Here is a 57,671-nt window from a genome sequence, read left to right as displayed (position 1 = left end):
CGGAAGGCCCGGTGGCGCTGCCGGCCGTGGTCCTCGGCACCCGCCTCACCCCGGCCGGTCGGCCGGTGGACGGGTGGCGGCCGGTCCACGTGCCCGGCCGTGCCGACCCGCTCTGGGCGCCCGAGGGCGACGTCGTGCCGCTGCCCGCCGAGCGGCCGGCGACCAAGGAGGTACTCGCCGCCGCCGAGCGACTGCGCGACCTGATCTACATCTGGGGCGGCGTCTCCAGCCACGGCATCGACTGTTCCGGCCTGGTGCACCTGGCCTGGCGGCGGTACGGGGTGACCCTCCCCCGCGACGCCTACGACCAGGCCGAGGCGACCACTCCCCTGGCCCTGGGCGAGGAGCGCCCCGGCGACCTCTACTTCTTCGCCCGGCCCGGCCGTCGGATCCACCACATCGGCATCGTCAGCAGTGAGCCGCACGGTGCGGTCCGGCGGATGTTGCACGCCTGCTACCTCCAGCGCCGGGTGGTGGAGGAGCAGCTCCCCCCGGAACGGGAGGCTACGCTGGTCGGCGTCCACCGCGTCTGATCCGCGTACCCGGGAAAGGCGCTTCCGGCCCTGGCGGCGCCCCCGGCGGGGTCAGCGCTCGGCCTCGCCCAGCTTGCGACGCCGGTCCCAGGACGACTTCATCAGGCTGGCCGCGGTCGCGAGGGCCAGGGTGCCCACGACAACGACCAGCGAGAGCCAGATCGGGATGTGCGGTGCCCAGGCCACGGGCTGGCCGTCGTTGACGAACGGCAGATTGTTGTCGGCAAGGGCTTCCAGAACCAGCTTCACGCCGATGAAGCCGAGCAGCGCGGCCAGGCCGTAGCTGAGGTAGATCAGCCGGTCCAGCAGGCCGCCGAGCAGGAAGTAGAGCTGCCGCAGCCCCATCAGCGCGAACACGTTCGCGGTGAAGACGAGGTACGGCTCCTTGGTGATGCCGAAGATCGCCGGAATCGAGTCGAGGGCGAAGATCAGGTCGGTGGTGCCGATGGCGATCATCACGATCAGCAGCGGCGTGAACAGCCGCCGGCCGTTCTCGTGGGTAATCATCCGCGCGCCGTCGAAGTCGCGGGACAGCGGCAGCGCCTTGCGGCTCCAGCGGATCAACACGTTCTCGCTGAACTCGCCCTCGTCCGGCTCGCCCTGCCGGGCCAGGTTGATCCCGGTGTAGATCAGGAACGCGCCGAAGATGTAGAAGACCCAGGAAAATCTGGAAAGCAGCGCGGCGCCGGCGGCGATGAAGCCGCCCCGCATGACCAGCGCCAGCACGATGCCGATGAGCAGCACCTTCTGCTGGTACAGCCGGGGCACCGCGAAGCGGCCCATGATGATCACGAAGACGAAGAGGTTGTCCACGGAGAGGCTGTACTCGGTGAGCCAGCCGGTGTAAAACTGGCCGGCGATGCTCGGCCCGGCGGCGAGCCAGAGCCCGGCGCCGAAGAGCAGGGCCAGCCCGAGGTAGAAGCCGACCCACATGCTCGACTCACGGACGCTGGGCTCATGCGGGCGTCGACCGATGATGACAAGGTCGACGAGCAAGACTGCGGTCAACGCGACAAGGGTCCCGGCCCACACCAGTCCGGACACGTTCAATTTGCTCCTCCGGCAGACACGCAGCGTCGGGCACACCGTACGCCGAGTGATGGTCCGGGGTGCGTCTACGCTGACTCTGGGTGACTGTCGGAGGTCTCTTCCGCCATTGGCCCGAGGTTCCGAGCCGCTGACCGACGGAGCCGGGTCGTATCACCGGGGGCCGGTGCTCTTCCGTGCTGACGACTCCGCCGCGGGGGAATACTCCCCTCCTTGGCCGCCATCTTCCACCATCCGCCCGCAGAACGCGACTCCGGATCCCGAATTGGCGAGGCAATCGCGTTTTCCGCCGTGCGTGGAGCCCGCCCCGCGCGGCGCGTCCTAGGAGGCTAGACCTGAACCCGCGGTGGGGGGCCGCAAGCTGGCGGCCGCGCGGAGACAAACCACTACTCCTCCCAAATATGCCTTAGAGGCATACCGCACTACCGGGATGTGTCCACCTCGGGACCCCACGCCACGTGCTCGCCCCTCATGAGCGCGAAGGTCGGAGCGGCCCCCGGGACGTCGTGACCGCGCCCGACGTGCGAGGCTTCCGGGCATGGTTCTTGAGGTCGCACTGATCGATGTGATGCCCGGACACGAGGACGACTTCGCCGCCGCGTACGCGCAGGCGCGCCCGGTCCTCGCCGGCACCGAGGGCTGCCGCTCGGTGCGAATGACCCGGGGCGTGGAGTCGCCGTCTCGCTTCGTACTGCTGGTCGAGTGGGACTCGGTCGAGGCGCACGAGGTCAACTTCCGGCAGAGCGAGCGGTTCCAGCAGTGGCGGGCACTCATCGGCCCGCACTTCGCCAACCCGCCGCTGGTCGAGCACTTCATCGACGTGACGGCCTGAGCTGTCGTACCCGTCGCATAGATTGCGTGACGCGCCGGCCACCGGTCCCGACGGAAATCGGGGGCGCCGGGCCCGGTGGCCGCGCGAGGATATGAGGCCGCCGTGGAGAACCTCGCGGTCCAGCTCGCCTCGCCGCTAATGCGGCTCCGGGACCGCAACGTCGCGCGGCTCGCGTGGGCGGGGCACGAGGGCCGAGCCGAGCCGACGCGCCAGCAGCTCCACGCTCTCGTCCGCCGACAGCGCCGCCGCCAGCAGCCAGTCGATCAGCCGCTCGTAGCGGGCGAGGTCGGCCTCGGTGACCAGCCGAAGGTCGGTGGTGAGGGTCTCCACCAGCACTGTGCGGGGGTCGTCCGGGTCCGGGTAGGCGTAGTAGGAGAATGCGGCCAGCGGGTGGACGCCGCCCTGGGCAGCGGCGTCTCGGGACAGCAGCCGGATGGTGACGTGCGGTCGGTCGGCGAGGGCGACCAGGTGCCGCAGCTGGTCCCGCCAGACATCGTCCGGCGCGCCGCCCGGGTCGCAGACCCGCTCGTCGAGCAGGGCGGTGTAGCGGGGCGGATCCGCCCGGCGCAGCACGTCCTGGCGCAGCACGCGGGCCCGTACGTCCGCCTCCACGTCCACGCCCTCGTGCAGCAACGCCCCGGCGGTGACCCGCAGGCGGGCGTACGCCGGGGTCTGGAGCAGCCCGGGCACGACGGCGGGCTGGTACTCGACGATGCGGGCGGCGCCCGCCTCCAGCTCCGCGTACGCCCGCTGCCGTTCCCCCATCTCGCCCAGGGCCCGGGACCAGCCCCGGCCGGTGGCGGCATCCCGGGCGATGACGATCAGCTCGTCCCGCTGGCCGGGCGGCACCTCGTAGACGTCGAGCAGGTCGAGCACGTCGGCCAGGTCCGGCCGGCTCTGGCCCAGCTCGATGCGGGACAGCTTGGACGTGGACGCCCAGCCGAGCCGGCCACAGACCTGCTCCAGGGTGAGCGACTGTCGGCGGCGGAGCCGGCGCAGCTCCGCGCCGAGCCGCACCCGCCGGACGACAGGACTTGCTGACATCGGCATGCGTCCCTCCCCGAGGGAGAGTACGCAGACCAGTCACGGAGGGCAATACCCTGATTGCGTAGTGCTATCGAGATGTCGCGTCGACTCCCGACCGGCCCGTCACTTCACGCCGGCGACGTCCATCCCGCGTAGCTCCTTCTTGAGATCGGCGACCTCGTCCCGGATCCGGGCGGCCAGCTCGAACTGAAGCTCCCGGGCGGCGGCGAGCATCTGGTCGTTGAGCTCCTGGATGAGGTTGGCCAGGTCGGCCCGGGCCATCCCCTCCCGCGACGGGGTGGCGGCGCCGCCCCGAGCACGGCTGCGGGTCTCCTTGACCGGCGCCTTGCCCCGGGACAGCTGCCGGGCGGCCCCGCCCACGCGGGCGTTCTCGGTGTCCTCCGCCTCGCGGTAGATGTCGTCGAGGATGTCGTGGATCTTCTTGCGCAGCGGCTCGGGACTGATGCCGTGCGCCTCGTTGTGCGCGATCTGCTTGGCCCGGCGCCGGCTGGTCTCGTCGATCGCGGCCGCCATCGACGGGGTGATCTTGTCGGCGTACATGTGGACCTCGCCGGAGACGTTACGGGCGGCCCGGCCGATGGTCTGGATCAGCGACCGGCCGCTACGCAGGAAGCCCTCCTTGTCGGCGTCGAGGATCGCCACCAGGGAGACCTCCGGCAGGTCGAGACCCTCCCGGAGCAGGTTGATGCCGACCAGCACGTCGTAGTCGCCCTTGCGCAGCTCGCGCAGCAGCTCCACCCGGCGCAGCGTGTCGACCTCGGAGTGCAGGTAGCGCACCCGGATGCCGTTCTCCAGGAGGTAGTCGGACAGGTCCTCGGCCATCTTCTTGGTCAGCGTGGTGACCAGCACCCGCTCGTCCCGCTCGGTACGCAGCCGGATCTCGTGCATGAGGTCGTCGATCTGGCCCTTGGTGGGCTTCACCACGACCTCCGGGTCGACCAGGCCGGTCGGCCGGATGACCTGCTCCACATACTCGCCCTGGGCCTGCTCCATCTCCCAGGAGCCCGGGGTGGCGGAGAGGAAGACCAACTGGCCGACCCGGTCCAGGAACTCGTCGAAACGCAGCGGCCGGTTGTCGGCGGCGCTGGGCAACCGGAAGCCGTGGTCGACCAGCATCCGCTTGCGGGACGCGTCGCCCTCGTACATGCCGCCGATCTGGGAGACCGTCTGGTGCGACTCGTCGATGACGGTGAGGAAGTCGTCGGGGAAGTAGTCGAGCAGGCAGTGCGGGGGATCCCCCGGCTGGCGCCCATCGATGTGCATGGAGTAGTTCTCGATGCCGGAGCAGAAGCCGACCTGCCGCATCATCTCGACGTCGTACGTGGTGCGCATCCGCAGCCGCTGCGCCTCCAGCAGCTTTCCCTGCCGATCCAGCTCGGCCAGCCGCTCACCCAGCTCGGCCTCGATGTCGCGGATCGCCCGCTCCATCCGCTCCGGGCCGGCCGCGTAGTGCGTGGCCGGGAAGATCAGCAGGTGGTCGACCTCGCGGACCACGTCCCCGGTGAGCGGGTTGAGATAGTAGAGCTTCTCCACCTCGTCGCCGAAGAGCTCGATCCGGACGGCCAGCTCCTCGTACGCCGGAATGATCTCCAACGTGTCGCCCCGGACCCGGAAGGTGCCCCGCTGGAAGGCGATGTCGTTGCGCGCGTACTGGATGTCGACCAACCGGCGCAGCAGCTGGTCGCGGTCGAGTTCCTGCCCGACCGCGACCCGGACGGCGCGGTCGAGGTATTCCTCCGGGGTGCCCAGGCCGTAGATCGCCGAGACGGTGGCCACCACGATCACGTCACGCCGGGTGAGCAGCGACATCGTGGCGGCGTGCCGCAGCCGCTCGACCTCCTCGTTGATCGAGGAATCCTTCTCGATGTAGGTGTCGGTCTGCGGAATATACGCCTCGGGCTGGTAGTAGTCGTAGTAGGAGACGAAGTATTCCACCGCGTTGTGCGGGAGCAGCTCCCTGAACTCCTTGGCCAGCTGGGCGCAGAGCGTCTTGTTCGGCGCGAGCACCAGGGTCGGCCGTTGCACCCGCTCCACCAGCCAGGCCGTGGTGGCGCTCTTGCCGGTGCCGGTCGCGCCGAGCAACACCGTGTGACGGTCACCACGCCGCACACGACGCTCAAGCTCGTCGATGGCCGCCGGCTGGTCACCGGCCGGCTGGAACTCGCTGACGACCTGGAAGCGGCCGTCGAGCCGGGGAATGTCGAGCGCCATGACCTCAACGGTACGCCCGAGGTCCGACACTTCCGGGCCTACCGCCGCAGCTCCGAGACCGGCTTCGATATTCCCATTGTGTGCCCCAACCTGCCCGACTACGCTCTCACCGTAGGCCGCTCGCGGCGGCCGACCGGGCCGGTGGCCGCCCTTCGGGGCCCGGCCGCCCCCGGCACCGACGGTCGCAGCACCCGGGACGACCGGCGTGCGCACCGACGTGGTCGCGCGACACACGCGCAGACCGGCCGCCGCGAGCGCCCCTACTCGTCCCCGATCCCCGCCGCCGCGCCCGACCAGAGCCGGGTCAGGGTCGCCAACCGGTCCGCGCGGCCCACTCCTCGGCGCGCAGGTGCTCCTCGTCGAACCAGGGCTCCTTGAGCGTGCCGTACGTCTCGCTGCCCGGGGCGGCAGCCGCCAATTCCCGCTTCAGTCGTAGGTAGGCGGCCCGCTGGTCCGGATCGGCGCGCAGGTGATCGCGCATCAGCAGCGCGTACCGCAAACCGGGCGAGCCGGCCTGACGCAGGTGCAGGTGCACCGGGCGGGCCGGGTCGGCGCTGCCGTGCAGCCGTTTCTCCCACCGGCCGCCGCCCGGCCGGCGCGAGTTGTCCCACCAGTCGCCGGGCAGTCGCGGGAACCCGGCGTCGGCGAGCCGCTCGGCGAGCGGGCCGTCGGCCTGCGCCAGCGACGGCACGGTGAGCTGGATGTCGATGACGTCCTTCGCGGCCAACCCGGGCACAGCGGTGGAACCGATGTGGTCCACCCGCATGTCGGCGCCGACCGCGTGCCGGATCCGGGCGGCCAGCCGGGCGTACTGCCGGGGCCAGGTCGAATCGGGCTCGGCGAGCACCACCCGCTGCGGCCGGACCGCGCGGCGCGCACGGACGTTGCGCTCGTAGGGCACCAGGCGCTCGCGCCAGAGCGCGTCCACCGCCGCTCGTAACTCGTCCCGGGTGCCGTCGTTGGTGAGCAGCACATCGGCCGCCGCCTCCCGGCGGGCGTCGTCGGCCTGCGCGGCGATGCGCCGCTCGGCCTCCGCGCGGTCCATGCCGCGGTCGCGCACCAGCCGCTCCACCCGGGTGGTCACCGCCGTCCGTACCACGACCACCAGGTGGTACGTGGGCGCGAGCCCCACCTCGACCAGCAGCGGCACGTCGTTGACGACGATCGCGTCCCGGGGCGCGGCGGCGGCCAGTTCGGCGGTCCGCGCCCGGACCCGGGGATGGGTGATCGCCTCCAGCCGGCGGCGGGCCGCCTCGTCGGCAAAGACGATCGCGCCCAACGCCGCCCGGTCGAGGGCACCATGCGCGTCCAGCACCCGGTCGGAGAAGGCGGCGACGACCTCGGCCAGCCCCTCGCTGCCCGGAGCGACCACCTCGCGGGCGATCAGGTCGGCATCGATGACCACCGCGCCGAGCGCGGCCATCCGGCTCGCCACCGCGCTCTTGCCCGAGCCGATCCCCCCGGTCAGTCCCACCCTCAGCACCGAACCAGTCAACCCCATCCCCACCCCACCGCCGACCCCACCCCCGCCCGCCGGCATTGATCAAGGAGTTTGCGTCTGGATGGAGATCAACTCAAGCGCAAACTCCTTGATCAACCACATAGGCGAGGGCCCCGCCCCCGACGGTCCGGTGGAACCGGATCGCGGGGACGGGGCCCGTTGTGGTCGCCCTCGGCGTCAGACCGGCCCTCGGTCGGTCCGGAGCGCCGCCCAGCGGCGCGGAGGCCGAATGACGGCCGCCAGCCGGGGTGGAGTTGCCGCAGGGGTCACTTGCCGCCGGCGAGCTTCTCCCGCAGCGCGGCGAGCGCCTCGTCGGTGGCCAGGGTGCCGGCCGGCTCCTCGGCCTGCCGGCTCGGGGCCGTGGTCGAGGTGGTGGTGCCGGACACAGCCGGAGCCGGGTTGGCAGCGGCCTCGGCGTCGGCGGCCCGGGAGGTCTGCACCTGCTTGGTGTGGGCCTCCCAGCGCTGACGCGCCTCGGCGTACTGGTTCTCCCAGGTCTCGCGCTGCTTGTCGTAGCCCTCGAGCCACTCGCCCGTCTCCGGGTCGAAGCCCTCCGGGTAGATGTAGTTGCCCTCGTTGTCGTACGTCGCGGCCATGCCGTAGAGGGTCGGGTCGAAGTGCTCCTCGCCCTCGACGAAGCCCTCGTTGGCCTGCTTGAGCGACAGCGAGATCCGGCGGCGCTCCAGGTCGATGTCGATGACCTTGACCATGACCTCGGAGCCGACCTGGACGACCTGCTCCGGGATCTCCACGTGGCGCTCGGCCAGCTCGGAGATGTGGACCAAGCCCTCGATGCCGTCGTCCACCCGGACGAAGGCACCGAACGGCACCAGCTTGGTGACCTTACCCGGCACGATCTGCTGGATCGCGTGGGTCCGGGCGAACTGACGCCACGGGTCCTCCTGGGTCGCCTTCAGCGACAGCGAGACCCGCTCGCGGTCCAGGTCGACGTCCAGGACCTCGACCTCGACCTCCTGGCCGACCTCGACGACCTCGGACGGGTGGTCGATGTGCTTCCAGGACAGCTCGGAGACGTGCACCAGGCCGTCCACGCCGCCCAGGTCGACGAACGCGCCGAAGTTGACGATCGAGGACACGACGCCCTTGCGGACCTGGCCCTTCTGCAGCTTGTTGAGGAACTCGGTGCGCACCTCGGACTGCGTCTGCTCCAGCCAGGCCCGGCGGGACAGAACCACGTTGTTGCGGTTCTTGTCCAGCTCGATGATCTTGGCCTCGAGCTCGCGGCCGACGTACGGCTGCAGGTCGCGCACCCGCCGCATCTCGACGAGCGAGGCGGGCAGGAAGCCGCGCAGGCCGATGTCGAGGATGAGACCACCCTTGACGACCTCGATGACCGAGCCGCGGACGACGCCGTCCTCGTCCTTGATCTTCTCGATGGTGCCCCAGGCCCGCTCGTACTGCGCGCGCTTCTTCGAGAGGATCAGACGCCCCTCCTTGTCCTCCTTCTGAAGGACAAGGGCCTCGATGTGGTCGCCAACCGAGACCACCTCGGCCGGGTCCACGTCGTGCTTGATCGACAACTCCCGAGAGGGGATGACGCCCTCGGTCTTGTAGCCGATGTCGAGCAGGACCTCGTCCCGATCGACCTTGACGACGGTGCCTTCGACAATGTCGCCGTCGTTGAAGTACTTGATGGTCTCGTCGATCGCGGCGAGGAAAGCCTCCTCGGAACCGAGATCGTCGTGCGTGACCTTGTTGGCGCTCGAGGGGGCCTCGATGCTGCTCGTCATGTGGGCGGTTGCTCCGGTCGGATGGGTTGTCACAGCAGGCGTGGCGTCGCGGTGACTCAGTCCGCGCCAACGGATCCGTCGCCGGGCACACCGAACGATCACCGTCAGAAGATCATTAGTGGCTCCGGCGACCGCACACCTGCTCCCTGCCGAGGCACACGATCCGCGAGCGCATCCTCTAGCCTACCCGCTGCATTACCACAGCGTGCAAGCCCTCCCAGGTCCTCGCGAGCGCGTCAGCTGCGAAAGCGGAGATTTCGCGCGGTAAGGCACCGCGTCTGTCTCGTCCGTCACATCTGTCCCAGGCGCCTCGCCGGTGCGTCGAGTCAGCCCCGCGGCGTGCGCCGCGGGGCCGGGGCCTAGCGTGGGCGGATGGACGAAGACAGGGTGACCCGACGCCGGGTGGGCGCCGCCGAGGTACGCCGGGCCAACCGCGGCTGGTGGGACGCCGACGCCGACGACTACCAGGCCGAACACGGGGCGTTCCTGGGCGAGGTGGACTTCGTCTGGTGCCCGGAAGGGCTGCGCGAGGCCGATGCCCGACTGCTCGGCGAGCTCGCCGGCCGCCGGATCCTCGAACTCGGCTGCGGGGCCGCGGCCGCCGCCCGCTGGCTGGCCGCCCAGGGGGCCCGGCCGGTCGCCCTGGATCTCTCCGCCGGCATGTTGCGGCACGCCGCGGCCGCCGCCGCCCGCACCGGCGTACGCGTGCCGCTGGTGCAGGCCGACGCGCTCGCCCTGCCGTTCGCCGACGCCGCCTTCGACACGGTCTGCACCGCGTTCGGCGCGATCCCGTTCGTGGCCGACTCGGCGGCGGTGCTGCGGGAGGTGGCCCGGGTGTTGCGCCCCGGCGGTCGCTGGGTCTTCTCGGTCACCCACCCGATGCGCTGGATCTTCCTCGACGACCCGGGCGAGGGCGGGCTCACCGCCGTGCACTCGTACTTCGACCGTTCCCCGTACGTCGAGCAGGACGAGCACGGGGTGGCCACGTACGTCGAGCAGCACCGCACCCTCGGCGACCGGATCCGCGAGCTGGTCGGCGCCGGGTTCCGGCTGCTGGACCTGGTGGAGCCGGAGTGGCCGGAGGGCCACGAGGGGATCTGGGGGCAGTGGAGCCCGCTACGCGGCCGACTCTTCCCCGGTACGGCGATCTTCGTCGCGGAGAAGCCGGCCGGATGAACCGACCGGACAATCAGTGCGACCCACCCGAACCGGTGCGGAGTTACCCTGAGCAGGTGAGCGCAGAGCCGATCGCGACAGCACCTGGGCCCTGGTGTCCGGACCCGATCCGGCAGCAGCGTGCCGACTACACGCTGGAGGACCTGCTCAACCTGCCGGACGACGCACCCCGCGTCGAACTCGTCGACGGAGTCATCCAGGTGACACCCTCCCCCACCCTCGGCCACCAGGACATCTCCAGCCTGCTCTGGCTCTGGCTGCACACCCACGCACCCGCGCATCTCCGCGCCGCACAGGCCGTCGGCGTGGCACTGAACGCCAACACCAGCCGCCAGCCGGACGTACTGGTCCGGCGAGCGGAGGTGGCCGCCAGCCGCTCTCTACTCACGCCCGAAGACGTGGTTCTGGCCGTGGAGGTGGTGTCTCCTGGCACCCACCGGACGGACCGGTTCGCGAAACCCGGCGAATACGCCGCCGCGGGGATCCCCTTCTACTGGCGGGTGGAGCAGGATCCGGTGCACCTTTACGCCTACCGTAGGGGCGACCGGATCGGGCCGGGCGGGGAGCGGCAGTACGATCTGGTCGCCGACAGCGCCGAGTTGATCGAGCTGGCCGAGCCGTTCGAGATCAAGCTGCCCATCGCCGAGATCACTCCCTGAGCAACCGGCGTCGTTTTCGCCGGGCGGCCCCGGGTACCCGGCGGGCATGGCCGACAAGCAGGAGTTCCGCAGAGGCGACCACGTCTCCTGGGCCAGCCACAGCGGCCGGGGGTATGGCGTGGTCGAGGAGAAGCTGATCGACCGGACCCACGTGCGCGGACACACCGTGAACGCCTCACCGGAGGAGCCGCAGTACCGGATCCGCAACGACCACTCGGGCCGGGACGTCGCCCACCGACCGGAGGTGCTGCGTCGTGAGCCAGAGTGAGGACGGCCGGGACACCTACCGCGAGTTCACCGAGGCGGTCAACATGAAGCCCGCCGAGTTGCAGACGTGGCTGGAGACTGACGAGTCGAAGCACGTCGGCTGGCACAAGAAGGGCAGTGAGGGCGGCGAGTCGGTCGGCCACGAGTCCGGCCGGAAGATCATCGAGCTGCTGCGCCGCAAGCGCGACCAGCTCTCCGAGGCCGACTACAAGCACATGCGCAAGGTCGTCGGGTACGTCCGGCGGCACATGGCGCAGCGGCCCAGCGGCGACGTACGAGCGACCCGCTGGCGCTACTCCCTGATGAACTGGGGCCACGACCCCGTCAAGGCCCCGCTTCCGCCGCCCGGTGGACCGTCCCGAAAGGCCCTGGAGCGGCACGGCGCCCCGCCGGAGGAGCGCCGGGGACCGGGACGCGGTCCGGCGGCCCGCCGCCCGAAGCACCCAGCCGAACACGAATCGAGCGGACGCTGACCGGTTGACCCTGCCGCTGACGGCAGGGTCGGACCATCGGCGGCATGAACAATGCGCAACGCAGAGCCGTCATCGTCACCGGCGCGGGCACCGGCATCGGCCGGGCCACCGCCCGTGCTTTCTGCGCCGACGGCGTCCACGTTCTCGCGGTCGGCCGCCGCGCCGCGCCGCTGGCCGAGACGGCCGCCGGCCACCCGCTGATCACCCCGCTGACCGTTGACATCACCGCACCCGACGGGCCGGACCGGCTGGTCGGTGCCGCTCTCGACCGGTACGGACGGCTGGACGTGCTGGTCAACAACGCCGGGATCGCCGGCGGCGGCCCCCTCGCCGAGCTGGACGAGAAGGCCGCCCGGCACCAGCTCGACACGAATCTGCTCGCCCCGGTCCGGCTGGCCCACGCCGCGGTGGCGGCCCTGGCCGACACCCGGGGCATGATCGTCAACGTCACCACCTCCGTCGGCCAGCGGGCCTGGCCGGGCTCGTCGGTGTACGCGGCGGGCAAGGCCGCCCTCGACTCGCTGACCCGCAGCTGGGCGGTGGAACTGGCCCCGCGCGGCATCCGGGTGGTCGCGGTGGCCCCGGGTGCGATCGACACGCCCATCGGCGAGCACCAGGGCCTCACACCAGAGCAGCGCGCGGCGGTACGCCGTTGGCAGCTCGCGCACACCCCCCTGGCCCGGATCGGACGCCGAGAGGACGTAGCGTGGGCGATCCGACAGCTCTGCGACCCTGCGGCGGGCTTCGTCACCGGCGTGGTGCTGCCGGTCGATGGCGGAGCGGTGGTCGCCTGACCGGAAGCGGAGTCAATCAAGGCGACGGTACGGAGGCGGAGCACGTGCGGATCGGCGAGCTGGCCAGGGTGACCGGCTGCACTCCCCGCGCGCTGCGCCACTACGAAGAGCAGGGCCTGATCGCCTCGGAACGGGCGGCGAACGGCTACCGCGAGTACGCCGAGGCCGCCGTCACCCGGGTCCGCAACATCCGGCACCTGCTCGCCGCCGGGCTGACCCTGGAGGACGTCCGGGTCTTTCTGTGCTGCCTGGACGGCGATGTGGCCGCAGCCACCCCCTCCCCCGCCGCCATCCGGGTCGGCCTGGAACGGCTGGCCGCCCTCGACGCCCGGATCGCCGCCCAGGTGGCAGTCCGGAACCGCCTAGCCGCCGCCCTGGGCGACGCGGCAACCCCGGCTACCTCCCACTGATCATGAGGTTGGCGGCGATGTGGATCTCCACGACCGCCGCCAACTTCATGATCAACCACGCGGAGGTGGGGGTCAGTGGGCGGCGGTGTTCCAGTCGGGGCCTTCGCCTAGGGAGACCTCCAGCGGCACCGACAGTGGGTATGCCTCCCCCATCTGGGTGCGGACCAGGGCTTCCAGGGGCGCCCGCTCGCCGGGGGCGACCTCGAAGACGAGTTCGTCGTGCACCTGCAACAGCATCCGGGAGCGCATCCCGGCCTCGCGCAGCGCGGTGTCGACGTGCAGCATGGCCACCTTGATGATGTCGGCCGCCGAGCCCTGGATCGGGGCGTTGAGCGCCATCCGCTCGGCCATCTCGCGACGCTGCCGGTTGTCGCTGACCAGATCGGGCAGGTAGCGGCGGCGGCCCAGGATGGTGGAGGTGTAGCCGTCCTGGCGGGCCCGGGCCACCACCTCGTGCAGGTAGTCGCGGACCCCGCCGAAGCCGGCGAAGTAGTTCTCCATCAGCCCGCGCGCCTCCTCGGCGCTGATCCCGAGCTGCTGGGAGAGACCGAACGCGCTCAGCCCGTACGCCAGGCCGTAGTTCATCGCCTTGATCTTGCGCCGCTGGTCGGCGGTGACCTCGTCGACCGGGACGCCGAAGACCGAGGAGGCGGTGGCGGCGTGGAAGTCGTGCCCGGAGTTGAACGCCTCGATCAGCGCGTCGTCCGACGACAGGTGCGCCATGATCCGCATCTCGATCTGGCTGTAGTCGGCGGTGAGCAGGCACTCGTAGCCCTGGCCGACCACGAAGGCGCGGCGGATCCGCCGCCCCTCCTCCGTGCGGATGGGGATGTTCTGCAGGTTGGGTTCGGTCGAGGAGAGCCGGCCGGTGGCCGCCACGGTCTGGTTGAACGTGGTGTGGATCCGGCCGTCGTCGGAGACCGACTTGAGCAGCCCGTCCACGGTCGACTTGAGCTTGGCCACGTCCCGGTGCCGCAGCAGAAACTCCAGCACCGGGTGCGGCTGCTGGGCGTAGAGCCACTGGAGGGCGTCGGCGTCGGTGGTGTAACCCGTCTTGATCTTCTTGGTCTTGGGCAGGCCCAGCTCGCCGAAGAGGATCTCCTGGAGCTGCTTGGGCGAGCCGAGGTTGAACTCCCGGTCCACCGCCGCGTACGCGCCCTGCGCGGCGGCCTTCACCTCGGCCGCGAAGTGCGCCTCCAGCTCCGACAGATAGTCGGTGTCGGCGGCGATGCCGGTCCGCTCCATGGTCGCGAGGACCCGCATCAGCGGCAGCTCCACGCCGGCCATCAGCCGGGCCGACTGCTCGCCGTCGCGGGACAGCTCGGCGTCGATCGCGTCGGCCAGGTCGAGGGTGGCCCGGGCCTGCAGCATCAGGTTCCGCTCGGCCTCGCCGTCGTTGCCCAACCCGTCGAGCGTGAGCTGGCCGGTCTCCGGCTCGTCGACCCGCAGCTCCCGGTGCAGGTAGCGCAGCGCCAGGTCGGTCAGGTCGTACGAGCGCTGGTCGGGGCGGGCCAGGTAGGCGGCGATCTGGGTGTCGCGGGCGATGCCCCGCAGCTCCCACCCGTGCGCGGCGAACGCCAGCACCGCCGGCTTGCTGTCGTGCAGCACCTTGCGGCGCTCGTCGTCGGCCAGCCAGCCGGCAAGGGCGGCCTCGTCGGCCGCGCCGAGGGTGGCCGGGTCGAACCAGGCGGCCGCGCCGGCAGCGGTCGCCAGCGCCATCCCGGTCACCGCGGCGGTGTGCCGCCGGTTGGGGCCGGTGTCGAGCTTGACGGCCACGCCGACCGGGGCACCGGCCGGGGCGTGGGTCGCCAGCCAGCCGGCAAGGGCGCCGGGCTCGGTGAGCACCTCGCCGGCCAACTCGAAGCCGGCCTCGGCCTCCGGCTCGACGGCCTCCAAATACTGATACAGCCGGTCGCGCAGGATGCGGAACTGGAGGGTGTCGAAGACCTGGTGCACGGCCTCCCGGTCCCAGCCCTGCCAGCGGGCGTCCTCGGGGCGGACCGGCAGCTCCAGGTCGGCGACCAGGCAGTTGAGGTCGTAGTTGCGGATCACGTCGGCGAGCCGCTCGCGCAGGCTGTCGCCGGCCTTGCCCTTGATCTCGTCGGCGCGGGCGACCACGCCCTCCACCCCGCCGTACAGGTTGATCCACTTGGCGGCGGTCTTCGGGCCGACGCCGGGGACGCCAGGCAGGTTGTCGCTGGTCTCACCGACCAGGGCGGCCAGGTCGCGGTAGCGGTCCGGGGCGACGCCGTACTTCGCCTCGACCGCGGCCGGGTCCATCCGGGCCAGGTCGGAGACGCCCTTGCGCGGGTAGAGCACGGTGACGCGGTCGCCAACGAGCTGGAACGCGTCCCGGTCGCCGGACGTGATCAACACCTCCATGCCCTGGTCGCGGGCCTGGCAGGCGAGGGTGGCGATGACGTCGTCGGCCTCGTAGCCCTCCTTCTCCACCACCGGGACCCGCAGCGCGGCGAGGACCTCCTTGACCAGGCTCACCTGGCCCTTGAAGTCGGTCGGGGTCTCGCTGCGGCCGGCCTTGTACTCGGCGTACTTCTCCGTGCGGAAGGAACGGCGGGAGACGTCGAAGGCGACCACGATGTGGGTGGGCTGCTCGTCACGGAGCACGTTGATCAGCATCGAGGTGAAGCCGTAGACGGCGTTGGTCGGCTGCCCCGTGGTGGTGGAGAAGTTCTCCACCGGCAGGGCGAAGAAGGCCCGGTATGCCAGGGAGTGTCCGTCGACGAGGAGCAGGCGCGGCGTCGTAGCTGTCACGGCAGCGACTCTAGTCCGTACCGCCGACAGGCCCGGCCTCCGGCACGGCGCAACCGCCGCGAACCGCCCGCCATGGGCGGCCTGTCGGGTCCGGTGCGGCCCACGCCGCACCGGACCCCCCGGTCAGAGGACCTTGGCCAGGAACGCCTTGGTCCGGTCGTGCTTCGGGTTCGCGATCACCTCGCGCGGGTTGCCCTGCTCGACGACCACGCCGCCGTCCATGAAGACCAGCGAGTCACCGACCTCCCGGGCAAAGCCGATCTCGTGGGTCACCACGATCATCGTCATGCCGTCGCGGGCGAGGTCCTTCATCACGTCGAGGACCTCGCCGACCAGCTCCGGGTCGAGCGCGCTGGTCGGCTCGTCGAAGAGCATCAGCTTCGGCTGCATGGCCAGCGCCCGGGCGATCGCCACCCGCTGCTGCTGGCCGCCGGAGAGCTGACCCGGGTACGCGCCGAGCTTGTCGCCCAGCCCCACCCGCTCCAGCAGCTGCGCCGCCCGGTCCCGGGCCTCGGCCTTCTTGGCCCGCCGCAGCAGCACCGGCGCCTCGACGATGTTCTGCAGCACGGTCATGTGCGGGAACAGGTTGAACCGCTGGAACACCATGCCGATCGCCCGGCGCTGCGCGGCCACCTCCTTGTCCCGCAGCTCGTGCAGCTTGCCGCCGCGCTCCCGGTAGCCGATCAGGTCGCCGTCCACCCAGATCCGTCCGGCGTTGATCTTCTCCAGGTGGTTGATGCATCGCAGGAACGTCGACTTGCCGGAGCCGGAGGGCCCCAGCAGGCAGCACACCTCGCCGGCGCGGACCTCCAGGTCGATGCCCTTGAGCACCTCCAGGGGCCCGAACGACTTGTGCACCTGCTCGGCCCGGACCATCAGGCCCGACTCCGCCGCCGGCGCGCCCGCCTGAGCGGGAATGATCAGCTCGGTCATTTCGAATCCACCGCCCCCGCGTTACCGCCGGTCTCCGCCGTCATCCCGCGAAGCCGCTGCCGGGCCCGCGCGCTGCGTCCGACGCCCTTCGAGAAGTGCCGCTCCAGGTAGTACTGCCCGACCAGCAGGATGCTGGTCAGGAACAGATACCAGATGGTGGCCGCGACATACATCGGGAAGGCCTGGTAGGTCCGGCTGACGACCGCCTTGAGCTGGAAGAACAGCTCGGCGGTGACCGGCACGTAGGCGACCAGCGAGGTGTCCTTGAGCATCGCGATGGTCTCGTTGCCGGTGGGCGGGATGATCACCCGCATAGCCTGCGGCAGCACGATCCGGCGCAGGATCTGGGTCCGGCTCAGCCCGAGCGCCTGCGCGGCCTCGGTCTGCCCCTCGTCCACCGACTGGATGCCAGCCCGGACGATCTCCGCCATGTACGCGGCCTCGGAGAGGCCGAGCGCCAGCACGCCGGCGACGAACCCGGTGAGGATGTCACCCGCACTGAACCCGAACAGCCGCGCCTCGAAGTCGTGGACCCCGAACAGCGCGCCGATCTGCCGGTCGAAAGGCAGGCCGAACTCCAGCCGGGACCAGAGGAGGCCCAGGTTGCCGAAGAGCATGCCCAGCACCAGCCGGGGCACCGCCCGGAAGAACCAGGTGTAGACCCAGGAGACGCCGCGCAGGATCGGGTTCGGCGACAGCCGCATGATCGCGACGACGATGCCGAGCGAGATGCCGAGCAACATCGAGAACACGAGCAGCGCGATGGTGCCGCGCAGCCCGGCGATGATCGGCGGCCGGAACATCTCGTCGACCATCATCGACCAGTTGAACCGGTCGTTCGTGACCAGCAGGTGCACGAACATCGCGACCAGCACCCCGATCACCGCGACGGCGATCCAGCGGCCAGGGTGCCGCACGGGCACGGCCTGGATGGGTTCCGGCCGTGCCCGTTCGGGTGTTTCGACGTCAACCGACATGGTCAGCTGGCGGGGTTGAGTTCGGAGCTGCTGATGGCGCCACCCTCGACGCCCCACTTCGCCAGCGCGGCCTTGTAGGTGCCGTCGGAGATGACCGCCTGCACGGCCTCCTTGAGCACCTCGGCGAAGGCCTGCTGGTCCTTGTTCACCGCGTAGCCGTACGGCGCCGACTCGTAGATGTCGCCGAGCAGCTCCAGCTCACCGCCGCTCTGCTTCACCGCGTACGCGCCGACCGGGGAGTCGGCGAGCATGGCGTCGTCCTTGCCGCTGACCACGGCGGCAGTCGCGTCGCTCTGCGCCTGGTACTGGTCGATGGTGATGGCCGGCTTGCCGGCGTCGGTGCACTTCTTCGACCGGGCGGTGATGTCGTCGACCTGCACGGTGCCGACCTGCACGGCGACCTTCTTGCCGCAGGCGTTGTCCGCGTCGACACCGCCCGGGTTGCCCTTCTTCGTCGCCCACTGGGTGCCGGCGGAGAAGTAGCTGACCATGTTGACGGCCTTGAGGCGCTCGGCGTTGATGGTGAACGACGAGACACCGACCTCGTACTTGCCGGAGGCAATGCCGGGCAGGATCGCGTCGAACGGCGCCGACTCGTACTCGGCCTTCAGGCCGAGCTTCTGGGCGACCGCGTTGAACAGCTCCACGTCGAAGCCGATCACCGTCTGGCCGTCGTTGTCGAGGAACTCCGCCGGGGCGTACGTCGAGTCGGTGCCCACCTTGATCACGCCGTCGGCCTTGATGGCGTCCGGCACCTTCGCGGCCAGGTCCGTGTCGGCCGACGCGGTCACCGCGGGACCACCGGCCTGGCCGGAATTCTCCTTCTCGCCGCAGGCGGCGAGGGAGAGCACCAGGACGGCCGCGCCAGCGACGCCTATCGCCGCCCGTCGGCCACCGTTGAGGTTGCGCATGGTTGTACTCCTTTGAGGGGTCGTACGGTCAGGCCACGCCGAGGTATGCCTCTTTGACCGCCGAGTCGTGCAACAACTCCGCACCGGTGCCGCTCTTCACGATCCGCCCGGTCTCCAGCACGTATGCCCGGTGCGCCCGGGCCAGCGCCTGCTGCGCGTTCTGTTCCACGAGCAGGATCGTGGTGCCCTGCTGGTTGATCTCCACGATGATGTTGAAGATCTGCTGGATCAACATCGGCGCGAGACCCATCGACGGCTCGTCGAGCAGCAGCAGCTTCGGCCGGCTCATCAGTGCCCGACCGACGGCGAGCATCTGCTGCTCGCCGCCGGAAAGGGTACCCCCGGCCTGCTTGCGCCGCTCGGCCAGCCGCGGGAAGAGCTCCAACACCCGGTCCAGGTCCTGCGCGATGCCCGCGCGGTCCCGCCGGGTGTACGCGCCCATGTCCAGGTTCTCCAGCACGGTCATGCCCGGGAAGACGCCCCGCCCCTCCGGGGCCTGGCACAGCCCGCGCTGCACCCGCAGGTCCGCCCGCAGCTTGGTGATGTCCTCACCTTCGAATCGGATCCGCCCGGCGGACACCGGCCGGATCCCGGAGATGGCCCGCATCGTGGTGGACTTCCCGGCGCCGTTGGCACCGATCAACGCCACGATCTCACCCTCGCCCACCGTCAGGCTGATGCCGTGCAGCGCCTGGATCCGCCCGTAGAGCAGGCTCAGGTCTTCGATCTCAAGCAGCATCGTCCGGCACTCCCAGGTAGGCGGCGATCACCTTCGGGTTCTCCCGTACCTCCGCCGGCAGCCCTTCCGCGATCTTCTTTCCGAATTCCAGCACCGCGATCCGATCGGTGACCCCCATCACCAGCTTCATGTCGTGCTCGATGAGCAGCACGGTGACGCCCCGGTCACGGATCTTCCGGATGAGCTGCAGCAGCTCCTCCTTCTCCGCCGGGTTGAAGCCGGCCGCCGGCTCGTCGAGGCACAGCAGCACCGGGTCGGTGGCCAGCGCCCGGGCGATCTCCAGCCGGCGCTGCTCGCCGTAGGAGAGATTGCGAGCCGACTCGTGCATCCGCCCGCCGATCCCGACGAAGTCGAGCAGGGCGCGGGCCTTTTCCTGCCCGTCCCGCTCCTCACGCCAGTGTCGAGGCAGCCGCAGCAGCGCTGAGAGCACGCTCGTCTTGTGGTGCGCGTCCGCGCCCACCTGCACGTTCTCCAGCGCGGTCATCTCGGGGAAAAGCCGGATGTTCTGGAAGGTGCGGGCCATACCCATCTGGGTGATCTGGTGCCGCTTCTTGCCGTTGATCCGCTCACCACGGAACCGGATCTCGCCCTCGCTCGGGCGGTAGATGCCGGTCATCGCGTTGAAGCACGTGGTCTTGCCCGCGCCGTTGGGCCCGATCAGCCCGAAGATCTCCCCCTTGTAGAGGGTGAAATTCACATCGTTGAGCGCGACGACACCACCGAAGCGGAGCGTGACGTGGTCGACCTCGAGCAGGGGCTCGCGCTCGACCTCGACCGACGCGGTCCGCTGCGCGGGAACATTCTGCACCGTCTCAGCCACCGACGATCACCTCCTTGCGCCGGTCCTTGAACTCGGCAGCTCTACGCCGGTTGGCGATCAGGCCCTGCGGCCGGTAGATCATCATGACGATCAGGGTCAACCCGAAGAACGCGAACCGGTACTGATAAAGCTCGATGCCGAACAACTCCACGCCTCGGAACCGCTCGATCAGGTAGTAGGCCAGGCCACCACCGACGATGGCGCCGAGGATGTTGCCGGAACCGCCGAGGATCACCGCCGCCAGGATGATGATCGAGTTCAGCAACTCGAAGCTCTGGTTGTTGACAAAGTTCTGCTTGCCAGCGAACAGTGCCCCGGCCAGGCCACCGATGGCGGCACCGGAGGCGAACGCCCACAGCTTGAACTTGAACGTCGGGACACCCATCAGCTGCGCCGCGTCCTCATCCTCCCGGATCGCGACCCAGGCCCGACCGACCCGGCTGCGGGTCAGGTTCCGCACCCCGAGCACCACCAGGATGATCACGGTGAGGACCAGCCAGTAGTACGGCCGCGGGTCCAGCACTCCGAAGACCGGCGTCCCGTCCGCGTACTTGCCCGGCGGGTGCGGGACCTGGTTGAAGCCGCGCTGGCCCTTCAGGAACGGCGCGCTCGTCGCCGTCAGCCGGATCATCTCCGCGAAGCCCAGCGTCACGATCGCCAGGTAGTCACCGCGCAACCGCAGCGTCGGCAGACCCAGCAGCACGCCCGACGCCATCGCCAGGGCGACCGCGACCGGCAGCACGGTCAGCCACGGCCACACCGTCTTCAGGTCGCTGCTCGGCGAGGTCAGCACCGCCACCGTGTAGGCGCCAACGGCGAAGAAGCCGAAATAGCCCAGGTCGAGCAGGCCGGCGAAGCCGACCACGATGTTGAGGCCCACGGCCAGCAACACGTAGATCGACATCCCGAACAGCACCTGGCCGAAGTTGGACCCGGTGGTCGGGATCGGCCCGAGCCACTGGTAGAACTCCTTGTTCGGCAGGGCGTAGAAGAAGGCGATGACCGCCGCCACGACCAGCCAGTGCACCCAGCGCGGCATGGCGCGCCAGCGCTCGCCGACCGTGTGCCGGCCCGCCCGGAACTTCTCCATCACGCTCGTCATGCCCGCGCTCCCCGCAGTGATTCGCCCAGCAGACCGGTCGGCCGGAACATCAGCAGGATGACGAGCACCACGAAGGCGATCGCGTCCTTCCACTGCGAACCGAACAGCCCCGAGGCGTAGTTCTCGCTCAAGCCGAGCAGCAGGCCGCCGAGCAGCGCGCCGCGCAGGTTGCCGATGCCGCCGAGCACCGCCGCGGTGAACGCCTTCAGCCCCAGCATGAACCCGACGCTGTAGGCCAGGGCCCCGATCCGCACGTTGTACAGCACGCCCGCCACGCCGGCCATCAGGCCACCGGCGATGAACACGATCATGATGATGCGGTCCTTGTTGACCCCCATCAGCGCCGCGGTGTTCGGATCCTGGGACACGGCCCGAATCCCGCGACCGATCCGGCTGCGGTTGATGAACTGGTCAAGCCCGATCATCATCACCAGCGCGAAGCCGACGATCAGCAGCTCCACCCAGCCGATCTCCACCTTGCCGATGCGGAACAGCGGCTCGGGCGGCACGACCATCGGGGCGCCCCGCGACAGCCGTCGGGTGTAGACGCCGAACGCCTCCGAGATGACGATCGACGCGCCGATCGCCGTGATCAGGAAGGCCAGCGGCGGCGCGTTGCGCTTGCGAAGCGGGCGGTAGGCCACCCGTTCGACCACGGTCGCCACCGTCGCCGACGCCAACGCCGCCGCCACCATCGCGATCAGCAGGTACAGCACGATCGACCCTGCACCGGTCACCCGAGAGTTGCCGGTCAGGCCGAGCGCACTCCAGGTGAAGAGCGCGGCGTACGCGCCAGAGATGAAGACCTCGGAGTGGGCGAAGTTGATAAGCCTCAATACACCGTAGACCAGTGTGTAACCGAGCGCGACCAAGGCGTAGATCGCCCCCACGGTCAGGCCGGTCGTCGTGAGCTCTCCAAAATTGGAGATCAATCCGTCGACGTTCAAGAAGGGTGCTCCAGCGACTTGAAGAGAAGCCAGGGTGCGGCCGGGAAGGTGCTCCCGACCGCACCCGCAGCGATTTCTTGGGCAGTCAGACCCGCCCCGGCTTACTGCAGCGGAACCCGCTTCACCGGCACGATCTCACCGTTCTTGACCTCGTACGCCCAGATCTGGACGGCCGACGGGTCCAGCTCGCCGGTGTCGGTGAACTTGTACGAACCGACGACACCCTCACCGGTGTAGCCCTTCACGAACGCCAGCAGGTCGGCACGGGACCGCTTGCCGTCCTTGATGCCGGCCAGCAGGATGTTCGCCGCGTCGTAGGCGTTGTCGCTGTAGGTACCCGGGTCAACGCCGATCAGCGCCTTGTAGTCCGCGGGGAAGGTCCCCTTCACCTCGCTCGCCGGCAGGCAGGGGCAGGTGAAGATGGTGCCCTCCGCGGCGGCCTGGCTCGCACCGTCGATGAAGGCCGGGTCCTTCATGCCGTCAGCACCGACCAGCGTGGCCTTGACGCCAGCGTTGGTCAGGGCCTTACGGATCAGGCCACCCTCGGCGTAGTAGCCGCCGAAGAAGACCGCCGTGGCGCCGGAGGCCTTCACCTTGGTGACGGTGCCGGAGAACTCGGTCTGCTTGCCGCCACCCTGGACCTTGTCCGTGTCGACGACCGCGTCACCGAGCGCCTTCTTGACCTCGTCGGCCAGGCCCATGCCGTACGCCGACTGGTCGTCGATGACGAAGACCTTCTCGGCCTTCAGGTCTTCCTTGATGAACCGCGCGGCGGCCGGGCCCTGCGCGTTGTCGTTGCCGACCGAGCGGAAGAACGTCTTCCAGCCCTGCTCGCTCAGGCTGGGCCGGGTCGCGGACGCGGTGATGTGCACCAGGCCCGCCTCGGAGAACATCGGGTTGGCCGCCTCCGACTCGCCGGAGAAGGCCGGGCCGACAACGCCGAGGACCTTCTCGTCATCGATCGCCTGCGTGGCGAGCTGCGGCGCCTGGTCCGGGCTGCCCTGCGAGTCCAGCGGAAGCAGCGAGACCTTGCAGTCCGTGTTGGCCTTGTTGAACTGGTCAAGGGCGAGTTTCACGCCGTTGTTCTCGTTGATGCCCAGCGCAGCGTCCGGGCCGGTCAGCGCCCCGAAGAACGCGATCTTGTAATCACAAGCGCCACCGGACGCCTCATTGTCACTGTCGCTCTTGCATGCCGCGGCACCACCAACGGCGAGCGCCACCGCGGCGACCCCGCCAAGCACCCGTACGAGCTTCTGCCTCAAGGCCCGAACCCTCCTCCGTCCGCATGGTTCGAACCACCCGCCGCCGATTGGCCATTGCGGGGGGCCAACGAACCAGACCGTCGTCGCCGGTCTGGGGCGGGACGTTATCCCACCTGGGGAGCGTGACGTAAGTCCCAGGAAGACGCGTTGACCGAACCGTTACACGCCGTGGCGGATTAAGAGCGATCGCTGTAAGAGATCTACATGCACGGAAGCGCATCGCCTGCGCTTCCGCGGTAAGTACCCAAGGCCGGTTCACCAGCTACCGATCGACGGCCCGCAACCCCGCCCACCAGGCACGGAACCCCGCGCCGTCATCGACGACCAACACGAATCGATCTCCATCAGAGGCCACCGCCACCGCCGAGTCACCACCATTCGGCACCGCGACCGGCAACGCCATGGGCCGCCATGAACCGCCCGCATCAGTCGAGGACCACAAGGCGCGGCCACGCCCGTCGCCGGTCACCGCCACCAGCCCGCCACCCCCCACGGACACCAGCGCGCGCACCGACTGCACCCCCGCACCCGCCGCGCCGAAACCACCCACCCGCCGCCAGCCGGCGTCCCCGATCCACCCCGCACCGCCATCGGGAAGCGCCGCCCGCCACACCCCGAAACCGTCGCGCACCGGACCCGCCGCCACCACCGCGCCACCCACCACAGCCACCCGCTGCGCCTGGCTCCGCCCGTCCGACGCCGGCAGCGCCAACCGCCGCCAGGCCCGCCCGTCCGCCGAAGCCCAGGCGAGCGGCAGCGTCGCCGTCGCGTGCGGCGGCAACACCGCACCCACCACCAACCACCCCGGCGGTACGGCCACCGCGTCGAGCCCGAGCGTCCTGCCCCGCCCGTCCCCGGCCAACTCCGGCACACCCTCGCGCAGCGTGAACCGCTCTCCGTCCGGCGAGGTCCAGACCGCCGCCCCGTCGGCCCGGGAGCCGACCACCAGCCACCCGTCCGCCCCGGCCACCAGCCGCGACACGCTCACCGCCCGAGGCCCCGCGTACATCTCGAACGGGGCCGCCACCTCCCGCAGCGTGCCGTCGGCAGCCTGCACCCAGGTGCCCGGACGCGGATTGCCGTGCGATCCCCCGCCCCTGGCCCCCAGCGCCCCCAGCCGGCCCTGCCGGCAGGCCGCCGCATACAGCACGTGCCGACGGCCATAGAAGGTCGACGCCGCGATCGACACGGACGACCACGACAGACCATCCGCACTGGCCCACGCCGCCGGGCGGGTCTCCCCCGCCGGGCCGGCCACCGCGCCCACCACGAACCAGCGCCCCGCGCAGGTCACCACGTCACGCGCCAGCAGCCGGCCGGGCGCGCCCGGGGGCGCCGGCAACGTCAGCGCCCGCCAGCGCGGGCGGAGCGGCTCGGGCTCGACCTGCACCGGCGCACGCACACAGCCGGCGAGCAGCACGGCGATGACGCCGAACACCACCGCCAGCCGCCGCGCCGCCACGGATCACACCCTATCGATGACCCCCGCCCCGGCGCGTCAACGAATCGGTCACGTCAGGCGGTCGGCTGCGCCACCTCACCGCCGGAGGTCTCGGCGAGAATCCGCTCGGCGACCTCCTTCATGGTCAGCCGGTGGTCCATCGCCGTCCGCTGGATCCACTTGAACGCCTGCGGCTCGGTCATGTTGTACGTGGTCATCAGGGCGCCCTTGGCCCGCTCGACGGTCTTGCGGATCTCCAGCCGGTCGGTGAGGCCGGCGACCTCCGCCTCCAGCGCGGCGATCTCCGAGTAGCGGGACAGCGCGATCTCCACCGCCGGCACCAGGTCGCTCTTCTGGAACGGCTTGACCAGGTACGCCATCGCGCCGGCCGCCCGCGCCCGCTCCACCAGCTCACGCTGGCTGAACGCGGTCAGGATGATCACCGGGGCGATCCGGGCGCCGGCGATCCGCTCGGCGGCGGCCAGCCCGTCCATGATCGGCATCTTGATGTCGAGGATGACCAGGTCCGGCTTGAGCTCCTCGGCAAGCCGGACGGCGGTCTCGCCGTCACCGGCCTCGCCGACCACCTCGTAGCCCTCCTCGGCCAGCATCTCGGCCAGGTCCAGCCGGATGAGCGCCTCGTCCTCGGCGATCAGTACCCGCCTGCGCTCGGCGTCCGTCTGCGTCTCGGCCACGAGCCTCTCCCACCAGTTCGAGCCCGACACCCGCCGTCCCGGGTGTCGCCGCCCCTAGCCTAGTGGGTAACCTAATGAGGCCGAACTACAGAAGCCCCTGTAGCCCAACCGGCAGAGGCGCGATTCTCAAAAGATCGACAGTGTGGGTTCGAATCCCACCGGGGGCACCGAAGATGTCGTATGGGTGTTCGAAACTGCCCACATGCATCCACCCGAGATCCGCGCCCGAGCACGGCGTCTGTACCTCGCCGGAGCGACCGTGGCCGAGGTCGCCCGCGCGGTCGGTCTCTCCTATCCCACGGTCCGACACTGGTGCAAGGATCGGCCGGAACCGAAGCAACAGGTTACGGCGATGCGCTGCTTCCGATGCCGTGACGACGTCGACAATCCGACAAGTCCCGGGCAGTACGCCTACCTGCTCGGCCTCTACCTCGGGGATGGGCACCTGGTCATCGCCCGGGTTCCGGTGTTACGCATCTTCTGTGCCGACGCCTGGCCGGACCTGATTACTGCCTGCGAGAACGCGATGAGGAAGGTCCTGGCCACCTCGGTGCAGCGGGTGCAGAAGCAGGGCTGCGTCGCCGTGCAAAGCTACGGGAAACACTGGCCGTGCCTGTTCCCCCAGCACGGGCCGGGCAAGAAGCACGAGCGCCCGATCGTCCTGGCGGACTGGCAACGGCGGATCGTCGAAGCGCGCCCGGGCGACTTCCTGCGGGGGCTATTCCACTCCGACGGCTGCCGCGTAAGCAACCGGGTCACCGTCCGCGGTAAGCAGTACGCATATCCCCGCTACATGTTCGTCAACGAGTCGACGGACATCATGGGGCTCTGCCAGTGGGGGCTGGACCTGCTGGGCATCGACTGGAAGATGAACCGCCGCAACTGCCTGTCCGTGGCGCGGCGGGAGGCGGTCGCCGCGCTGGACCGGCACGTCGGCCCGAAGTCCTGACGCTGGGCCGCGCCCCAAGGCAGGACGCCCGGGGCGCAGCCGAGGTGGGGTCAGATCGCGGCGAGCGCCTGCGCCAGGTCCTCCCGCAGGTCTTCCGGGTCCTCCAGGCCGACGGAGAGCCGCAGCAGGCTCCCGCCCGGTTTGGCGTCGCCCTGCACCGGTCGGTGGGTGAGCGAGGCCGGGTGCTGGATGAGCGTGTCGACGCCGCCGAGTGACACGGCGTGGGTGATCAGCCGACAGGCGCCGGCGACGGTGGCCGCGGCGGGGGCGCCGCCGCGTACCTCGAAGGCGAGCAGGCTGCCGGGGCCGGACATCTGGCGGCCGATCAGGCCGGCCGGGTCGTGCAGGGAGGGGTGGTGGACGCGTTCGACGGCCGGGTGGCCGGCGAGCCAGGCGGCGAGTTTCTCGGCGCCGGCCTGTTGGGCGCGGACTCGCAGCGGGAGGGTCTGCAGGCCGCGGTGCAGCAGGTACGCGCCGAGCGGGTGCAGGATCGCGCCGGTGACGGCGCGGACCTGGCGCAGTCGGGTGGCCCAGGCGGGGTCGCAGGCGACGACGCCGGCGAGGACGTCGCCGTGGCCGCCGATGCTCTTGGTGGCGCTGTGCAGCACGAGGGCGACGCCGTGCCGGGCGGGCTGCTGGAGCACCGGGGTGGCGACGGTGTTGTCGACGAGCAGCGGGACGTCGCCGGCGGCGTTGGCGAGGGCGGCGAGGTCGACCAGGTCGAGGGTGGGGTTGGCCGGGGTCTCGACGACGACCAGGGCGGTGTCGGGGCGGATCGCCGAGGCGACCTCGTCGGCGCGGGCCCAGGTGACGTCGGTGCCGAGCAGGCCGGTGGCGAGCACGTGGTCGGTGCCGCCGTAGAGGGGGCGGACGGCGACGATGTGGCGTTTCCCGTCGCGGGTGGCGGCGAGGAGGGTGGCGGTGAGGGCGGCCATGCCGCTGGCGAAGGCGACGGCTTCGGCGGTGCCTTCGAGGGTGGCGAGGGCGGTTTCGAAGCGGGCGACGGTGGGGTTCCAGAGCCGCTGGTAGACGGCGCTGCCGCCGGCCGGGAGGGTGCCTCCGGTGGCGAGGGTCTCGTACGAGTCGCCGCCGCTGTCGACGGACGGCAGCGGGTTGGTGGTGGAGAGGTCGATGGGCGGGACGTGCACGCCGAGCCCGGTGAGGTCGTCGCGCCCGGCGTGTACGGCGGTGGTGTCCACGGCGGTCATGGCCCGAAGGGTCGAACATGAGGACACTGTGAGGCAATAGCAGCGCAGAAAATTCTACGAGGGCCCCTATCTTCATCGCAGGATTCGGGGGATGATGCCCGTATGCCCCTCGCACCGAATGATGTACGGCCGTTCGCGGCGCTGGATGACGTCGATCGCGCGATCCTGACGGAGTTGGCGGCCGATGGCCGGCTGCCGAACAATGCCCTCGCCGAGCGGGTGGGGGTGGCGCCGTCGACCTGTCTGGCGCGTACGCGGGCGCTGCGCGAGTGCGGGGCGATCCGCGGGTTCCACGCCGAGGTGGACCCGGCGGCGGTGGGGTTGCCGTTGCAGGCGTTGGTGTCGGTGCGCCTGGCCGCGCACGAGCGGGCGGCGGTGGACGCCTTCCGGGCCCGGTCGGTGCGGCTGCCCGGGGTGGTGGCGGTGTTCCATGTGGCCGGCGCGGAGGATTACGTGTTGCATGTGCGGGCGGCGTCCGGGGACGCGCTGCGGGACTTCGTGCTGGATCATCTGGCGGTGGATCCGGCGGTGCAGCACACGCAGACGAGCTTGATCTTCGAGCAGGCGCGCGGCATGGGGTAGCGGAACAATTCCGACGCCCGGCGGGTTGATCACAGGCGTGATCGACGTACCGCTGTCTGTTCTTGATCTTGCTCCGGTGGCCGCCGACGGCAGTGTCGGGGAGGCCCTACGGCACACCACCGAGTTGGCGCGGCGCACCGAGGAGCTGGGCTATCGCCGGTTCTGGGTGGCCGAGCACCACAACATGCCCTCGATCGCCTCGTCGGCGCCGGCCGTGCTCCTCGCGCACCTGGCCGCGCGGACGAGCACGATCCGGCTCGGCTCGGGCGGGGTGATGCTGCCCAACCACGCGCCGTTGGTGGTGGCCGAGCAGTTCGGCACCCTGGAGGCGCTGCACCCGGGCCGGATCGACCTGGGGATCGGCCGGGCGCCGGGCACCGATCAGGTGACCGCGCTGGCGCTGCGCCGGAGCATGGAGGGGTTGTCGGCCGAGCACTTCCCCCGGGAGCTGGCCGATCTGATGAACTATTTCAGCGGCGCCGAGCCGGGGCCGGTCACCGCCGTACCGGGCCGGGGCCAGTCGCCGGTGGTCTGGCTGCTCGGGTCGAGCGGGTTCAGTGCCCAGCTCGCCGGGCTGTTGGGGCTGCCGTTCTCCTTCGCGCACCACTTCAGTGCGCAGAACACGCTGCCGGCGCTTCAGCTCTACCGGCAGAGTTTCCGCCCGTCGCAGTGGCTGGCGGAGCCGTACGCGATGGTCGCGGTGAACGCGGTGTGCGCGGAGACCGATGAGCGGGCGCGGTGGTTGGCCGGCCCGGCCGGGCTGTCCTTCCTCAAGCTGCGTTCGGGGCGGCCGGAGCCGCTGGTCACGCCGGAGGCGGCGGCGGCCTATCCGTATTCCGAGCTGGAGCGGGAGTTCGTGGCCCAGCGGCGGGAGGGGCAGGCGATCGGCTCGCCGGAGACGGTGGCCCGGCAGCTCGGCGCGCTGCTGGAGCGCACCGGCGCGGACGAGCTGATGTTGACCACGATGGTGTACGACGTGGCCGACCGGGTCCGCTCGTTCGAGCTGATCGCCGAGCGGGTGGCCGGTGGCCTGCTCCGGAAGGGCTGAAACACGCTTTTCACAGCGCCGTCACCCGGCGGTCGCGTAGCGGCTCTAGGTTGGTGGCCGGTGGTGGTACGGCACTCCCGGTCGGGACGGGTCGGGGGCGCCGCGGTGTGGTGCACCGGGTCGCCAGCGCTGCGGGTTCCGCGGCTGGCGGCCCGGTGCGTTTCCCGCTCAGCGCAGGTAGATGTTCGGGGCGGGCGGGGTGGTCATGCCGTCGCCGAGGAAGAATCCGGTGTGCGGCGGCTGGTTGTAGGCGGTGTTCTGCCAGGCGATGGCGACCCGGTACTGCGGGTCGTGCATCAGGGTGTGCAGCCGCAGGCTGGTGGGCGTCGGGGTGCTGTAGATGCGCAGCGCGGTGCTGTCGCTGGTACGCCAGATCACCTCTTCGCGCCAGTCGCCGAGGATGTCGCCGGAGAGCGCCGGGGTGGACTTGGTGCCGTTGTTGGACGCGACGCCGTTGGCGGTGAGCAGCCGGGTGTCGCCGTTGGGGCCGTACTTGTCGATTTTCGTGGCGTCGAGCAGTTCGCGGACGGGGTCGCCGTCCCACCAGATGAGGAAGTTCTGCGAGGACGGTTTGCGGCCGATGTTCTGCCCCTTGGTGTTGAGTAGGCCGTCGGCGGCGGCGGACCAGGATTCCGCGCCGGGGCTGCCGGCCCAGATGTCGTCGGAGACGCCTCGGCCGTTGTCGCCGTTGGGGGCGGTCTGCCAGAGCACCTGGCCGGTGCGGGCGTCGGCGAAGTACGAGCTGGGCTTGGTGCCGTCCTCGTCGACCTTGAAGACCTCCAGGCCGGGCCGGGAGGGGTCGAGGTCACCGACGTGCAGGGCGTCGCCGTGCCCGTTGCCGGTGGACCAGAGCAGCCGGCCGTTGTCGTCGATCGCGGCGGCGCCGTACACGATCTCCTGCCGGCCGTCGCCGTCGATGTCGGCGATGGAGAGGCTGTGGTTGCCCTGGCCGGCGGCGGCGCCGTTGCCGGCGGTGTTGGAGTCGAAGGTCCAGCGCTTGCGCAGGGTGCCGTCGCGGAAGTCCCAGGCGGCGATGACGGCGCGGGTGTAGTAACCGCGCGCCATGATCAGTGAGGGGCGCTGCCCGTCGAGGTAGGCGGTGCCGGCGAGGAAGCGGTCGACCCGGTTGCCGTAGGAGTCGCCCCAGGAGGAGACGGTGCCGCGCGGCGGGTCGTAGTCGACGGTGGAGAGGGCGGCGCCGGTCCGGCCGTCGAACATGGTCAGGTATTCGGGGCCGGAGAGCACGTAGCCGCTGCTGTTGCGGTAGTCGGCGCTCGCGGAGCCGATGACCTGGCCGGTGCCGGAGCGGGTGCCGTCGGCGGTCTTCATGGCCACCTCGGCGCGGCCGTCGCCGTCGTAGTCGTACACCTGGAACTGGGTGTAGTGGGCGCCGGCGCGGATGTTGCGGCCGAGGTCGATGCGCCACAGACGGGTGCCCGTGAGGGTGTACGCGTCGACGTAGACGTTGCCGGTGTAGCCGGACTGGGAGTTGTCCTTGCTGTTGGACGGGTCCCATTTGAGCACGATCTCGTAGCGGCCGTCGCCGTCGAGGTCGCCGACGCTGGCGTCGTTGGCCGAGTAGGTGTACGCCTCCCCGGTCGGGGTGGTGCCGCCGGGCGGCGGCTGGATCGGCACGTCGAGGTAGCCGTTGAGGAACTGCAGCGCGGCGGCGGAGGCCGCCTGCTCGGCGCCGTTCACCACGGCCCGCACCGTGTACGCCGCGCCGGCCGCCGCGCCGCTGTCGAGGTAGTTGGTGGCGCCGGTGATCGGGGTGCTGTTGACCTTGGTGGAGCCCCGGTAGAGGTTGAACGACACGCCGGACACCTCGGTGCCGAGCAGCCGCCAGGAGACCAGGTTGCCGTTGCCGGAGCGGACGCTGATCAGGCCTCGGTCCAGCTTCTCCATCTGCATGCCGCCGGTCGGTGGTGGCGCGGTCGTGGGTGGTGCGGTGGTCGGGGGTGCGGTGGTCGGGGGTGCGGTGGTCGGGGGTGCGGTGGTGGCTGGCGCGGTGGTGGGCGGGGTGGTGCCGGTGCAGGTGGTGCCGTTGAGCGCGAAGCTGGTCGGGGCCGGGTTGCTGGTGTTGTTCCACGAGCCGTTGAAGCCGAAGGCGGCGGTGCCGCCGGTGCCGATCGCCGCGTTGTAGCCGGCGTCGCGGGCGGCGACCTGGGCGCCGGACTGGGTGACGGTGGCGTTCCACGCCTGGGTGACCTGCTGGCCGGCGGTCCAGGACCAGGTGAGCGTCCAGCCGTTGACCGGGTCGCCGAGGTTGGTGACGGTGACGTCGGCGCCGAAGCCGCCGCCCCACTGGTTGGTGACCTGGTAGTCGACCCGGCAGGCGACGGTCGCCGCCGCGGCGGCCACGGTGGTGAGGACGCCGGCGAGGAGGGTGGCCGCCGAGGCCGCGGCGAGCAGCGCGGTCCGGCGGCGGGAAATGGTGAGGTGCACGAGGCTGCCTTTCGCGGAGGTCAGGCACACGGCGAGGGGCGCCGGCCTGCCCTGGCCGGCGGGGAACGTACGCCGCACTGACGGAGAATTTATTGATGTATGTAAATCGGCTCCGCGTACGGGCATCGTAGGACGACGCCTCGGGCCGGCACAACCGCCACGGCGGCCCCTTGCCCGGCTGGCCCCATCCTGATCAACTTCAGGGATGGCTGAGCACATGGACCCGGAGGAGTTCCGCCGCGCCGGGCACGCCGTGGTGGACTGGATCGCCGACTACTGGCAGACGGTCGGCCAGCGGCCGGTGACCTCACAGGACCCGCCGGGCGCGGTGGCCGCCGCGCTGCCCGCCGGGCCGACCGAGCAGGGCGAGCCGGTCGAGGCCGTCCTGGCCGACCTGGACCGGATCATCGCTCCCCGGCTGACCCACTGGCAGCACCCGGGCTTCTTCGGCTACTTCCCGGCCAACACCTCCGGCCCGAGCGTGCTGGGCGACCTGGTCAGCTCCGGCCTCGGGGTGCAGGGGATGCTCTGGGCGACCGGCCCGGCCTGCACCGAGTTGGAGACGGTGCTGCTGGACTGGCTCGCCGGCCTGCTCGACCTGCCGGAGCGGTTCCGCTCGACCGGCCGCGGGGGCGGGGTGATCCAGGACTCCGCCTCCTCGGCAACGCTGGTCGCCACCCTGGGCGCGCTGCACCGGGCCAGCAACGGACGCTGGCGGACCGACGGCATCGACCGCCGCTACCGGGCATACACCTCGACGCACGGACATTCCTCGATCGAGAAGGCGGCCCGGATCGCCGGTCTGGGCGCCGACGGGGTCCGCACGATCGAGGTGGACCCGGCAACGCAGGCGATGAGCCCGACGGCGCTGCGGACGGCGATCGAGGCGGACCTGGCGGCCGGCGTGGTGCCGGCAATCGTGGTGGCCACCATCGGCACCACGTCCACCACCGCGGTCGACCCGCTGCCGGAGATCGGCGCGATCTGCGCCGAGCACGGCGTCTGGCTGCACGTCGACGCCGCGTACGCGGGCGCGGCGGCGGTCTGCCCGGAGCTGCGCTGGTCGCACGCCGGGATGGAGTACGCCGACTCGTACTGCTTCGACCCGCACAAGTGGCTGCTCACCGGCTTCGACTGCGACGCGTTCTGGGTGGCCGACCGGGGCGAGCTGATCGAGGCGCTGACGGTGATGCCGGAGTTCCTGCGCAACGCGGCGACCGAGTCCGGCGCGGTGATCGACTACCGGGACTGGCAGGTGCCGCTGGGCCGCCGGTTCCGGGCGCTCAAGCTCTGGTTCGTGCTCCGCTGGTACGGCGTCGAGGGGTTGCGGGCGCACATCCGCTCCGGGGTGGCCCTCGCCGACCGGTTCGCCGCGCGGGTGGTCGCCGACGACCGGTTCGAGCTGGCCGCGCCGCATCCGTTCTCGCTGGTCTGCTTCCGGCTGCGGGCCGGCGACGAGGCGAGCACCGAGCTGCTGCGCCGGGTCAACGCCACCGGACGGGTGCTGCTGACCCACACCCGGGTCGGCGGGCGGTACACGCTGCGCCTGGCGGTCGGCTCGCCGCTGACCACCGAGCGGCACATCGACGAGGCCTGGGAGCTGTTCTCCACCGCGGCCGACGACCTGCTGGCGGCCTGACCGCCACCCGGTCGCGCCGTGCCCGCCGACTCGACGGACTCAGGAGCGCCGGGCGAGGCCGGTCAGCTCCAGGCCTTCGGGTCGGCGGCGAGGTCGTTGACCCGGTCGGGCAGGGTGCCGCCGGCCACGTCGGCGATGGTGACCAGTTCGAGGATCTCCCGTTCGCTGGCCCGCAGCGCGATCCACACGTCCTGCAGTGCCCGGGCCGCACCCTGGTAGCCGAGCTGCTCCGGGCGCTGGCCACGGACGTGCGCCAGCGGTCCGTCGATCACCCGGATCACCTCGGCGAGGGAGATCTCCCCGGCGGGCCGGGCCAGCCAGTAGCCGCCCTCGGGACCACGCTGGGCGTGCACGATGCCGCCCCGGCGCAGCTGGAGCAGGATGCTCTCCAGGAACTTCGGCGGTATGTCCTGGGCGCGGGCGATCTGCTCGGCGGTCACCGGCCGGGTCCGCCCGGCCGCCGCGCCGGCGGGCGCCGTGCTCGCGGGTGCCGTGCCGGCGGCCGCCGCGCCGGCGGGCACGGCGTTGGCGGCCGCCGCGGCCAGCTCGGCGGTCGCGCGGAGGGCATAGTCGACCCGGGCGGAAAGACGCATGTCGGCAAGGTTAGCCGCTGATCAGCCGGCCGGCCGCCCGGCCCTCGGCCGAATGGTCACGGCTCAACGGTCAGGCGCCGACCCGGCGCAGCAGCCCCTCCTGCACGGCGCTGGCGATGTGCCGGCCGTCGGTGGTGAACATCCGTCCGGTGGCCAGGCCGCGGGCGCCGGAGGCGGACGGGCTCCAGCAGTCGTAGAGGAACCACTCGTCGGCGCGGAAGGACCGGTGGAACCAGAGCGCGTGGTCCAGGCTCGCGCCCACCACTCCCCCGGGCCCCCAGACCTCGCCGTGCACCGAGAGCACCGAGTCGAGCAGGGTCAGATCCGAGGCGTACGCCAGGGCGCAGGCGTGCAGCAGCGGATCGTCGGGCAGCTTGCCGTCGATGCGCATCCAGACCCGCTGGTGCGGTTCGGCGGGCCGGTCGCCGGGGCGTACCCAGCCGGGCTCGCCGACGTAGCGGACGTCGATCGGGCGCGGGATCTGACCCCAGATGCCGAGCCGCTCCGGATAGCGGGAGAGCCGATCGGTCATCGTCGGGACCTCGTCCGGGCCGGGCACGTCGAGGGGAGCCGGCGCCTGGTGGTCCAGCCCCTCCTCGTGCCGCTGGAACGACGCCGACATGAAGAAGATCGGCCTGTCGTGCTGGAGCGCGACAGATCGGCGTACGGAGAAGGAACGGCCGTCCCGAACGTTCTCCACCTGGTATTCGATCGGCTCGGCCGGGTCGCCGGGCCGGACGAAGTAGCCGTGCAGGGAATGCACGAAGCGCTCCGGGTCGACGGTGCGGCCGGCGGCGACCAGGGCCTGGCCGGCGACCTGGCCGCCGTACACCCGCTGCGGGCCGACCGGCGGGCTCATCCCCCGGAAGGTCCGCTCGCCGATGTGGTCCAGGTCCAGCACTCCCAGGAGCTGGTCGACCGCTGCCTGGCCGGTCGCCACCGGCTGGCTCACGCTGCCGCCACGCTACTGAGCCGGCTGGCTCGCTCGCTCCGCTCGCTCACTGCAACGCTCGCGCGGAGGCGGCGTCGACCAGCGAGCCGAGCTGGTGCACGCGCAGGGTGTTGGTGGAGCCGGGCGTGCCGGGCGGGCTGCCCGCCACGATCACCACGTAGTCGCCGGGGTTGGCCCGGTTGAGGCCGAGCAGCGCCTGGTCGACCTGGCGGAACATGTCGTCGGTGTGCGCGACGAAGGGCATCAGGAAGGTCTCGACACCCCAGGAGAGGGCGAGCTGGTTACGCACCTCGGGGACCGGGGTGAACGCCAGCAGCGGCAGGTCGCAGTGCAGCCGGGCGAGCCGCTTGACGGTGTCTCCGGTCTGCGAGAAGGCGACCAGCGCCTTGGCGCCGATGGCCCGGGCGATCGAGGAGGCGCCGATGGTGAGCGCGCCGCCGTGCGTACGCGGGTCGTGCTGCAGGCGCGGCACGGAGATCGAGCCGGACTCGGTGGTCTGGACGATCTTGGCCATGGTGCTGACGGTGAGCACCGGGTACTTGCCGACGCTGGTCTCGCCGGAGAGCATCACCGCGTCCGCGCCGTCAAGCACCGCGTTGGCCACGTCCGAGGCCTCGGCGCGGGTCGGCCGCGAATTCTCGATCATGGAGTCGAGCATCTGGGTGGCCACGATGACCGGCTTGGCGTTCTCCCGGCAGAGTTGCACGGCCCGCTTCTGCACCAGCGGCACCTGGTCCAACGGCATCTCCACGCCGAGGTCGCCGCGGGCGACCATGACGCCGTCGAAGGCGAGCACGATCGCCTCCAGGTGGTCGACCGCCTCGGGCTTCTCGACCTTGGCCAGCACCGGACGGGTCACGCCCTCCTCGGCCATGATCGCGTGCACCAGCTTGATGTCGTCGGGCGAGCGGACGAAGGACAGCGCGATCATGTCGACGCCCAGGCCGAGGGCGAAGCGCAGATCCTCGGCGTCCTTCTCCGACAGGGCCGGGACACTGACCGCCACGTTCGGCAGCGAGACGCCCTTGTTGTTGGAGACCGCGCCACCCTCGGTGACCAGGCACCGGATGTCGTTGCCGGTGACGTCGCTGACCTCGACCGCTACCCGGCCGTCGTCGATCAGCAGCCGGTCGCCCGGCTTCACCTCGTGCGGCAGCCTGCGGTAGGTGCAGGAGACCCGGTCCTTGGTGCCGAGGATCTCGTCCCCGGTGATCACCACGGAGTCGCCGGTGCGCCACTCGTGCGGGCCGTCGGCGAACCGGCCGAGCCGGATCTTGGGGCCCTGCAGGTCGGCGAGGACCGCGACGGCCCGCCCGGACTCCTCGGCCGCCTCCCGCACGAGCCGGTAGACCGCCTCGTGGTCGGCGTGGCTGCCGTGGCTGAAGTTGAGCCTCGCCACGTTCATCCCCGCCTCGACCAGGCCCCGGATGCGCTCCGGGGACGAGGTGGCAGGGCCGAGGGTGCAGACGATCTTCGCGCGGCGTGTCACGCTCATCAGGCTAGTCTCTTCTCCGGGTCGACCGGCCGGCCGGCCCCTTGCGGACTGCGGAACAGTTGTCCAACGACGCGTGTTTCCCGCGCAGCGGGCGGTGCGAACGGCACTCTGGGGCGTCGTGTGCGGCGGGCATCGGCGACCGCGCGCGGCGCAAATCGTACCCCTTGCCGTGTTTCCCTGGCGTGGTGCTCTCGACCGTCCCGCGAGCGGCGTTCACGTCCGGCTCGACCACCGATCGACGTGCGTCAGCTCTGCGTCTCGGCGAGCGGGAACTCCAGCGAGCCGGCCGGGCAGAGGAAGGTCAGCACGTCCACGCGGTAGAGCCCGGCCTGCACGGCCGGGTCCGCCTCCACGAGGCTGCGCAGGTCGTCGACCGAGCCGGTCCGGGCCGTCCACCGCGCCGGCGACCTGGCGGGCGATTTACCCGCCTTATCACCTCGAAGCGGGGGGGTTGTCCGGTCGCAGCGCGCGTACCCGGACTTTGCCGGTTGCGGCTCCGCCGGACCGGAGGTGCGGGAAGACTGCACGGGCGGGGCACACCGCGGACAGGTGGACCATGTGGCCGAAAGATCCGAGCAGCCTGCTGCACAAGGGCGAGGCGACGCGACGGGCGTCGTTCCTGGAGCTCTTCTTCGATCTGGTGTTCGTCTTCGCGTTGACCCGGGTGGTGGCACGGGCGGTGGAGGACCTTACCGGCAGGGCCGCCCTACACCAGCCCGAGGCTGTCTTCGCCGGCGCCGCCAAGACCGTATTCCTGCTGCTCGTCCTCTGGGCGGTCTGGCAGTCAACCGCGTGGACCACCAGCCGCTACGATCCCTACCAGCCGGTCGTGCAGCTCATCGTGCTGGTGACCCTGGTGGCCAGCATGGTGATGGGAGTGGCGGCCCCCCGCGCCTTCAGCACCAATGCGGATTCGTTCGTGGCCGGTTACCTGATCGCCCAGCTCAGCAGACCACTGATGCTCGCGATCGCGCTTCGCGGCCACGAGCGGCAGCGGCTCGAGCTGAGAATGCTGATCACGCACTCGGCGATGGCGAGTTTGTGGATCCTCGGCGTTTTCTTCGCGCGGTCCGGAACCCGGCTGATCTTCTGGCTGCCGGCCCTGGGCATCGAGTATGTGGCCTACCGAAACGGTTGGCCGGTTCCCGGCCTCGGGCGCTCGGTCCCCGACAGCGGGCCCGTCGCGGGTGAGCACCTGGCCGAGCGCTACCAGCAGTTCTTCCTCGTGGCCCTTGGCGAGGCGGTGCTGGTCACCGGCCTGACCTACGCCAACGGCCAGCGGAATCCAGCGTCAACAGGCGCCTTCGCAGTCACCATCGCGGTGTCGATACTGATCTGGCGGGTCTACTTCTACCGGGCTGGCCAGATCCTCGCCGAGGCGGTCCGGCAGAGCCGCCGACCAGCCCGCATCGGCTCGTCCGCAGCCGACTCACACCTGCTCATCACCTCCGGTGTGATCGTCACCGCGATCGGCTTCGAACTGACGATCACCCACCCCACCGGGCACACTCCGGTCCCCTGGCTCGCGGTGATCCTCGGCGGACCCGCGCTCTACCTGGTGGGCCGCTCCCGGTTCGAACACGAGGTGTTCAACCGAGTCTCCCCCTCCCGACTGGTCGCCATCGGGTTGCTGCTCGCGCTCATACCCGCGTTGCTCTGGGCACCGCCACTGGTCGCCCTGACCTCGGCCGGACTTGTGCTGGCCGGAGTCGCCCTCGCCGACGCGCGACGGGCGCGAGGCAAGCCGCCCGAGCCGCCAGCACCACCGATGTGATCAGAGGGCGAAGCAGTCGGGGCGGATGGCGGCGTCGGCGAGCGCCTGCCGGACGGCGCTGTACGCCGTACCGTCGAGGACCAGGCCGAGGTGGCCGACCACCCGCAGCGGGCACGACGACTGGACCAGCACGTTGGTGGCGCCGGAGAGCAACGCGTTGTCGACCGGGCGGACCAGCTCGTCCTCCCAGGTGCGGATGGTGGTCCAGCGGACCGGGCCGGGGGTCTGGGTGCCGCTGTTGAGGCTGGCGAGGAAGTCCGAACCGATCGTCATCTGCTGGCAGGCGACGACGCCGACGCAACTGCCCAGCCCGACGAAGTTCACGATGTTGGCGACGTAGGTGCCGTACTGCGGGGTGCCCAGACTGATGTAGCGGCCGACCTTGTCGCCCCCGCCCAGGAACTTGACGTACCAGCGGGAGACCAGCCCGCCCTCGGAGTGGGTGACCAGGTCCACCTTGGCCGCGCCAGTGGAGGCGCGGACCTGGTCCACGTAGGACGACAGCGCGCGGGCCGAGTCGCGGATATCGCCGGTGCCGAGCCCGGGCAGCTGGTAGATCCACACCCGGTAGCCGTCGGCGCGCAGCCGGGCGGCGATCGGCTCGTACGCGATGGAGAGGCCGATCAGCCCGCCGACCACGATAACCGGGTTGGCCGAGGCGGCGGCCGCGACGGTACGACCGGCGGTGGTGGCCGCGGTGGCGGCCAGGGTGGCGGTGCGGGCCGGGGTGGCGGCCTGGGCGGCGGCGGCCGGGACGAGCAGGGCGGTGACGGTGGCGGTGACGACGAGGATCTTTCGGAGCAGCATGGCTGCACCTCCGGTGGAAGCACCCGGCAAGCCGGGCGGGGGCGGGCGGGCGTCCGATCGATCGTGGGAACGATGATGCGTGACCGGTTTCACGCAGGTCAATGAAAAGTTACGCGCCAGTAACTCAGAATTCACCAACCGCACGAACCGGCATAGCGGGCAGTCGATCCACTGAGGACCGCAGCCGCCCAACGGTGGCGACGCGAATGGCATGCTGTGGGCCGTGTCCACCCCACCGCCCCGGGAGAAACCGCTCCGGCTGATGCCCTGGTGGCTGGCGCTTGTCGGGCTGCTGTTCGCCGTCCTGCTCGGCTGGCTGGTGCTGAACTGGCTGCTCGCCGAGGCCGACCGAGCCATCGAGCCGGACACCCGGGCGACCCTGCGCGTCGACGCCATCCGGACCGGCCTCACCGTGGTCGCCGGCACCGGCGGCGGCGTGGCGTTCCTGCTCGCCGCCCGCCGACAGTGGATCAACGAGCGGGCGCAGCGCCACCAGGAGGCCGTCGCCGCCCGGGACCAGACGCACCGGGACCGGGTCCAGGCGCACGCCGAGGCGGTCGCCGACGCCGGGCAGCGGCACCAGGACCGGCAGGCGGCGTCCGCCGAGCACGACGCGGCCGAACGCCGGCTCACCGAGCTGTACGTCCGGGCCATGGAGCTGGTCGGCAGCGACAACCCAGCGGTACGCCTCGGCGGCCTGCACGCCCTGGAACGGCTCGGTCAGGACAACCCGGGGCAGCGGTCGACGATCGTGGCCGTGCTCTGCGCGTACCTGCGGATGCCGGCGCCGGACGACCCGCGCGAGACGGAGGTACGCCGCACCGCGCAACGCATGCTCGCCCGGCACCTGCGCGCGGACCACGACGACTGGTGGCCCGGGGTCGGCCTGGACCTGACCGGCGCCCGGCTGGACGGCTTCGACGCCAGCGGCTGCACCCTGGTGGACCTCGACCTCACCGGCGCGATCTGCACCGGCACCACCAGCTTCGCCGGCGCCGTCACACGGGGACGACTGCGGCTGACCGCCCAGTTCGAGGATGCCGTGTTCGACGACCTGAGCGGCGACGCGGAGATCGTGCTGGACGACGCCCGGTTCACCGGCCGGGCAAGTTTCGACCGGGCCGACCTCGGTGGCGACCTGTCCTGCCGCGGGACAAGCTTCGCGCAGGTCTCGTTCCGGGGCGCCACCCTACGGCGGACGAACACACTCGACCGGGCCCGGTTCGCCGGCAGCGCCACCTTCCGGGAGGCGACGTTCCTGGGCGGGCTCTCCATCGAGCACGCCGCCTTCGAGGGGTACGCGGGCTTCCGCCGGGCGCGGTTCGCCGACATGGCGCTGTTCCGCTTCACCACGTTCGGCGGGGAAGCCTTGTTCGAGGGTGCCCGCTTCGAGGGGGCGGCCAACTTCGGCCGCGCCGTCTTCCACGGCTTGACCAGCTTCGACAGCGCGACGCTGGCCCGCCGTCCGCTGGTCGACCAGGCCCGCGCGACGGCGTCCGCCCCTCACGCGTGGCCGGACGGCACGACCGTCAGCCGGCTCGACGGCGACTGGTTGGTCCTCACCGACCGCTGACTCAGCCTTGGCCCCCGGGCTCGCCGTGCCGAGCGCCTCCACGATCGCGGCGAACTCGCGCAGCGCCGCCTCCAGGCGATGTCGAGGTTCGCCTTGTCGCGGGCGATCAGCTCGTCTTGGTCACCGCCTCGGCCGTGGCCTGCAGTGCCGGAAGATCAGGGTCCGCCGGGTTGACGAGCACGTCGACCGCGACGCCCGGCTCGACCAGCCAGAACGCCTCGAACTCGCCGATCAGGCCGGGGCCGTCGGGGTGCGGGAACTCGGCCAGTTCCCAGCCGGCCGGATCGCGCTCGTGGAACTCGGTGAGGAAGTCGTGGAGCGCGGCAAGGTCGGTGAGCCGCTCGCCCCGCAGCACGTGCACCCGCAGGTCGACCCGCCAGCCGTCGTCGACCTGGCGCTCCCAGACCCGGGTGGCACAGGTGACGTCCTCCCACTCGGTGGCGAAGTCCGACACCTCCGTGCCGACGCCGTCCGGCACGTGACCGATGTGGAACCCGTCCAACTCACCGCCGTCGCGACCGACGACCTGGGCGTCACTCATCCCGCCGCCTCAATCGCCGCCTCCACCTTGTCCAGATAGTTGAACCACCACTCCCCACTCGGCTGAGAGCGCGATGCAAGCAGACTCCCAGCGACGGCGAAAGCCAACACCACGGCGGCCTCCGGCTCAAGGTGCTCGATCAGCGGGCTGCCTGTGAGAACAGCTTGCAAATACTGCTCTACCTCGGGACGAGACAGCGGAAGCCAGCTCTCGGCGTCAGCGATCACGCCCGCCAAATCCTGCACCTCGTCGACCGACGGTCGGCCGCTGTATGCCTCGACGATCACGTAGCGTGCGATGGCAACAAGCAGTTCAAGCGCAGCTCGCCGGGATGCGTCGTCAGGGAACGCCTGCAGAGCGGCGGTGAACTTGTCCTCCTGCTCCTTAACGATCCAGTGCAGCGCACCCCTGACCCTCTGTTCGACCTGATCATCGATCTTCAACTTGCGTCCCTCGCTCTCTCCTCTTCGCGCGCCAAGCCTTGATGGCACTCCACGTTGCGACCCCTCCGAGGACTACGCCACCGACGGTTTTTGGCAGGACCGGCAGAAACTCCACAATGCTCGCCCACCCCATCGCGGCTGCCGAGCCGCCGGCGGCGATCGCCTCTGAACTCAACCGCTCCCGCCGGGCAGGTGGCGGAGCTTCATTCCTGTTGGTCGCTCTGCTCTCGCGGCCGAACGGTCTCCGCCTGTGGCGGGTCACCGTCGCGGCTGCTGGAATCACGGGTGGACGGTGGGTTGCGCTGCCACCACCCGGTCTCAGTTTCCCAATGCCTGGACCTTGACGATCGTCTCCTGGACGTGCTGCTTGGCCGGGTCACCACCCTGGGCGGCCTGGGCCAGCGCCTGCCGATAGGCGTCGATCATGCCGATCAGCGGCCCGGCCGCCACACCCTCCAACGCTCCAGCCACCAGCGCCCGCGCCTCGGCGGCGTCCTGGGCCGCGGCGGCCGTCTTGGCCTTCGCCTCGTCCAGCTTCTGTGCCGCCGCTGCCAGCCTTGCGATCATCTGCGCCGCGCTCACAGATCCTCCCCCATGTTGCCCGCGTCGATTGGCCGCGCCACCGCACCGGCACCGGCCATAGAGGAGCCTACGAAACTAACGCACGCCCCGCGACCACGCGATCACGCAGAACATCGGCAGGTCTTGGAGAGAAACCGTCAACAGCGAACGGCAAGTCTCCAAGATTCGCCGTCGGGCAGGCGAGAGTCAGCGCTCAGCCACGAAGACGCCCACACCTTGGACGCCTTCGATCAGCCCTTCGGTACGAAGCTTGAAGATCGCTTGGCGCACGGTGATAGCCGAGATGCTGTGCTGCTCGCACAGCTCGGCCGTTGACGGCAGCTTGTCACCTGGAGCCAGCTCGCCGGACTCAATCTGCGCACGCAGATGATCGGCCAGCCGCTCCCACTTCGGTTTGGCGGGCATGTGGACTCCCTGGTCAGCACCGCCATTCGATCACGACTCAGCTTTACATGGCAAGAAATGTTGAGTCGGGCCTTGCTTCACATCGGCGCACATGTAAAGCTGCCCTTGACCGGCTCCCTGGTCAGCACCCTGGAGTTGGTCCTTCCCCACCGCGCAGAGCGCCCGGTCGGCCGATCCCCCTGGACGGCCGGGCGTGCCGTGGCCTGCCCGCACGCAGCCCACCCGGCTCCACCGCACCGACCCACCCGAAGAACCCGGCAAGGAGCACCGGACAGGAGACGTAACCGTGGACGACCTCCCCCGCCCCGAAGAGCCCACGTTCGGCGGAGCGCCATGGCTGTCAAACGGCCTGCGCAACAGCAATGGCGTTCCACTCACCGGCCCCGACGACCAGAGCGGCGACCAGGAGAACAGCCGGCAGACCTTCGCGTCCCGGCAGGACCTCGAGGATGCGGCCGATGTCCTCTTCGCCCACCCGCCCCGGCAGGTCACTCGCTGGCTCTGCGGCTGCGGCGCGGACTACCCCTGCCCGGAGGTGCTCTTCGCCCGGCTGGTCCGCACCGCGACCGTCCAGACCACCGAGTGAACGCCGCCGACCTGCACGATCATGCGACCCGGCAGGCCGTCGAGGCTCGGCGGACGATCGAGGAGCACCGCACCGAGGCGTACACCGGGGTCTGCCGCAGTTGCGGGCGGCCCGGACCGTGCGACGAACAGCGCGCGGCGCGCGGCCGACTGCTGCATCATGATCGGACGCTGCACACGTTGCGCGACGCCTGGTTGGCGACGATCGCGGCGGCCGACCGGGCCGGCGTGCACCTGGACGGCGTGGGGCCGCCCGGCCGCCGGCTGCCGTGGCAGTACGCGGTGACCGAGTGCTGGCGGGCGCTGGGGCTGGTGTACGCGGGGCTGAGCGAGGCCCGGTTGGCCCCGGAGTCGGCGGGTGCGCTGCTCGCCGGGCTGCGGGCCGCCCGCGCCGACGCCGATCGGGCCGCCGCGTTGGCCGCCAGTGTGCGGTGGCGGCTCGCGGCGATTGAGGACCGGCTTCGCCACCCGTACGGCGATGGTGGGGGCGAGGGGCCGGGGGCGGCGGGGCGGTTCGCGGCGGCGATCGCCCGGCTGGATCTGGTCGCCGCTCGGCTCGCGGTCGGCGCGCGCAGCATCGACCAGTGGGTCGGCGCGCTCACCGGCACGCCCGAGCCCGTCCCCGCTCCGGTCACCGGCGGGGACGCACCGATCGACGAGGTGGCCCGGGCGGCGCGGGCCGCCTGCCGGCTGGTCGCCGCCCGCCGTCGCCCGCCCCGCCAGAGACTGATCAGGAGATGGTGCTGATGGACGAGTCGAACATTACCCTGCGTAGCCTGCTGGACGGCCGGTTGCGCGGTCACGAGCGGCGGCTGCGCCGGCTCACCGGGCCGCAGTGGCAACGCTACGCCGACCTGCTCGCCGGTGCGCTGCTGGTCGCGGTGCGGCGGCGGTTCGTCGCCGGGCAGGAACGCGGCCCGGTGATCCGGTTCGTCGCCTCGGCGCGGGAGCGGTACGACCGTACCGGCGACGAGGTGGACCCGGCGGTCGCCGAGGCGCTGGTCTGGGCGGCCCTGGGCGAGCGCCCGCCGGGGCCGGAGGGCGAGGCGACCGTGCTCGCCCGGACCGTGCTGCTGGTCGCGCTGCTGGAGGACGAGGGGCTCACCGACGCCGAGCTGGACGCCTTCCTCACCGCCGCCGAGGCCGCCACGCGCGCCGCCCGGTCAGCGCAGGACCCGGAAGATCAGCAGGTAGGCGAGGTACGCGATCGGGACGGCGGCGAAGCAGATCAGGAAACCGATCTGCGCGTACCGGGACGGGGCGGCGGCGGCCAGGGAGGGTCTCCCCCACCTGCCCAGGATCAGGTAGCCGGCGAAGAAGGAGAGCGCCGGTAGCCCCGCGCAGATCCAGGCACCCAGGGTGAACCCGTCGACCAGGCCGACGCCGGAGGCGACCACCAGCATCATCATGACCAGTGCCCCGGCGGCGGCGCAGCCGGCGTAGACGGCCGTCGCCCGGCCCAGCGGTGACCACGACGGCAGCAACGCCGGCCGCTGTGCCAGCGCTTCGACCTGTTGCACATGCCGGTCGGCCTCGTCGGCGGCCTGCCGGGCCCGGTCCAGCTCCGCCGCCGGGTCGGCCTCCGGCGGGCGCGGCGCGGGCAACCCGGCCGCCGCCGGCTCCCGGCCGCCGCTCGGCAGCGCCAGCCGCATCGTGACCGTTTCCGGGTACGAGGGCAGCCCCCCACCACCGGCCGCTTCCACCATCGGCGCGGATGCCGACCCGGCCGGGAGCACGGTGGCCGGGGCGACGGCGGGCGCGGTGGCCGGGGCGGGCGCGGTGGGCGCGGTGGGCGGCCCGGGCCTGGGCTGGCCGATGGCCTGGCCTAGCTGGTCGAGCCGCTGCCCCTGGGCGGCGAGCCGGCGCTGGAGCTGGTCGGCGGCGGTGCGCAGGGCGCGCTGCCGGTCCGCCTCGACGGCGGCGCCGTGCTCACCGGCGCGGCGCTGCTCGGCCAGGGCCCGGATCAGGGCCGCGTACTCCTCGAAGGTCGCCACGGTCCTCAGTGCTCCTCGTCCGGCTGGTGTCCGGGGCGGGTGAACGGCACGATCAGCCGGACCCGCTGGTCATGCCGATCGACCAGCAGCGCGCGGTTCGACCGCGGGGTGTAGGCGAGGTCGGTGACCCCGAGGTGCAGGGCCAGCTCCGGGCCGGGCACGTTGAGCGCCACCAGGCAGGCCACGTCGTCGCGGTGCTGGCTGCCGCCGAGGTCGTCGGCGAGCCGGCGCAGCCCGCGCCACCAGCCAAGCAGGTGCACCCCGTGGCCGGGGCCCTCGCGGAGCACGGTGCGTAGGTCGTCCAGCGCCGACCGGAAGGTGGTCGGGTCGGCGCGGCCGAGCACCGCGCTGGCCGCGTCCACGCCGAAGACCACCAGGTAGGTGCGGCCGGCGGGCGGCGCGGCCGGCGCGGCGAGCGCGGTGACCTGCTCCCGCAGCCCGGCCGCGTCCAGCTGGGTGGCGTGGTGCCCGGCGGCAGTGAGCGCGGCCGTGGTCTCGTCGGCCGCCTCGTCGGCGGCGGCGACCAGCGGGGCGAGCAGGAAACGCGCCTCCCCGGGGGCGTGCTGCCGGGCCAGGCCGAGCGTGGCGGCGCGCAGGAGGTCCGCGCCGACCGGGGAGGTGCCGACCACGCCGAGGTGCCGGCCGGGGGTGGCGTCCAGGGTGAACAGGGCCGAGGTGCCGTCCACGTCGACCGTCCGGCCGACCAGGGCGAGCGGGCGTCGGCCACCGGGGCGCAGCCCGGCGTACGTGGGATCCTGCTCGACGTGGGCGGGGTCGTACCCGCGGAAGACGGCCGGGGCGCGCGAGCCGGCCGGCCGGGCCTGCCACAGCTCGTGGCGCAGCGCGGCGATGTCGGCGGCCCCGGCGTGCGCGTCGGGGAAGCGGACCGGGGTGTTCGCGCCGGGCGCGCCGGCGGCGGTGTTCAGCACGGCAGAGCCGACCGGCAGGGCGCCCGCGGCGTCGTTCAGCGGGTCGAGCACGCCGTTGCCGCCGGGCAGCGCCACCCTCAGCGGGAACTGCCCGAACACCGCGTCGGCCTTGCCGTAGAGCGCCTCGATGCCGGACATGCTCTGGCTGGCCAGCACCAGGTGGACCCCGTACGAGCGGCCTTTGCGGGCCAACTCCTCCAGCATGGCCACCGCTTCTCGGGCCACGTTGTCGTTGCCGGCGAGCAGCACGTGGAACTCGTCGATCACCGCCACGATCCGGGGTACGCGGCCGTCGGCGGGCAGGTCGGCGAGCTTGGTGACGCCGTGCCGCTTGAGGGTGGCGGCGCGGCGGCCCAGCTCGCGGCGCAGTTCCCGGAGCACGGCGAGGCCGTATTCCCGATCGGACTCGATGCCGACGGCGCGGGCGTGCGGTAGCCAGGACGGGTCGCGCTCGGTGGGCACGAACTCGGTGAAGCTCACCCCCTCCTTGAAGTCGAGCAGGTAGAGCTGCAGCTCGGCCGGGGAGTAGCGGGCGGCCAGCGAGTAGAGGGCGTCCAGGAGGAAGACGGTCTTGCCGGCGCCGGTCCGGCCGCCGACCAGCCAGTGCGGGGTGGCGTCGTCAAAGGCCACCATGGCCGGCTCCCGCCCGACGGCTCCAGCGACGGCTTCAGGTCGCGGCGCGGCGTCAGACGCGCCGAGCTGGAGTTGTCGCCCGGCCCGGCCGATCACCGTACGCAGGCCGGTGGCCGACGACTCCGCCCAGCGCCGCTCGGGCAGCAGGTCGGCGACGTGCAGTGCTTCGTCGCGGCGGGTAGCGGCGGCCAGGTGCCCGGCCAGCACGCGGACCGACTCGGCCGGCGGGTCGCCGTCGAGCAGGACCGGTACGGCCAGCCCGCTGCCGTCGTGGCTGAACGGCGCGTCGGGCGGGTCGCCGACGTGGGCGTACCGGTCGGTCAGCCGCAGCCGGGTGGTCGCGCCGAGTGGGGGCGCGGGCTCGGCCGGCGTACCCGGGGGCAGACCGGCGAGCAGCACGCAGACGGCGGCGGCCGGGCCGGCGTGGGTGAGCGCGGCGAGCCGGGCCAGCTCGCGCGGGGCGGGGGTGGACGCGGCGACGATGAGCAGCAGCCGCTGGTCGGGGCGGGCGTCGTGCTGGGCGGTGCGGGCGTGCCGTTCGGCGTCGTCGAGCAGCGCCACGATCTCCGTCTCGGTGCCGGCGGCCGGGGCGAGCACGCCCGCGTCGAGCAGCGGGCGCAGCGGCAGGAAGGCGGTGCCGAGCGCGGCCGGGTCGAGGCCGACCACCCGGACGCCGCCGGCCGGGGCGGTCGCCACCAGTCGCAGCACCAGGGCGCGCAGCAGCGCGGCGACCCGCGGGTCTCGGGCGTCCGTGTCGACCGCGAGGTGGGTGCCGCCGGCCAGTGGTACGACCGCCGGGAAGCCGCCCTGCGGGGTGATCGCCTCGCCGAGCCGCACCGGCACCGGCGCGTCGGTCAACGCGCGGGCGCCCGGTCGGGGGGTGGCGAGGGTGCCGCCGAGCACGGCCAGCCGGGCCGCCAGGTCGGCGTCGCCGGGCGGGTCGGCCGGGGTGGCCGGCGACGCGAGCGCGCCGAGGGCCGTGTCGAGGTGGCTACGCGCCTGCCGGTGCGCGGTCACCGCCTGCTCGTACGCCGTCGTGAGCCTGCCCACCCGCTGTCCACCCCCGACACCGCCGCGTCATCGATCGAGGGAACCCTAACGGACGCGCGCCAACCCGGCACAGTCCGTGACGTGCGTTCGGTGTTTGTCTACGGCGCAAGGTCGGCGAGGGCCGGTGCCGGTGTCGCCGGGGCGGTGGCCGCCTCGACCGCCCGGATGTGCCGGTAGGCGAACCACAACGGCGGGAACGCTCCGACGGCGAAGGAGAGGTCGACCAGCGTCCAGAACCAGGGGATGCTGCGGATCGGCCCGCAGATCAGCGCCAGCGGCACGATCCCGGCGCAGGCGATCATGCCGAGCTGGACCACCCAGACGTTGCGGACCGGGTCGCGCAGCGGCCCCCAGAACGCCACCGCGAGCACCAGGTGCGCGAAGGCGAGCCAGTCGGTGCCGTACAGCATGAACGGGTAGCGGTCGCCGGTCTCGACGAGCCCGGTGTGGACCCGCTCGATCCAGTCGACCAGCGCCGGGAATTGGCCGGCGAGCGGGTCGAGCGCCCGGAGCAGCCACCGCACCTCGATCTCCAGCGGGAACGCGGTCGCCCCGCTGAGGAACAGACCGACCACCACGACCCACAGCCACCGGCGGGTTCGCCGCAGGCGCTCCTCGACGTCCATCCCGGCAGCGTAACGACGATCTTCGTGTTCTGGGACCCGCCCGCTCGCCCGAAGATCCGGACAACTTCCCGGAAGGTGCTGCTTCAGCCGCGGCCGAGGCAGCACTTTCCCGGAGACTGCGCGGATCTTGATGCGGGCAGCCGGCAGGCCGCGCACCCGTGGGCCGGGCGGGCGGATCGGCCGGGCGTGAGTCGCGCGGTCCGGGGGCGCATTCGGACGAGCCGCGTGCCGGCTGAGCGCAGCCCCGGCAGGTGGGGCGCCGGGGTTGGGTGTGGGCCGTCGACCGTCCGACGGGCGGTGGCGGAAGCCGGGTGGGCGGTGGCGGTCACCGGGCGGACGACGCGGGCGGCGGTGGCCGCGAAGCGGCGTACCGGGCGGCGTACGGCGGGTGCGGCAGTGGCCGCGAAGCGGCGTACGGCGGGCGCGGCGAGCACCCGGGTGAGGCGGTGACGCAGCCGCCGTTCGCGGAGTCGGTCGAGGGTCAGCCCGGCCACGATGGTGGCGACGGTGGTGACCGTGCCGGCCAGCACGAGGGTCTGCCGGGGGCCGACGTGCTCGGCGAGCCAGCCGAGCAGGGGCGCGCCGACGGCCGCGCTGATCGAGCCGGTGATCGCCAGGGCGGCCAGCACCCGACCCCGCATGGCGTAGTCGGTGTCGAGTTGGGCGCGGGCGCCGACCGTGGTGTCGATGACCACGGCCGCCGCCGCGACGGGCAGGATCACCGCGGCGAAGCTCAGCGTGCCGGGGGCCAGCCCGGCGACGATCTGCAGGGCGCTGGCCAGCAGCCCGGCCCCCACCAGCACCCGGTAGCCGAGGTCCCGGCGGCGGGCCGCGACCAGCGCGCCGAGCACCGTGCCGACCGCGAAGACGGTGGAGAGGAACCCGTACCCGGAGACGCCGCCGCGCAGCGGCCCGTCGCTCATCGCAGCCATGGTGACCTGGTAGTTGCGGCCCAGGCTGCCGAGGACGAAGGACAGCGCCAGGGCGACCAGCACCACCGGCTGGCGCAGCAGGTAGCGGAAGCCGGCGCGGATGCCGCCGTCCCCGGGCGGCGCGTCGGACTCGGCTGGCGCGCCGGTGTGCCGCTCCTGCTCGCGTACGGCGAACAGGGCCGCGACGACCGCGACGAAGCTGGCGGAGTTGATGGCGAACAGCAGCCCGGGGCCGATGACGGCGACCACGACGGCGCCGACGCTCATGCCGAGGATGCGGCCGGCGGAGTTGGTGAGCGAGCCGAGGGCCAGGGCGTTGCCGAGGCTCTCCCGGTCCACCAGGGTCGAACACCAGCGGCCCATGACCGGGCCCTCGATCGCCGACACCGCGCCGGTGGCCAGGGAGATCGCGTAGATCGCCGGCAGGCCGCCGGCGCCGGTGAGCGCGACCAGGGCCAGCCCGGCGGCCAGGGCCGCGTGGGCGACCTGGGCGACGATCAGCAGCGGCTTGGCGGGCAGCCGGTCGGCCAGCGCGCCGCCCCAGACGCTGAGCACCAGGCTGGGCAGCGCCTGCAGCAGGACGGTGAAGCCCATCGAGGTGGCGGATCCGGTTTTCGCCAGTACGTACCAGTTGACGCCGAGGACCTGCATCCAGGTACCGATGACCGACACGAAGCCGGCGGCGGCCCAGATCCGGTAGTTGCGGTGGCGCAGCGCGGCGAACGTGGCGCCGAGGGCCATGAGGGTTTCCCGTCCAGACGGTGACACGACGAGGCCGGACCTCGAGGGCCCGGCCAGCCGCCAAGTCTGACCGCGTTCACACCTCATCACCGCAGTTCGTGAGGCGTTTCACGGGCGGTGCCGCCGGATCAGCGGGCGGCCAGCGGCTGCCGCGCCGGGTCCACCGGCGCGGGCAGCTCGCCCACCCCACCTAGGTACGCGTGGACGGCCGCCGCGGCGGCCCGCCCCTCGGCGATCGCCCAGACGACCAGCGACGCGCCCCGGTGCATGTCTCCGGCGACGAACACTCCGTCGACGTCGGTCTGCCAGTCGGGGCGGGCGTCGACCGCGCCCCGGGCGTTGCGGGTCACCCCGAGCTGGGCCAGCAACGGCTGTTCCTCGGTGCCGTCGAAGCCGATGGCCAGCAGCACCAGGTCGGCCGGCAGCTCCCGCTCGGAGCCGGGGAGCGCGGTGACGATCCGCCGGCCGTCCCGCTTCTCCACGGTCACCTCGGCGATCCGGACCGCCCGCACCCGGCCGGTGCCGTCGTCGACGAACTCCTGCACCGCCACGGCGAAGACCCGCTCGCCGCCCTCCTCGTGGGCCGGGTAGTCGCGGAGGAGCCACGGCCAGGTGGGCCACGGGTCCCGGGCGGCGTCCCGGTCGGTCGGCGGCTGCGGGTAGAGGTCGAGCTGGTGGACGCCGGCCGCGCCCTGCCGGTGTGCCACGCCGAGGCAGTCCGCGGCGGTGTCGCCCCCGCCGATGATCACCACGTGCTGGCCGGCCGCGTCGATGGGGGTGCCGTCCGGCAGGGCGGCCGGCGCGGACCGGCCATCGCCGGCCGCGGTGTCGGGCCGCCCGGCAGCCGCCGCGGCGACGGCGCGGTTGGCGGCCACCAGATGCTCCATCGCCTGGTGTACGCCGCGCAGCGCCCGGCCCGGCGTCTGCGGGGTGTCCCGGCCCTGCAACGCGCCGCAGGCCAGCAGCACCGCGTCGTGCTCGGCGCGCAACTGCGCGGCGGTCACGTCGACGCCGACGTTCACCCCGTTACGGAAGAGCACGCCCTCGGCGGCGAGCTGGGCCAGCCGCCGGTCGAGGTGGTGCTTTTCCAGCTTGAAGTCGGGGATGCCGTACCGGAGCAGGCCGCCGGGGGCGTCGTCGCGCTCGTACACGGTGACGGTGTGGCCGGCGCGGGCGAGCTGCTGCGCGGCCGCGAGCCCGGCGGGGCCGGAGCCGACCACGGCGACGGACCTCCCGGTCGGGGCGGGCGCCGGGCGGGGGCGCAGCCCGCCGCGGGCCACGGCCGCGTCGGCGATCTCCACCTCGACCTGCTTGATGGTGACCGGCTGCTGCCCGCCGAGGCCGAGCACGCAGGCCGCCTCGCAGGGCGCCGGGCAGAGCCGGCCGGTGAACTCGGGAAAGTTGTTGGTGGCGTGCAGCGACGCCACGGCGGCGTCCCAGTCGCCGGTACGGACCAGGTCGTTCCAGTCCGGGATGCGGTTGCCGAGCGGGCAGCCGTCGTGGCAGAACGGGATGCCGCAGTCCATGCACCGGCTGGCCTGCTCGCGGATCAGCTCCTCGCCGGCCGGCGGGTACACCTCCCGCCAGTCCATGATCCGCACCGGCACCGGGCGGCGCGCGGGCAGCCGCCGCTCGTAGCGCAGGAAACCGTTCGGGTCAGGCACGAGCCACCTCCGGGGCGGCCGCCCGCGGGGCGGGCGGCACGGGCGCGGCGGACGGCGCCGCAAGGGCGTTCATCACCGCGTCGTCGACGTCGCGGCCGGCGGCTTCGGCGGCCCGCATGATCTCCAGCACCCGGCGGTAGTCGCGGGGTACCACGGCGGTGAACTCCGCCACCGCCTCCGGCCAGCGTGTGAGCAGCTCCCCGGCGACCGTCGAGCCGGTCTCGGCGGAGTGCCGCCGGACGAGGTCGTACAGTCGGTCGCGCTCCTCGTCGCCCACCGGCAACAGGTCGACCAGCTCGGTGTTGACCAGCCGCCGATCGAGCTTCCAGACGTACGCGGTGCCGCCGGACATGCCGGCGGCGAAGTTGCGCCCGCACCCCCCGAGCACCACCACCGTGCCGCCGGTCATGTACTCGCAGCCGTGGTCGCCGAGGCCCTCCACGACGGCCACCGCGCCGGAGTTGCGCACCCCGAACCGCTCGCCGACCCGGCCGCGCAGGAACAGCTCGCCGCCGGTGGCCCCGTACAGGACGGTGTTGCCGGCGATGATCTGGTCCTCGGCCCGTTCCCCGGGCCCGGCCGCGTCGGCCAGGAACGGCGCGGCCGGGTCCGGGCGGACGATGATCCGCCCGCCGGAGAGGCCCTTGCCGACGTAGTCGTTGGCGTCGCCGTGCAGGCGCAGGGTGACCCCGGGCGGCAGGAACGCGCCGAACGACTGGCCGGCGGTGCCGCGCAGCCGGAACTCGATGGTGTCGGCGGGCAGGCCGGCACCACCGAAGCGGCGGGTCACCTCGCCGCCGAGCATCGCGCCGACGCTGCGGTGCTCGTTGCGGACCGCCAGCTCGGCCCGGACCGGGGTGACCGCCGCCGGCCCGGACCCGCTCAGCGCCGGCTCGGCCAGGGCGATGAGCTGGTTGTCCAGGGCCAGTTCCAGGCCGTGGTCCTGGGACCGGGTGCCGCGCCGGGCCGCGCCCTCGGGCAGCTCCGGCAGGTGCAGGACCCGGCCGAGGTCGAGCCCGTGGCCCTTCCAGTGCTCGACCGCGCCGGTGACGTCGAGCAGCTCGGTGCGCCCGATCGCCTCGTCGATGCTGCGCAGGCCCAGCTCGGCGAGGTAGCCGCGGACCTCCTCGGCGAGGAAGAGGAAGAAGTTCTCCACGAACTCCGGCCGGCCGGGGAAGCGCTCGCGCAGCGCCGGGTTCTGGGTGGCGATGCCGACCGGGCAGGTGTCCAGGTGGCAGACCCGCATCATCACGCAGCCGGAGACGATCAACGGGGCGGTGGCGAAGCCGAACTCCTCCGCGCCGAGCAGCGCCGCGATCAGCACGTCCCGGCCGGTCTTGAGCTGGCCGTCGACCTGCACGGTGACCCGGTCGCGGAGCTTGTTGAGCAGCAGGGTCTGCTGCGCCTCGGCCAGGCCCAGCTCCCACGGCGTACCGGCGTGCTTGAGCGAGTTGAGCGGGGACGCGCCGGTGCCGCCGTCGTGGCCGGAGATCAGGATGACGTCGGCCTTGAGCTTGGCGACACCGGCCGCGACCGTGCCCACGCCGACCTCGCTGACCAGCTTGACGTGCACCCGGGCGGCCGGGTTGACGCACTTGAGGTCGTGCACGAGCTGGGCCAGGTCCTCGATTGAGTAGATGTCGTGGTGCGGCGGCGGCGAGATCAGGCCGACGCCGGGGGTGGCGTGCCGGGTACGCGCGATCCACGGCCAGACCTTGTTGCCGGGGAGCTGGCCGCCCTCGCCGGGCTTGGCGCCCTGGGCCATCTTGATCTGGAGGTCGTCGGCGTTGACCAGGTATTCGCTGGTCACCCCGAACCGGCCGCTGGCGATCTGCTTGACCGCCGAGCGGCGCGCCGGGTCGTACAGCCGCTCGACGTCCTCGCCGCCCTCGCCGGTGTTGGACTTGCCGCCGAGGCGGTTCATCGCGATGGCCAGGGTCTCGTGCGCCTCCGCCGAGATCGACCCGTACGACATGGCGCCGGTGGCGAACCGCTTGACGATCTCGCTGGCCGGCTCCACCTCGTCCAACGGCACCGGTGGGCGTGCGCCGGTGCGCAGGTGGAACAGGCCACGCAGCGAACCCGCCCGAGCGGCCAGTTCGTCCACCGTGGCGGTGTAGCGGCGGAAGACGTCGTACTGGCGGCTGCGGGTGGCGTGCTGCAGCAGGAAGACCGTCTCCGGGTTGAACAGGTGCAGCTCGCCCTCGCGGCGCCACTGGTACTCGCCGCCGACCTCCAGCCGGTCGGTGGGCTGCGCGCCGGGGGCCGGCCAGGCGAGGGCGTGCCGGGCGGCCACCTCGGCGTGGATCTCGGCCAGCCCGAGGCCGCCGATCGTGCTCGGAGTGCCCCGGAAGTAGCGGTCGACCAGGCGGGTGTCCAGGCCGACGGCCTCGAAGACCTGTGCCCCGCAGTACGACGAGACCGTCGAGATGCCCATCTTCGACATGATCTTGAGGACGCCCTTGCCGAGCGCCTTGACGTAGTTGCGGATCGCCGTCCCCGGTTCCACGCCGACCAGGACACCCGTGGAGACCATGTCCTCGACCGACTCGAAGGCCAGGTACGGGTTGACCGCCGCCGCGCCGTACCCGATCAGCACGGCCGCGTGGTGCACCTCGCGGCAGTCACCGGACTCCACGATCAGCGCCACCTGGGTACGCGTCTGCTCGCGTACCAGGTGCTGGTGCACCGCAGCGGTGAGCAGCAGCGACGGGATCGGGGCCAGGTCGGCGTTGGAGTCCCGGTCGGAGAGCACCAGGATCCGTACGCCGTCCTCGATGGCCTCGGAGACGTGCCGGCAGATCTCGGTGAGCCGGGCCTTGATGCCGGCGCCACCGTCGCGTACCCGGTAGAGCCCGGAGACCCGGACCGCCTTGAAGCCGGGCAGGTCGCCGTCCTCGTCGATGGAGAGGATCTTGGCCAGCTCGTCGTTGTCGATCACCGGGTAGGGCAGGACGATCTGCCGGCAGCTCGCCGGGCCCGGGGCGAGCAGGTTGCCCTCCGGGCCGATGGTCGACGCCAGGCTGGTCACCAGCTCCTCCCGGATGGCGTCCAGCGGCGGGTTGGTGACCTGGGCGAAGAGCTGGTGGAAGTAGTCGTAGAGCAGCCGCGGCCGGGTGGACAGCGGGGCGATCGGGGTGTCCGTGCCCATCGAGCCGATCGGCTCCGCGCCGCTGCGGGCCATCGGCGCGAGGAGGATCTTCAGCTCCTCCTGGGTGTAGCCGAAGGTCTGCTGGCGGCGGCGCACCGAGTCATGGGTGTAGACGATGTGCTCGCGCGGCGGCAGCTCGTCCAGCTCGATCAGCCCGGCGTGCAGCCACTCGGCGTACGGCCGGGCGGCGGCCAGCTCCGTCTTGATCTCGTCGTCGTGCACGATCCGGCCGGCGACGGTGTCGACCAGGAACATCTTCCCGGGCTGGAGGCGGCCCTTGGCGACCACGGTGGCCGGGTCGAGGTCGAGCACGCCCGCCTCGCTGCCCAGCACAACCAGGCCGTCGGCGGTGCGCCACCAACGGCCGGGGCGCAGCCCGTTGCGGTCCAGCACCGCGCCGACGATCTCGCCGTCGGTGAAGGCGACCGAGGCGGGGCCGTCCCACGGCTCCATCAGGCTGGCGTGGAAGCGGTAGAAGGCTGCCCGACCCGGGTCCATGTCGGGGTCGTTCTCCCACGCCTCGGGGATCATCATGAGCACCGCGTGCGGCAGGCTCCGCCCGGCCAGGTGCAGCAGTTCGAGGACCTCGTCGAAGTTGGCCGAATCGGAGCCGCCGGGGGTGCAGACGGGGAAGATCCGGCGCAGGTTGCCGGGGAGCTCGGCCGTGCGGAGGAGCGCCTCGCGGGCCTGCATCCAGTTGCGGTTGCCGCGGATCGTGTTGATCTCGCCGTTGTGGGCGATGAACCGGTACGGGTGGGCCAGCGGCCAGGACGGGAAGGTGTTGGTGGAGAACCGCGAGTGCACCAGGGCGATCGCGCTGACCACCCGCTCGTCGGTCAGCTCGGGATAGAACGCGGGCAGCTGGTCGGGGGTGAGCATCCCCTTCCAGACCATGGTCCGCGCGGACAACGACGGGAAGTACGCCGGCACATCCCGCTCGGCGGTTTCCCGCTCGGCCTGCTTGCGCACGCAGAACGCCACCCGGTCCAGGTCGAGCCCGGTGAGCGCGGAGCCGGCCGGGCCGGCGGGCGAGGCGGTGAGCCGCCGCGCGGCGAGGAACAGCTGCCGGACCCGGGGCAGCGCTGCCAGCGCCGTCTCGCCGAGACCACTCGGGTCGGTGGGTACGTCCCGCCAGCCGAGGATCTCGGCCCCCTCGACCAGGGCGTACTTCTCCACCACCTGGCGGGCCCGGGCCTCGGCCGTGTCGTCGTCGGGGAGGAAGACCAGGCCGGTGGCGTACTGGCCGGCGGGCGGCAGCGGGAAGCCGGCGACCGCGCGCAGGAACGCGTCCGGCACCTGGATCAGGATTCCGGCACCGTCGCCGGTGTTGTGCTCCGCGCCGCGGGCGCCTCGGTGATCCAGCCGGCGCAGCGCCGCGAGGCCGTACGCGACGACCTCGTGCGCGCGGCGGCCGTGCAGGTCGGCCACGAAGGCCACGCCGCAGGCGTCGTGCTCGTAAGCGGGGTCGTAGAGCCCCGTCGGGCGGGGGTCCGGCTGTGGGTTGAGAGGGTACGGAAAGGCCACCGGGCCTCCTGTCGTCACTCACGTGAATCATGTTTGGGACGACGTCGGCCCTTGCTGGCTAGTTGAGTTTACGTTAGGGCGACTGGTGTACGGCCAGTGCAGATGGATCACACCTTCCACAGTCTGGGACGTGTAGTCTCGCCCGGTGGATGTCGTCTGCGCTGACGTGCTCGACCGGTTGGAGCGCTTCTACGACGCGGTGCCCCGGGACGTAGCCCAAGTCGAGGAGTACGGCTCTCTGGTGCTTTTCGTCCGGGACGGCGCGGGCTGGCCGTTCTACGCCCGGCCCCGGCTCGATGCCACCGCACCGCCCGCGCTGGCCGAGGTGAACGCGGTGCGGGCCCGACAGCGAGAGTTGGGCCTGCCCGAGGCGTTCGAGTGGGTGCACGAGATCACCCCCGACCTGCTCGCGGTGGCCCGCTCGGCGGGGCTGTCCGTGCTGGAGGCGCCGCTGATGGTGCTCGACCCGGCGCGGCTGCCCGACCCGGCGACGCTCAGCGACGTACCGGTACGGGTCCTCGACCCGGCGGACCCTGGCTTCGCGGCGGACGTGGCGACCCGGCGGGCCGTCGCGGCGGTGGGCTTCTCGAACGGCGGCACGGCACGCGGCCCGGCCGGGCCGGCCGAGCGCGACGCCGCCATCTCCCGGCTGGACGTGGCCGCGCTGGAGGAGGAGTCGGTGCGGATCGCCGACGGACGCCGGATCTCCGCGCTCGCCGAGGCCCCCGAGGAGGGGGCGCTGGCCAGCGGGATGGCCATGCGGGTCGGGGACGTGGCGGAGATCGCCGGGGTGGCGACCCTTCCGGCGGCTCGCCGGCGCGGCCTCGGCGCGGCGGTCACCGCGACCCTCGCCCGCGAACTGCGTGACGCCGGCACCGACCTGGTCTTCCTCTCCGCTGGCAGCGAGGAGATCGCCCGGGTCTACCTGCGGGTCGGCTTCCGCCGGGTCGGCACCGCCTGCATCGCCGAGCCCGCCGCCGTCCTCGGCTGACAGAGCCGGGCGGCCCCCGGCGCATGCCGGGCGGCGCCGGGCGGCCCAGTCAGGGCCCGCCGGTGCCGGGCGGGACGGTCAGGTCGGTGGGTGCCAGGCGGCCGCGGCGGCGGCGGCCGTATTGCGCAGCCGAGGGCTGATCGTGCCGAGGGCGGCGTCGCGGGCGCGCAGCGCCAGCCGGCCCCGGGCCTGCAGCACCGCCGACATCCGCCGGGTCTGGCGCACCATGGTCGCCGCGCGGGGCCGGCGCAGCCGGTCGTACGCGGCCACCGCGTCGGGCAGCCGGGACTCGCGCAGCAGCGAGGCGAGCGTGGCCGCGTCCTCGAAGGCGAGGCAGGCACCCTGCCCGAGATGCGGGGGCATGGCGTGCGCGGCGTCGCCGAGCAGCACCACCCCGCCCGGCCCGGCCGGGAACCCGTGCGCCCGGGGCAGCGGTCGCAGTTCGCGGATCTCCTGCTGCACCAGGTCGGCCGGCTCGGTGGCGTCGAGCAACTCGGCGATCGGCGCCGGCCAGC

Annotated in this window: 50 protein-coding genes, 1 tRNA gene and 1 pseudogene (2 of these 52 cut by a window edge); 19 read left to right on the top strand and 33 right to left on the bottom strand. The window is 71.9% G+C overall.

The window, feature by feature from the left end:
* Window positions 1–533, top strand: partial view of an NlpC/P60 family protein gene (locus tag AB0C02_RS12420; protein WP_357546134.1) — the 3' portion only. It extends 397 nt beyond the left edge of the window; the window shows 533 of its 930 coding nt (coding positions 398–930); its start codon lies beyond the left edge, outside the window; the stop codon is at window positions 531–533.
* A gap of 51 nt (window positions 534–584) precedes the next feature.
* Here AB0C02_RS12420 and AB0C02_RS12415 read toward each other — a convergent pair whose 3' ends face one another.
* Window positions 585–1,583 carry a TerC family protein gene (locus AB0C02_RS12415; protein WP_357546131.1) on the bottom strand — a complete coding sequence of 333 codons (999 nt, stop codon included), beginning with the start codon at window positions 1,581–1,583 and terminating at the stop codon, window positions 585–587.
* A gap of 535 nt (window positions 1,584–2,118) precedes the next feature.
* Between AB0C02_RS12415 and AB0C02_RS12410 the strand changes: the two genes are divergently transcribed.
* Window positions 2,119–2,412, top strand: a complete 294-nt coding sequence (locus AB0C02_RS12410) for an antibiotic biosynthesis monooxygenase (protein WP_357546125.1) — start codon at window positions 2,119–2,121, stop codon at window positions 2,410–2,412.
* A 135-nt stretch (window positions 2,413–2,547) separates the two neighbouring features.
* Here AB0C02_RS12410 and AB0C02_RS12405 read toward each other — a convergent pair whose 3' ends face one another.
* The 4 genes from AB0C02_RS12405 to rpsA all read right to left on the bottom strand — a co-directional run bounded on the left by AB0C02_RS12405 (window position 2,548) and on the right by rpsA (window position 9,024).
* Window positions 2,548–3,462 (bottom strand): DUF5753 domain-containing protein, encoded by a 915-nt coding sequence (locus AB0C02_RS12405; protein WP_357546116.1) that lies wholly within the window; start codon window positions 3,460–3,462, stop codon window positions 2,548–2,550.
* A gap of 99 nt (window positions 3,463–3,561) precedes the next feature.
* Window positions 3,562–5,670, bottom strand: coding sequence for an excinuclease ABC subunit UvrB (uvrB, locus tag AB0C02_RS12400; protein WP_357546110.1), 2,109 nt, complete (start codon window positions 5,668–5,670; stop codon window positions 3,562–3,564).
* A gap of 304 nt (window positions 5,671–5,974) precedes the next feature.
* Entirely contained in the window at window positions 5,975–7,153 is a 1,179-nt protein-coding gene (coaE, locus tag AB0C02_RS12395) for a dephospho-CoA kinase (RefSeq protein ID WP_357546104.1), read from the bottom strand.
* Window positions 7,154–7,437: 284 nt separating this feature from the next.
* The gene (rpsA, locus tag AB0C02_RS12390; RefSeq protein WP_357546094.1) at window positions 7,438–9,024 is read right to left on the bottom strand and encodes a 30S ribosomal protein S1; all 1,587 of its coding nucleotides are present in this window, start codon (window positions 9,022–9,024) and stop codon (window positions 7,438–7,440) included.
* Window positions 9,025–9,294: 270 nt separating this feature from the next.
* On the opposite strand from rpsA, the gene AB0C02_RS12385 reads away from it, so the two are divergent.
* From AB0C02_RS12385 to AB0C02_RS12360, 6 genes are read left to right on the top strand one after another with little or no spacing between them, the layout of a single operon-like run.
* Window positions 9,295–10,098 (top strand): class I SAM-dependent methyltransferase, encoded by an 804-nt coding sequence (locus AB0C02_RS12385; protein ID WP_357546088.1) that lies wholly within the window; start codon window positions 9,295–9,297, stop codon window positions 10,096–10,098.
* Window positions 10,099–10,154: 56 nt separating this feature from the next.
* Entirely contained in the window at window positions 10,155–10,757 is a 603-nt protein-coding gene (locus AB0C02_RS12380; protein ID WP_357546074.1) for a Uma2 family endonuclease, read from the top strand.
* A gap of 46 nt (window positions 10,758–10,803) precedes the next feature.
* Window positions 10,804–11,025: a DUF2945 domain-containing protein gene (locus AB0C02_RS12375; RefSeq protein WP_357546064.1), complete on the top strand. Its 222-nt coding sequence runs from the start codon at window positions 10,804–10,806 to the stop codon at window positions 11,023–11,025.
* Window positions 11,012–11,497 (top strand): DUF3140 domain-containing protein, encoded by a 486-nt coding sequence (locus AB0C02_RS12370; protein ID WP_357546055.1) that lies wholly within the window; start codon window positions 11,012–11,014, stop codon window positions 11,495–11,497. The genes AB0C02_RS12375 and AB0C02_RS12370 overlap by 14 nt, the downstream gene beginning before the upstream one ends.
* A 44-nt stretch (window positions 11,498–11,541) precedes the next feature.
* Window positions 11,542–12,291, top strand: a complete 750-nt coding sequence (locus AB0C02_RS12365) for an SDR family oxidoreductase (protein ID WP_357546043.1) — start codon at window positions 11,542–11,544, stop codon at window positions 12,289–12,291.
* 44 nt (window positions 12,292–12,335) lie between these two features.
* A complete protein-coding gene (locus AB0C02_RS12360) occupies window positions 12,336–12,701 on the top strand; it encodes a MerR family transcriptional regulator (RefSeq protein ID WP_357546034.1) in 366 nt (121 codons plus the stop codon).
* A gap of 72 nt (window positions 12,702–12,773) precedes the next feature.
* On the opposite strand, the gene polA is transcribed toward AB0C02_RS12360, so the two are convergent.
* From polA to AB0C02_RS12305, 11 genes are all read right to left on the bottom strand, one after another.
* Entirely contained in the window at window positions 12,774–15,473 is a 2,700-nt protein-coding gene (polA, locus tag AB0C02_RS12355; RefSeq protein ID WP_357546028.1) for a DNA polymerase I, read from the bottom strand.
* A gap of 123 nt (window positions 15,474–15,596) precedes the next feature.
* On the bottom strand, window positions 15,597–16,406 hold the full coding sequence (locus AB0C02_RS12350; RefSeq protein WP_357546017.1) for an amino acid ABC transporter ATP-binding protein: 810 nt from the start codon (window positions 16,404–16,406) through the stop codon (window positions 15,597–15,599).
* A complete protein-coding gene (locus AB0C02_RS12345) occupies window positions 16,403–17,383 on the bottom strand; it encodes an amino acid ABC transporter permease (protein ID WP_357546004.1) in 981 nt (326 codons plus the stop codon). The genes AB0C02_RS12350 and AB0C02_RS12345 overlap by 4 nt, the downstream gene beginning before the upstream one ends.
* 2 nt (window positions 17,384–17,385) lie before the next feature.
* On the bottom strand, window positions 17,386–18,294 hold the full coding sequence (locus AB0C02_RS12340; protein WP_357545997.1) for an ABC transporter substrate-binding protein: 909 nt from the start codon (window positions 18,292–18,294) through the stop codon (window positions 17,386–17,388).
* 28 nt (window positions 18,295–18,322) lie between these two features.
* On the bottom strand, window positions 18,323–19,033 hold the full coding sequence (locus AB0C02_RS12335; protein ID WP_357545992.1) for an ABC transporter ATP-binding protein: 711 nt from the start codon (window positions 19,031–19,033) through the stop codon (window positions 18,323–18,325).
* On the bottom strand, window positions 19,023–19,853 hold the full coding sequence (locus AB0C02_RS12330) for an ABC transporter ATP-binding protein (protein WP_357545980.1): 831 nt from the start codon (window positions 19,851–19,853) through the stop codon (window positions 19,023–19,025). The genes AB0C02_RS12335 and AB0C02_RS12330 overlap by 11 nt, the downstream gene beginning before the upstream one ends.
* The gene (locus AB0C02_RS12325) at window positions 19,846–20,955 is read right to left on the bottom strand and encodes a branched-chain amino acid ABC transporter permease (protein WP_357545966.1); all 1,110 of its coding nucleotides are present in this window, start codon (window positions 20,953–20,955) and stop codon (window positions 19,846–19,848) included. Before AB0C02_RS12325 ends, AB0C02_RS12330 begins: the two co-directional genes overlap by 8 nt.
* Window positions 20,952–21,902 carry a branched-chain amino acid ABC transporter permease gene (locus AB0C02_RS12320; RefSeq protein ID WP_357545953.1) on the bottom strand — a complete coding sequence of 317 codons (951 nt, stop codon included), beginning with the start codon at window positions 21,900–21,902 and terminating at the stop codon, window positions 20,952–20,954. Before AB0C02_RS12320 ends, AB0C02_RS12325 begins: the two co-directional genes overlap by 4 nt.
* A gap of 101 nt (window positions 21,903–22,003) precedes the next feature.
* Window positions 22,004–23,164 carry a branched-chain amino acid ABC transporter substrate-binding protein gene (locus AB0C02_RS12315; protein WP_357545941.1) on the bottom strand — a complete coding sequence of 387 codons (1,161 nt, stop codon included), beginning with the start codon at window positions 23,162–23,164 and terminating at the stop codon, window positions 22,004–22,006.
* A 262-nt stretch (window positions 23,165–23,426) separates the two neighbouring features.
* Window positions 23,427–24,626, bottom strand: coding sequence for a hypothetical protein (locus AB0C02_RS12310; RefSeq protein WP_357545937.1), 1,200 nt, complete (start codon window positions 24,624–24,626; stop codon window positions 23,427–23,429).
* 53 nt (window positions 24,627–24,679) lie between these two features.
* On the bottom strand, window positions 24,680–25,300 hold the full coding sequence (locus AB0C02_RS12305) for a response regulator (protein ID WP_357545932.1): 621 nt from the start codon (window positions 25,298–25,300) through the stop codon (window positions 24,680–24,682).
* A 93-nt stretch (window positions 25,301–25,393) separates the two neighbouring features.
* Here AB0C02_RS12305 and AB0C02_RS12300 point away from each other — a divergent pair.
* From AB0C02_RS12300 to AB0C02_RS12290, 3 genes and pseudogenes are all read left to right on the top strand, one after another.
* Window positions 25,394–25,467, top strand: a tRNA-Leu gene (locus AB0C02_RS12300).
* 35 nt (window positions 25,468–25,502) lie between these two features.
* A pseudogene (locus AB0C02_RS12295) lies at window positions 25,503–25,607 on the top strand (helix-turn-helix domain-containing protein); the annotation flags it as partial.
* Between the two features lie 45 nt (window positions 25,608–25,652).
* Window positions 25,653–26,249, top strand: a complete 597-nt coding sequence (locus tag AB0C02_RS12290; RefSeq protein WP_357546321.1) for a transcriptional regulator — start codon at window positions 25,653–25,655, stop codon at window positions 26,247–26,249.
* 50 nt (window positions 26,250–26,299) lie between these two features.
* On the opposite strand, the gene AB0C02_RS12285 is transcribed toward AB0C02_RS12290, so the two are convergent.
* Window positions 26,300–27,457 (bottom strand): aminotransferase class I/II-fold pyridoxal phosphate-dependent enzyme, encoded by a 1,158-nt coding sequence (locus AB0C02_RS12285; RefSeq protein WP_357545917.1) that lies wholly within the window; start codon window positions 27,455–27,457, stop codon window positions 26,300–26,302.
* Window positions 27,458–27,559: 102 nt separating this feature from the next.
* Here AB0C02_RS12285 and AB0C02_RS12280 point away from each other — a divergent pair, with 102 nt between their 5' ends.
* Window positions 27,560–28,039: an Lrp/AsnC family transcriptional regulator gene (locus AB0C02_RS12280; protein ID WP_357545906.1), complete on the top strand. Its 480-nt coding sequence runs from the start codon at window positions 27,560–27,562 to the stop codon at window positions 28,037–28,039.
* 37 nt (window positions 28,040–28,076) lie between these two features.
* A complete protein-coding gene (locus tag AB0C02_RS12275; protein WP_357545895.1) occupies window positions 28,077–29,087 on the top strand; it encodes an LLM class flavin-dependent oxidoreductase in 1,011 nt (336 codons plus the stop codon).
* Between the two features lie 168 nt (window positions 29,088–29,255).
* Here AB0C02_RS12275 and AB0C02_RS12270 read toward each other — a convergent pair whose 3' ends face one another.
* Entirely contained in the window at window positions 29,256–31,532 is a 2,277-nt protein-coding gene (locus AB0C02_RS12270) for a cellulose binding domain-containing protein (protein ID WP_357546316.1), read from the bottom strand.
* Between the two features lie 205 nt (window positions 31,533–31,737).
* Between AB0C02_RS12270 and AB0C02_RS12265 the strand changes: the two genes are divergently transcribed.
* Window positions 31,738–33,171 (top strand): pyridoxal-dependent decarboxylase, encoded by a 1,434-nt coding sequence (locus AB0C02_RS12265; RefSeq protein ID WP_357545883.1) that lies wholly within the window; start codon window positions 31,738–31,740, stop codon window positions 33,169–33,171.
* Window positions 33,172–33,233: 62 nt separating this feature from the next.
* Here the strand turns inward: AB0C02_RS12265 and AB0C02_RS12260 are convergent, their stop codons facing one another.
* From AB0C02_RS12260 to pyk, 3 genes are all read right to left on the bottom strand, one after another.
* Window positions 33,234–33,764: an Rrf2 family transcriptional regulator gene (locus AB0C02_RS12260; RefSeq protein ID WP_357545876.1), complete on the bottom strand. Its 531-nt coding sequence runs from the start codon at window positions 33,762–33,764 to the stop codon at window positions 33,234–33,236.
* A gap of 70 nt (window positions 33,765–33,834) precedes the next feature.
* Window positions 33,835–34,716: an acyl-CoA thioesterase II gene (locus AB0C02_RS12255; RefSeq protein WP_357545872.1), complete on the bottom strand. Its 882-nt coding sequence runs from the start codon at window positions 34,714–34,716 to the stop codon at window positions 33,835–33,837.
* A 46-nt stretch (window positions 34,717–34,762) separates the two neighbouring features.
* Complete coding sequence (gene pyk, locus AB0C02_RS12250) at window positions 34,763–36,211, bottom strand: pyruvate kinase (RefSeq protein WP_357545869.1); 1,449 nt, start codon at window positions 36,209–36,211, stop codon at window positions 34,763–34,765.
* Window positions 36,212–36,767: 556 nt separating this feature from the next.
* Between pyk and AB0C02_RS12245 the strand changes: the two genes are divergently transcribed.
* Complete coding sequence (locus tag AB0C02_RS12245; RefSeq protein WP_357545862.1) at window positions 36,768–37,985, top strand: low temperature requirement protein A; 1,218 nt, start codon at window positions 36,768–36,770, stop codon at window positions 37,983–37,985.
* On the opposite strand, the gene AB0C02_RS12240 is transcribed toward AB0C02_RS12245, so the two are convergent.
* Window positions 37,986–38,792 (bottom strand): alpha/beta fold hydrolase, encoded by an 807-nt coding sequence (locus AB0C02_RS12240; protein WP_357545857.1) that lies wholly within the window; start codon window positions 38,790–38,792, stop codon window positions 37,986–37,988. It lies immediately after the preceding gene.
* A 223-nt stretch (window positions 38,793–39,015) separates the two neighbouring features.
* On the opposite strand from AB0C02_RS12240, the gene AB0C02_RS12235 reads away from it, so the two are divergent.
* Entirely contained in the window at window positions 39,016–40,365 is a 1,350-nt protein-coding gene (locus AB0C02_RS12235; protein ID WP_357545850.1) for a pentapeptide repeat-containing protein, read from the top strand.
* 106 nt (window positions 40,366–40,471) lie between these two features.
* Here AB0C02_RS12235 and AB0C02_RS12230 read toward each other — a convergent pair whose 3' ends face one another.
* The 4 genes from AB0C02_RS12230 to AB0C02_RS12215 form a co-directional block, all read right to left on the bottom strand.
* Complete coding sequence (locus AB0C02_RS12230) at window positions 40,472–40,906, bottom strand: hypothetical protein (RefSeq protein ID WP_357545840.1); 435 nt, start codon at window positions 40,904–40,906, stop codon at window positions 40,472–40,474.
* The gene (locus tag AB0C02_RS12225; protein WP_357545836.1) at window positions 40,903–41,349 is read right to left on the bottom strand and encodes a hypothetical protein; all 447 of its coding nucleotides are present in this window, start codon (window positions 41,347–41,349) and stop codon (window positions 40,903–40,905) included. The genes AB0C02_RS12230 and AB0C02_RS12225 overlap by 4 nt, the downstream gene beginning before the upstream one ends.
* A gap of 318 nt (window positions 41,350–41,667) precedes the next feature.
* Window positions 41,668–41,931, bottom strand: a complete 264-nt coding sequence (locus AB0C02_RS12220; RefSeq protein ID WP_357545827.1) for a DUF6244 family protein — start codon at window positions 41,929–41,931, stop codon at window positions 41,668–41,670.
* 186 nt (window positions 41,932–42,117) lie between these two features.
* Entirely contained in the window at window positions 42,118–42,336 is a 219-nt protein-coding gene (locus AB0C02_RS12215; RefSeq protein WP_357545820.1) for a winged helix-turn-helix domain-containing protein, read from the bottom strand.
* A 286-nt stretch (window positions 42,337–42,622) separates the two neighbouring features.
* Between AB0C02_RS12215 and AB0C02_RS12210 the strand changes: the two genes are divergently transcribed.
* Both AB0C02_RS12210 and AB0C02_RS12205 read left to right on the top strand, forming a co-directional pair.
* Window positions 42,623–42,922 (top strand): hypothetical protein, encoded by a 300-nt coding sequence (locus AB0C02_RS12210; RefSeq protein WP_357545814.1) that lies wholly within the window; start codon window positions 42,623–42,625, stop codon window positions 42,920–42,922.
* On the top strand, window positions 42,919–43,668 hold the full coding sequence (locus AB0C02_RS12205) for a hypothetical protein (RefSeq protein ID WP_357545809.1): 750 nt from the start codon (window positions 42,919–42,921) through the stop codon (window positions 43,666–43,668). Before AB0C02_RS12210 ends, AB0C02_RS12205 begins: the two co-directional genes overlap by 4 nt.
* 416 nt (window positions 43,669–44,084) lie before the next feature.
* On the opposite strand, the gene AB0C02_RS12200 is transcribed toward AB0C02_RS12205, so the two are convergent.
* The 6 genes from AB0C02_RS12200 to gltB form a co-directional block, all read right to left on the bottom strand.
* Window positions 44,085–44,915 carry a hypothetical protein gene (locus tag AB0C02_RS12200; protein WP_357545806.1) on the bottom strand — a complete coding sequence of 277 codons (831 nt, stop codon included), beginning with the start codon at window positions 44,913–44,915 and terminating at the stop codon, window positions 44,085–44,087.
* A gap of 5 nt (window positions 44,916–44,920) precedes the next feature.
* Entirely contained in the window at window positions 44,921–47,527 is a 2,607-nt protein-coding gene (locus tag AB0C02_RS12195) for an FtsK/SpoIIIE domain-containing protein (protein WP_357545800.1), read from the bottom strand.
* A gap of 98 nt (window positions 47,528–47,625) precedes the next feature.
* Complete coding sequence (locus AB0C02_RS12190) at window positions 47,626–48,153, bottom strand: hypothetical protein (RefSeq protein WP_357545791.1); 528 nt, start codon at window positions 48,151–48,153, stop codon at window positions 47,626–47,628.
* An 83-nt stretch (window positions 48,154–48,236) separates the two neighbouring features.
* Window positions 48,237–49,826 carry an MFS transporter gene (locus AB0C02_RS12185; RefSeq protein ID WP_357545783.1) on the bottom strand — a complete coding sequence of 530 codons (1,590 nt, stop codon included), beginning with the start codon at window positions 49,824–49,826 and terminating at the stop codon, window positions 48,237–48,239.
* A 128-nt stretch (window positions 49,827–49,954) separates the two neighbouring features.
* On the bottom strand, window positions 49,955–51,490 hold the full coding sequence (locus tag AB0C02_RS12180) for a glutamate synthase subunit beta (RefSeq protein ID WP_357545775.1): 1,536 nt from the start codon (window positions 51,488–51,490) through the stop codon (window positions 49,955–49,957).
* The gene (gltB, locus tag AB0C02_RS12175; protein ID WP_357545772.1) at window positions 51,483–56,165 is read right to left on the bottom strand and encodes a glutamate synthase large subunit; all 4,683 of its coding nucleotides are present in this window, start codon (window positions 56,163–56,165) and stop codon (window positions 51,483–51,485) included. The genes AB0C02_RS12180 and gltB overlap by 8 nt, the downstream gene beginning before the upstream one ends.
* 145 nt (window positions 56,166–56,310) lie before the next feature.
* On the opposite strand from gltB, the gene AB0C02_RS12170 reads away from it, so the two are divergent.
* A complete protein-coding gene (locus AB0C02_RS12170; RefSeq protein WP_357545762.1) occupies window positions 56,311–57,156 on the top strand; it encodes a GNAT family N-acetyltransferase in 846 nt (281 codons plus the stop codon).
* Window positions 57,157–57,234: 78 nt separating this feature from the next.
* Here AB0C02_RS12170 and AB0C02_RS12165 read toward each other — a convergent pair whose 3' ends face one another.
* On the bottom strand, window positions 57,235–57,671 hold the 3' portion of the coding sequence (locus tag AB0C02_RS12165; protein WP_357545754.1) for an NAD(P)/FAD-dependent oxidoreductase. 751 nt of this gene lie beyond the right edge of the window; only the last 437 of its 1,188 coding nucleotides appear in the window; its start codon lies beyond the right edge, outside the window; the stop codon is at window positions 57,235–57,237.

Origin of the sequence: Micromonospora sp. NPDC048999, from assembly GCF_040649295.1 — a bacterium.
Taxonomy (GTDB): Bacteria; Actinomycetota; Actinomycetes; order Mycobacteriales; family Micromonosporaceae; genus Micromonospora.
Note: the sequence above shows the minus strand (reverse complement) of the source record. Positions and strands in the feature narration are given on the sequence as shown.

Coding starts and splice junctions, on each gene's coding strand:
- AB0C02_RS12290 (WP_357546321.1), top strand. CDS start 25,653: ATGCGCTGCTTCCGATGCCGTGACGACGTCGACAATCCGACAAGTCCC.
- AB0C02_RS12365 (WP_357546043.1), top strand. CDS start 11,542: ATGAACAATGCGCAACGCAGAGCCGTCATCGTCACCGGCGCGGGCACC.
- AB0C02_RS12340 (WP_357545997.1), bottom strand. CDS start 18,294: ATGCGCAACCTCAACGGTGGCCGACGGGCGGCGATAGGCGTCGCTGGC.
- uvrB (WP_357546110.1), bottom strand. CDS start 5,670: ATGGCGCTCGACATTCCCCGGCTCGACGGCCGCTTCCAGGTCGTCAGC.
- AB0C02_RS12245 (WP_357545862.1), top strand. CDS start 36,768: ATGTGGCCGAAAGATCCGAGCAGCCTGCTGCACAAGGGCGAGGCGACG.
- AB0C02_RS12375 (WP_357546064.1), top strand. CDS start 10,804: ATGGCCGACAAGCAGGAGTTCCGCAGAGGCGACCACGTCTCCTGGGCC.
- AB0C02_RS12215 (WP_357545820.1), bottom strand. CDS start 42,336: ATGCCCGCCAAACCGAAGTGGGAGCGGCTGGCCGATCATCTGCGTGCG.
- AB0C02_RS12260 (WP_357545876.1), bottom strand. CDS start 33,764: ATGCGTCTTTCCGCCCGGGTCGACTATGCCCTCCGCGCGACCGCCGAG.
- AB0C02_RS12385 (WP_357546088.1), top strand. CDS start 9,295: ATGGACGAAGACAGGGTGACCCGACGCCGGGTGGGCGCCGCCGAGGTA.
- AB0C02_RS12185 (WP_357545783.1), bottom strand. CDS start 49,826: ATGGCCCTCGGCGCCACGTTCGCCGCGCTGCGCCACCGCAACTACCGG.
- AB0C02_RS12345 (WP_357546004.1), bottom strand. CDS start 17,383: ATGTCGGTTGACGTCGAAACACCCGAACGGGCACGGCCGGAACCCATC.
- AB0C02_RS12405 (WP_357546116.1), bottom strand. CDS start 3,462: ATGCCGATGTCAGCAAGTCCTGTCGTCCGGCGGGTGCGGCTCGGCGCG.
- pyk (WP_357545869.1), bottom strand. CDS start 36,211: ATGAGCGTGACACGCCGCGCGAAGATCGTCTGCACCCTCGGCCCTGCC.
- AB0C02_RS12230 (WP_357545840.1), bottom strand. CDS start 40,906: ATGAGTGACGCCCAGGTCGTCGGTCGCGACGGCGGTGAGTTGGACGGG.
- AB0C02_RS12190 (WP_357545791.1), bottom strand. CDS start 48,153: ATGGACGTCGAGGAGCGCCTGCGGCGAACCCGCCGGTGGCTGTGGGTC.
- AB0C02_RS12280 (WP_357545906.1), top strand. CDS start 27,560: ATGCCCCTCGCACCGAATGATGTACGGCCGTTCGCGGCGCTGGATGAC.
- AB0C02_RS12285 (WP_357545917.1), bottom strand. CDS start 27,457: ATGACCGCCGTGGACACCACCGCCGTACACGCCGGGCGCGACGACCTC.
- AB0C02_RS12410 (WP_357546125.1), top strand. CDS start 2,119: ATGGTTCTTGAGGTCGCACTGATCGATGTGATGCCCGGACACGAGGAC.
- AB0C02_RS12325 (WP_357545966.1), bottom strand. CDS start 20,955: ATGACGAGCGTGATGGAGAAGTTCCGGGCGGGCCGGCACACGGTCGGC.
- AB0C02_RS12335 (WP_357545992.1), bottom strand. CDS start 19,033: ATGCTGCTTGAGATCGAAGACCTGAGCCTGCTCTACGGGCGGATCCAG.
- AB0C02_RS12350 (WP_357546017.1), bottom strand. CDS start 16,406: ATGACCGAGCTGATCATTCCCGCTCAGGCGGGCGCGCCGGCGGCGGAG.
- AB0C02_RS12265 (WP_357545883.1), top strand. CDS start 31,738: ATGGCTGAGCACATGGACCCGGAGGAGTTCCGCCGCGCCGGGCACGCC.
- AB0C02_RS12240 (WP_357545857.1), bottom strand. CDS start 38,792: ATGCTGCTCCGAAAGATCCTCGTCGTCACCGCCACCGTCACCGCCCTG.